Below are 57,054 nucleotides of genomic sequence, written 5' to 3' on the forward strand. Positions count from 1 at the left end.
TGAACACGAAAACAAGAAGATACCTCGCCATTTTCATCACCTGCGCGGTGACGCTGGCGCTATACGGCACCGCAGCGTGGCGCGTTGAGCAATTGCGAAACCTGCCCCGTGAGTACGCGAGCTGCAACTTCGAGCGCTGCATTCCCCACAACGCGACCCTCAACGCCCTCCGGTGATGAAGGGGATCAGGCCTCGTTGTCCTGATCGGCCTTCAAGCGGTCGCGAAACGCCTTGGGTGAGATCCCCACACGACGCCGGAACAGGCGCGTGAAGTTGGTCGGATCGGAAAACCCCAACACATCGGACATTTCATAAATGGTCATGCTGGTGTAGGTCAGCAAACGCTTGGCCTCCAGCAATTGCCGTTCGTGCATGATCTGCAACGCCGGTTGTCCCGCCAATTCACGGCACGTGCCGTTGAGGTGCGACACCGAAATCCCCAGCCGATGCGCCAGGTCTTCGACCTTGACGTGCTGGCGATACGTCTCTTCCACCAGTTGGATAAACCCGTTGAGGTATTCCCGCGCACGTTGCGGACGCTGACTGGCCGAGCGACGCTGCAACGCCTGCCGGCTGACCCACACCATGATCACGCTGACCAGCGAATGCATGAGCATTTCCCGGGCCGGTTGATGACCGGTGTATTCGGTTTGCAGCGCAGAAAACAGACTGTTGAGGTACTCGCTGTCGTTGCCGGCCGGATAACTTTCGGCCTGGGCCAGAGCATTCACCGAGTTGCCCAATTGTGCCTGAAGATGGGCGACCAGCGGCGCGGCGAGGGTCACGACAAAGCCTTCGACATCCTCGGAAAAACGATAACCGTGCACCGATAACGGCGGCAGAACCAGGATCGCCGGTTCGCCCAATTGCGTACGTTTGCCTTCGATTTCAAGCTCTGCCTGACCTTTGAACACGAAGAGCAACTGACATAAATCGGCGTGGCGATGGGGTTTGATTTCCCATTGGTGTTCGCGGCTGCGTTTGGAAATGGTTTCACAGTGCAGCAAGTCCGGGGTCGGCCAGTCCAGGCTTTCACCGTAGAGCTTGAACACCGGTATCGAAGGCAGGGCAGGCTTGTTCATAACTTCAATCCAGGCCTCGGGAAGTGACGGGCGATAATCGCACCGATTGGCAGAAAGTACAGCTATCGGCTCAGTTTTCACCTTCAATTGACAGACCCGCAAGTGAAAAATGCAAGCACTCGATCCATAAAAATAATTCACCGACGCAGGTCGTGTGGAGCTTGCGAGTCATAAAAACAATGAAAACACTGAAAACCCAAGTCGCCATCATTGGCGCCGGCCCCTCCGGTTTGCTGCTCGGCCAATTGCTGCACAACGCCGGTATCGACACCCTCATTCTCGAACGCCAGACCCCGGACTATGTGCTCGGGCGAATCCGTGCCGGAGTCCTCGAACAAGGCATGGTAGAGCTGCTGCGTCAGGCCGGCGTCGGCCAGCGCATGGACGCCGAAGGGCTGGTTCACGGCGGCTTCGAACTGGCCCTCGACGGGCGCCAGGTGCACATCGATCTGCACGCCCTGACCGGGGGCAAAACCGTGATGATCTACGGGCAAACCGAAGTCACTCGCGACCTGATGGCCGCTCGTCGGGAGGCCGGCGCACAGACGATCTATGAAGCCGGCAACGTCGTGCCTCACGGTATGAAAACCGATGAAACGTTCGTGACGTTCGAAAAGGACGGCGAAGCGTATCGGCTCGATTGCGACTACATCGCCGGTTGCGACGGTTTCCATGGTGTAGCGCGGCAATCGATTCCCGCCGAGAACCTGAAGGTGTTCGAACGGGTTTATCCGTTCGGCTGGCTGGGGATTCTTGCCGACACGCCACCGGTTCACGATGAGTTGGTCTACGCCCGTCACGAGCGCGGTTTTGCCCTGTGCAGCATGCGCTCGGCGACTCGCACCCGGTATTACCTTCAGGTGCCTGCCGACGAGGCTGTCGAGAATTGGTCCGATCAACGCTTCTGGGATGAGCTCAAATCCCGGCTGCCTGCTGCGCTGGCCGAGTCTTTGGTGACCGGGCCGTCCATCGAAAAAAGCATCGCGCCGTTGCGCAGTTTCGTGGTCGAACCGATGCAATACGGGCGGATGTTTCTGGTCGGCGACGCCGCGCACATCGTCCCGCCGACCGGCGCCAAAGGCCTGAACCTGGCGGCCAGCGACGTCAGTACGTTGTTCAATATCCTGCTGAAGGTTTACCGCGAAGGCCGTGTCGATTTGCTGGAGAAATACTCCGAGGTCTGCCTGCGCAGGGTCTGGAAAGCCGAACGATTTTCCTGGTGGATGACCTCGATGTTGCACCGCTTTGAAGATCACGATGCGTTCAGCCAGCGCATCAGCGAGTCGGAGCTCGATTACTTCGTGGACTCCGAGGCGGGTCGGAAAACCATTGCAGAAAATTACGTCGGGCTTCCTTATGAGGCTATCGAATAGCTTCCTACCGACTTACACTGGCGAGCATCCCCGCTCGCCCTTGCCTCCTGCGGGACCCTCACTGCCCGCAGGTTCTCCCGTGACCAATCTCAACCAGCCTGAAACGCCCAAACCGGCCATCCGGAGCGTGCTGATCGCCCTGATGCTGGCCATCTTTCTCGGGGCGCTGGATCAGACGATCGTCGCTGTATCGATGCCCGCCATCTCCGCGCAGTTCAAGGACGTCAGCCTGCTGGCCTGGGTGATTTCCGGCTACATGGTGGCGATGACCGTCGCCGTGCCGATCTACGGCAAACTTGGCGACCTGTACGGTCGGCGCAAGTTGATGCTGTTCGGCATGGGGCTGTTCACGATTGCTTCGTTCTTCTGCGGCATGGCTCAGAGCATGGAGCAACTGGTGCTGGCGCGGATTCTTCAGGGCATTGGCGCCGGCGGGATGATTTCGGTCAGCCAGGCGATCATCGGCGACATCGTGCCGCCTCGCGAACGCGGTCGTTATCAAGGCTATTTCAGCAGCATGTACGCGGTGGCCAGCGTCGCCGGCCCGGTACTCGGCGGTTACATGACCGAATACCTGTCCTGGCGCTGGGTGTTCCTGATCAACCTGCCGCTGGGCCTTGGCGCCTGGCTGGTCGCCCGTCACACCCTGGTCGGGCTCCCGGTGCCGCAGCGCAAACCGATCATCGATTACCTCGGCACCGTGTTGATGATCATCGGTTTGACCGCCTTGTTGCTCGGCATTACTCAGGTCGGCCAGGGGCATTCGTGGCGCAGCGCCGAGGTGCTGGGGTTGCTGGGTTGTGCGGTGGTGGTCCTGGCGTTGTTCGTCGGGCATGAGCGCCGTGCACGGGAGCCGTTGCTGCCGATGCACCTGTTCGCCAACCGCAATGCGATCCTGTGCTGGTGCACGATTTTCTTCACCAGTTTCCAGGCGATTTCGTTGATTGTGCTGATGCCGTTGCGCTTCCAGAGCGTGACCGGCGCCGGGGCCGACAGTGCCGCGCTGCACCTGTTGCCACTGGCCATGGGTTTGCCGATCGGCGCGTATTTCGCCGGGCGCCGAACCTCGGTGACCGGGCGCTATAAACCGATGATTCTCGCGGGCGCCCTCCTCATGCCGATCTCGATCCTCGGGATGGCGTTCAGTCCGCCACAGGCGGTGGTGCTCAGCAGTCTGTTCATGGTGCTCAGCGGGATCGCCTCCGGCATGCAGTTCCCGACGTCATTGGTCGGGACGCAGAATTCGGTAGAACAACGGGACATCGGCGTGGCGACCAGCACCACCAACCTGTTCCGCTCCCTCGGCGGCGCGGTGGGCGTGGCGTTGATGTCGGCGTTGTTGCTGGCATTGCTGCAAGACTCGAGTTTCGCCCATCTGACCGGCTCGACGCTGATTGCCGAGGGCAGCTCGGGGAACGTTTTGCTGGATGGCCTGAACGCCGCGCCGGGGGATGCGCAGAACGCTTTGCGCGCCGAGCTGCTGCTGACCTTCCGGCATTTGTTGATGGTCAGTGCGGCGGTGTCGTTGCTTGGGTTGGCGGCGGCGATTGCCATGCCGAACCGGGTGTTGCGTGGGCGGGAAGACAAGGCTCAGTAGTTGAAAGCGAGTCGCGGCCTTCGCTGGCAAGCCTCGCTCCTACAAGAGCCATGCAAACCTGTAGGAGCGAGGCTTGCCCGCGAAGACGTCATCCCATGTGATAGAGATTCAAGGGCTGTAATACCCCACAGCCACCAGAAAATGCCCGACCTTCTTCAGGTACGCATGCTTGTCCTCGACCTTGCCGGTCACCGGATTTTTCCACCGATACGCGTATTCGCCATAATCCTGCCCGGCCATCAACGCCAGGATCGGCTCGCCGACCGGCTTGCCTTCAGGGTCCTTGATCTTGCCGAAATCGGTGTTGATCAAGCGCAGATTGGTGCCATGGGCGACATAACGCTGCGTATTCAAGTCGACGACGAACACATACAAGTCATCCTGCAAATAACCGCCCTTGAGCGAGTTGATCGACGTGAGCGTGCCCTTCTCGTCCTTGGCCAGATCGGTCGCCGCTTTGTTCAGCAACGCCATCGCCTGCTCCGCCGACGCTCGTGGCAAGTAGTAACCCACCGCCAGAATCCGCTGGCCGACCCGTTGGTAGAACACATGCTTGCGTTCGACCTTGCCGTCGGACCAGTTCTGCCAGCGATACTCCGCTTGCTGAATGCCATTGCCCTCCGGCACTTTCAACGCGTCCTTGAAAGCCTTCTGCAAATCCGGCCCGAGCACATCCGATACATCACGCCCGATCAACGCCGAAGAAGGCCCACCGCTGGCGAGCATCACGCCTTTGGTATCGAGCACGAACACGTAGCGGTCCTTGTCGACAAACTCGCCCTGACGACTGAAGGCCGCGAACGCCTTGTCGCCATTGTCGTGGTAATAGGCCAGGGCTTTTTCCAGCAAGGCGATGGCGGCCTGGCTGTCGTCCTTCTCGGTCCCGGCGGCTTGCGCCTGCCCCAGGCACAGCAACAGCATCCCGCCCAGCAGGGCCAACCTGTGTAAAAACCCCATTGCGCATCCCTCGTTCTCTTCGGTGTTTGAAGAGCGTAGACGGCAATGGGGCATGTATGGATATTCAGCGAACCGCAGTCTGCAAAATGGTATTGCAGTGCATTACCGCGCCTTCAGCCTCAAGGCCTGGCCCGTAACTGCTGCTGCAAATTCTGAATCTGCGCCTGAAGGGTGTTGATGTTGCGGGTGACCTGGCTACGGAAGGCGTCGAACTCGGCGGTACTGGATGGGCCTGACGCGACGGCCGGGCGGTTGTCCTGTTCGCTTTTGAGCACGATCAGGTCTTGTTCCAGACGTTCGATGGCGGCGCTCGGGTTGCCTTGTTTTTTCAGCGCAGTGATGTCGGCGCCGAGGCTTTTTAGCTGGGCTTCGAATTTTTCAGTATCCGCCGGGGCGCTTTTCAGGGCGGCCAGTTCGCTGCTCAGGGCTTTGACCTGGGCCTGCAATTGCGTGTTGGCGGTCTGGTGCTCGGTGTTCTGGGCGGTGGCTTGCGCCAGGCGCTTGTCCAGATCGGCGGTTTGCGCAGTCATTTGCGCCAGACGCTTGTCCAGGTCCGACGTCTGGCCGGCAACGCCCTGCTGCTGTTTGCTCTGGTCCTGGAGTTTGCTTTCCAGCTGCCTGATTTGCAGTTTCAGCGCTTCGCTGTCGCTGGTGACGTTGGTCTGACTGGCGACCACCTTGCCGGAAATGTCCTGCAAGCGTCCCGCTGCATCCTCACTGATACGCGCGAAACTTTCCTGGGTCGCCACCAGTTGCTGTTCCATCAGCGAGATCTGCTGAAAGCTCCACCACGCAAGGCCGGCGAACGCAAAGAACAAGGCGCCGACCAGCGCCCACAACGGACCGGTGCTGGCCGCCCTGACCTTGACTACCGGCGGCGTGCGCGAATGCACGGCGGTGCGGGCGGTGGGCACAAAATCATCGTCGTCGAGGCTGTCGGCACGCAGGCTCGGTACATCGTCGAAGTCGTCGTTGGCATCGTTACGCATGGACATTGAGTCAACCTTTGTGGAACGCGGTGATGGCTTGATGGGGCGAAGTATAAACCCGTCAGCCGCATCGATTGACCCTGAACCCCACTCTGCGTTCAGTAACGGGATTTGTCAGTGAATGTCCTGAGCCTTCCACCAGCCGCAGAATTCATCGAGGGCCGTCCAGAGGCTGACCTTCGGGTCGTAGTCCAGATAATGCCGCGCACGGCTGATGTCCAGGGTGAAATTTTTGTTCATCACTTGCATGCCCAGGCGCGACAGGGTCGGCTCGGGACGACCCGGCCACAGCTTGCACGCGCCCTCGTTGAGCGCCGCCACGGCGTAGGCCAAGCCGTAGGAACGGTAGCGGGTCACCTGTGGGACGTCCATTTTGCGCATGACGTAATTGACCACGTCCCACAACGGAATCGGCGTGCCGTTGCTGATGTTGTAGGCCTTGCCCAACGCCGAACCGCTGGCCAGCAAGCTGCTGAGCAACGCTTCGTTGAGGTTTTGCACGCTGGTGAAATCGACCTTGTTCAAACCGTTTCCGATGATTGCCAGGCGACCTTTGCGTTGCATGTTCAGCAGTCGCGGGAAGATGCTCATGTCACCGGCACCGGTCACGAAACGCGGGCGCAGGGCCAGGGTTTCGAGGCCGAACTCCTGGGCGCCGAAGACCTTTTGCTCGGCCAGGAATTTGGTCGCGGCGTAGGGATGCTTGAAGCGCTTGGGCACCTGTTCTTCGGTCAATCCGAGGTGATCGCGGCCGTCGAAGTAGATCGACGGCGAGGACAAATGCACCAGTCGCCGCACACGTTGCTTCAGGCAGGCTTCGACCACGTTTTCGGTGACCTGCACGTTGCCTTGATGAAAGTCCTGATAACGTCCCCACACGCCGACAGCACCGGCGCAATGCACCACGGCTTCGACGTCGGAACACAGGTCGCGCGCCAGTTGCGGGTCGCTCAAGTCGCCCGCAATGAACTCGGCGCCACGGCGCACCAGATGTTCGACGCTTTCGGCCCGGCGACCGTTGACCCGCACGTTCAGGCCCTGCTCCAGGGCGAAACGCGCAAAGCGCCCGCCGATGAAGCCGCTTGCGCCGGTGACCAGAATCTTCATGTAGTGCTCCGAATATTTCGTTTTGCGTAGTGCGTGAGGTCTTGACGCTGCCGGTCAGGTCAACGGCACCAGCCATTGCTTCGACGAGCGCACCAATTGATCGGTCAGCAACCCCAGCAACTGACCGCCATTGCGCCAATGATGCCAGTACAGCGGCACATCGATGGGCTTATCTGGCAAAAGCTCCACCAGAACGCCGCGTTCAAGTTGCTCGCGCACCTGCAATTCCGGCACCAGTCCCCAGCCGAGACCGGCCTCCGTCAGGCGAATGAAGCCTTCGGATGACGGGCATAAATGGTGTTCGAAACCGCCGTCTACGCCGAGGGACGCGAGGTAGCGATGCTGTAGGAAATCGTCCGGGCCAAAGACCAGCGCCGGCGTTTTCGACAACTGATCGGCGCGCACGCCATGCGGAAAATGCCGGGCGATGAACGCCGGGCTGGCCAGCGCGCGATAACGCATGGCACCCAACAGGACGCTGCGCGCACCCGCCACCGGACGTTCGCTGGCACAGACACACGCAGCCACTTCGCCTGCACGCATGCGTTTGAGGCCGACGGTCTGGTCTTCGACCACCAGGTCGAGCAGCAGATGTTGCTCGGCGCAAAAGTCACCGACCGCCTCGGCCCACCAGGTGGCGAGGCTGTCGGCGTTCAGGGCGATGCGCAGACGTTCCGGAAGGCCTTCTTCATCCAGCGCCGGCACCAGCGTTTGCAGGTCGCGTTCGAGCAAGCGCACCTGCTGCACATGGTTGAGCAAACGCCGGCCGATTTCCGTCGGCGCCGGTCGCGCCATCCGCACCAGCACCGGCTGGCCGACCCGCGCTTCCAGCAGTTTGATGCGCTGGGAGATCGCCGATTGCGACAAGCCGAGCACCTTTGCGGCACGTTCAAAACCGGCCTGCTCGATCACGGCGGCCAACGCAGAAAGCAATTTATAGTCGAACATCAGTTTTCCTAATGAGCGATCAGCATGATTGATTTTTCTTATACAGGTTAGCAGCAGAGAATGCGCGGCAAGAACTCTTGAACAAGGATTACCGACATGGCTGGCGAAACTTCACTGGCAACACTGCTACGCAGCATGAGCCCGCAACTCAACGCTGGCGAATACGTGTTCTGCACCCTGCGGGACGGTCAATTGCCATCGAACCTTGAGATTGTCGGCAGCTTTCGCGAGCAGGAAGGTCTGACGGTGATTCTGGAACGTTCCCACGCAGAACGGGCCGGTTTCAGCTTCGACTACGTTGCAGCCTGGATCACCCTCAACGTGCATTCGGCCCTGGAAGCCGTCGGCCTGACCGCCGCGTTCGCCACCGCGCTGGGCCAGGCCGGGATCAGTTGCAACGTGATCGCCGGTTACTACCACGACCATTTATTCGTCGGCCAGGCCGATGCCGAACGCGCCCTGCAAGTGTTGCGGGATCTGGCAGCCAACGCGGAGTAAAACTTATGTGGCAAAGCTATGTGAACGGCCTGTTGGTGGCCGCGGGGCTGATCATGGCGATCGGCACTCAGAATGCGTTTGTGCTGGCCCAGAGCCTGCGACGTGAACATCACCTGCCGGTGGCAGCGCTCTGCGTGACCTGCGACGCGCTGCTGGTGGCGGCCGGTGTATTCGGCCTGGCGACCGTGCTGGCGCAAAACCCGACATTGCTGGCTATCGCTCGCTGGGGCGGCGCGGCGTTTCTGGTGTGGTACGGCAGCCTTGCGCTGCGCCGGGCCTGCTCGAAGCAAAGCCTGCAACAGGGTGAAAACCAGACGGTACGCTCACTGCGCGCGGTGATGCTCAGCGCCCTGGCGGTGACCTTGCTCAACCCGCATGTTTATCTGGATACCGTGTTGCTGATTGGCTCCCTTGGTGCGCAACAAACCGAGCCCGGGGCTTACGTTGTCGGCGCGGCCAGCGCTTCGCTGCTTTGGTTTTTCACGTTGGCGCTGGGCGCCGCCTGGTTGGCGCCATGGCTGGCTCGGCCAAGTACATGGCGGATCCTTGATTTGTTGGTGGCCGTCATGATGTTCGCCGTTGCCGGCCAACTGATCATCGCGTCCTGATATTCCAAATGGCTCTGGAACCTCTATTCCACACAGTTGTTGCGTGGTTATGCCGCACCCCCGGTGCTATGATCCGGTTCGATGCGCCGCAAAGAGTACAAACTCCCCGGCGCTTGTCTGGCCGCCCGTGATCGGCCTTGCGCTCACCGCAACTGACCTGATTAGGAGAATCATCATGGCTTTCGAATTGCCGCCGCTGCCTTACGCACACGATGCCCTGCAGCCGCACATTTCCAAGGAAACCTTGGAGTACCACCACGACAAGCACCACAACACCTACGTCGTGAACCTGAACAACCTGGTGCCAGGCACCGAGTTCGAAGGCAAGACCCTGGAAGAGATCGTCAAGTCTTCCTCGGGCGGTATCTTCAACAACGCCGCTCAAGTCTGGAACCACACTTTCTACTGGAACTGCCTGGCGCCAAACGCCGGCGGTCAACCAACCGGCGCACTGGCTGAAGCCATCAATGCTTCCTTCGGTTCGTTCGACAAGTTCAAGGAAGAATTCAGCAAGACTTCCATCGGCACCTTCGGTTCCGGTTGGGGCTGGCTGGTGAAAAAGGCTGACGGTTCCCTTGCCCTGGCCAGCACCATCGGCGCCGGCAACCCGCTGACCAACGGCGACACCCCGCTGCTGACCTGCGACGTCTGGGAACACGCTTACTACATCGACTACCGCAACGTTCGTCCGAAATACGTCGAAGCGTTCTGGAACCTGGTCAACTGGAAATTCGTGGCTGAGCAGTTCGAAGGCAAAACCTTCACCGCTTAAGCTCGACGCCAGTCAAAAAACCCGGCTTTTGCCGGGTTTTTTTATGGGTCTGGAAACGTACAAACCCAGGTGTTCCCGTAGAACGGGTCGGCTGTCAGGCCGCCATCGTCGGAACGCTGCCCGCAGCAAGCCAGCTCCTACAAGGTTCGGGGACAGCCGTGAAAACAGGTTGGTTGTCAGGCCGTCATCGCCGGCAAGCCGGCTCCTACAGGGGGTGGGTACATCCGTGAAAACAGGTTGGCTGTCACGCCATCGCCGGCAAGCCGGCTCCTACAAGGTTCGGGGACAGTCGTGGAAGCAGGTTGGCTGTCAGGCCGTCATCGCCAGCCAGCCGGCCCCTACAGGGGGTGGGGACAGCCGTGAAAACAGGTTGGTTGTCAGGCCGCCATCGCCGGCAAGCCGGCTCCTACAAGGTCCGGGGACAGTCGTGGAAGCAGGTTGGTTGTCAGGACGCCATCGCCAGTAAGCCGGCTCCTACAGGGGGTGGGTACATCCGTGAAAACAGGTTGGTTGTCAGGCCGTCATCGCCGGCAAGCCGGCTCCTACACAAGCAGACTCGCGCCCACCACCCGCTTCTCACCACTCATCAGGCCGAGCGTTAGCTCGCCTTCAGCTTTTGATCTGAGCGCCCCTTCGGGAGGCCGAGTGGAGGTTCTGCGCAGTGGGCAACCCGGCATGGATGCCGGGTTAGCCGCCCCCGGCCATGGATGGCCGATGGCGGCGGGCCCACGGAGCAGGACCGGAGCGAGGGAACGCCGAGCCTAAGCGAGGGGCCGGACGCCGGGGCAAGACTTTTTGGTTCCTTTTGTGGCGTTTGACAAAAGGGACTCGCCGTAAGGGCGAAACCCTAAGTGGCCGTTACCGCAGCAATGGATATGTACCCCCCAAAAAAATGGTCCGCCATGACGCCGCCATCGCCGGCAAGCCGGCTCCTACAGGGAAACAAGTTGAATCCAGAGAAGGTCGATTTCCGATAATGAAACCAGTCTTCCCCCCCTTGCCCCAACGCCATACCCGTCTACCATCAACCAAATGGAAAATAAGTCCAAATCCCCCTCAAGTTGAAGGACTCGACTACCGACACAGTACTAATAGGGCAAATACTCCAGGCAACAGCATTTCGGCCAACCCACAGGCAAATCCCCCTGTGTTTGATTGTCCCTTTGACTGCCATCACCGGATTGCCAATACTCATGGCAACTTGATGCTACCTGCACGGAACAAGGAATGACTCTTTGAAGCTGGAACTCAAGAACAGCTTGTCGGTGAAGTTGCTCCGGGTCGTGCTCCTGTCGGCATTGATCGTCGGCGTGGTCTTGAGCTGCGCGCAGATCGTTTTCGATGCCTATAAAACACGCCAGGCCGTGGCAGGCGATGCCCAGCGCATCCTCGACATGTTCCGCGACCCCTCGACCCAGGCCGTCTACAGCCTGGACCGGGAGATGGGTATGCAAGTGATTGAAGGCCTGTTTCAGGACGACGCCGTCCGCCAGGCCTCCATCGGCCACCCCAATGAAGCCATGCTGGCGCAAAAATCCCGCGAGTTGCAGCAATCCAACAGCCGCTGGCTGACCGACCTGATCCTCGGCAAGGAACGCACCTTCACCACTCAACTGGTGGGTCGCGGCCCGTACAGCGAGTACTACGGCGACCTGAGCATCACCCTCGACACCGCCACCTACGGACAAGGGTTCATCGTCAGCTCGGTGATCATCTTCATTTCCGGGGTATTGCGTGCCCTCGCCATGGGGCTGGTGCTGTATCTGGTCTACCACTGGCTGCTGACCAAACCGCTGTCGCGGATCATCGAGCACCTGACCGAAATCAACCCGGACCGCCCCAGCGAGCACAAGATTCCACAGCTCAGAGGCCACGAGAAAAACGAACTCGGCATCTGGATCAACACCGCCAACCAGTTGCTCGAGTCCATCGAGCGCAACACCCACCTGCGCCACGAAGCGGAAAACAGCCTGCTGCGCATGGCCCAGTACGACTTCCTCACCGGCCTGCCGAACCGCCAGCAATTGCAACAGCAACTGGACAAGATCCTCGTCGACGCCGGCAAACTGCAACGCCGGGTCGCGGTGTTGTGTGTCGGCCTCGATGACTTCAAGGGCATCAACGAACAATTCAGCTATCAGACCGGTGACCAACTGCTGCTGGCGCTGGCTGATCGCCTGCGGGGCCACAGCGGTCGCCTTGGCGCCCTCGCCCGACTGGGCGGCGATCAGTTCGCCCTGGTTCAGGCCGATATCGAACAACCCTACGAAGCCGCCGAACTGGCGCAAAGCATTCTCGATGACCTGGAAGCGGCATTCGCCCTCGATCATCAAGAGATTCGCCTGCGCGCCACCATCGGCATCACCCTGTTCCCTGAAGATGGCGACAGCACCGAGAAGCTGCTGCAAAAAGCCGAGCAGACCATGACCCTGGCCAAGACTCGCTCGCGCAACCGCTACCAGTTCTATATCGCCAGTGTCGACACCGAGATGCGTCGCCGTCGCGAACTGGAGAAGGACCTGCGCGACGCGTTGATCCGCGACCAGTTCTACCTCGTCTACCAGCCGCAGATCAGCTACCGCGATCATCGGGTGGTGGGCGTCGAAGCATTGATTCGCTGGCAACATCCCGAACACGGACTGGTGCCGCCGGACCTGTTCATCCCGCTGGCCGAGCAGAACGGCACCATCATTGCCATTGGCGAATGGGTGCTGGATCAGGCCTGTAAACAATTGCGCGACTGGCATGACCAGGGCTTCACCGACCTGCGCATGGCGGTGAACCTGTCCACGGTGCAATTGCACCACGCCGAGCTGCCGCGGGTGGTCAATAACCTGCTGCAAATGTACCGCCTGCCACCGCGCAGCCTGGAGCTGGAAGTCACCGAAACCGGCCTGATGGAAGACATCAGCACCGCCGCCCAGCACCTGCTGAGCCTGCGTCGCTCCGGTGCGTTGATCGCCATCGACGACTTCGGCACCGGTTACTCATCGCTGAGTTACCTGAAAAGCCTGCCGCTGGACAAGATCAAGATCGACAAGAGCTTCGTACAAGACCTGCTCGATGACGACGACGATGCAACCATCGTTCGGGCCATTATCCAGTTGGGCAAGAGCCTTGGCATGCAGGTCATTGCAGAGGGGGTGGAAACCGTCGAGCAAGAGGCCTACATCATTTCCGAAGGCTGCCACGAAGGTCAGGGCTACTTTTACAGCAAGCCACTGCCGGCGCGAGAACTGGGCGCCTATCTGAAGCAGGCCCAGCGCAGCAACGCGGCTATTTTGTAGGGTTCCTGTAGGAGCGAGCCTGCTCGCGATGAACTCCAAGGCGACGCATTCTTTCAGTCTGCACGCGTTATCGTTCACGTTCATCGCGAGCAGGCTCGCTCCTACAAAGTGCAACATCCGCTATCTGAATAAGAAATATTTCCAAGAACAACTCTTTACACATAATGCGAAAGATTTGCATTATGTCGCAGTTTTGCGCGCTAGCTGCGCCATTCCACCCCCTCTCGAAGCAGGATGTTCGCCATGATTCGTATGCCTCTGGCTACCGCCAGTCTGTTGGCCATCGCTATTTCCCTCGCCGGTTGTGGCGAAGGCAAAGACAAAGCTGCCGCCCCAGCGCCTACGCCAGCCGCCACTACCACGGCCCCGGCCGCTGCGCCTGCGCCAGCTGCTGCCGGCAAAGTCGACGAAGCCGCTGCCAAAGCCGTTGTCGCGCATTACGCCGACATCGTCTTCGCCGTTTACAGCGATGCCGAATCCACCGCGAAAACCCTGCAAACCGCCGTCGACGCCTTCCTCGCGAAGCCGAACGCCGACACCCTGAAAGCCGCCAAGGCTGCCTGGATCGCTGCTCGCGTTCCTTACCTGCAGAGCGAAGTGTTCCGCTTCGGCAACACCATCATCGACGACTGGGAAGGTCAGGTGAACGCCTGGCCACTGGACGAAGGCCTGATCGACTACGTCGACAAATCCTACGAGCACGCACTGGGTAACCCGGGCGCGACCGCCAACATCATCGCCAACACTCAAGTTCAGGTCGGCGAAGACAAGATCGACGTGAAAGACATCACCCCGGAAAAACTCGCCAGCCTGAACGAGCTGGGTGGTTCCGAGGCCAACGTCGCGACCGGCTACCACGCCATCGAATTCCTGCTCTGGGGCCAGGACCTGAACGGCACCGGCCCTGGCGCCGGCAACCGTCCAGCCTCCGACTACCTGGAAGGCAAAGGCGCCACCGGCGGTCACAACGATCGTCGTCGCGCTTACCTGAAGTCCGTGACCCAACTGCTGGTCAGCGACCTGGAAGAAATGGTCGGTAACTGGAAGCCGAACGTGGCCGACAACTACCGCGCCACCCTGGAAGCGGAACCGGTGGATTCCGGCCTGCGCAAAATGCTGTTCGGCATGGGCAGCCTGTCCCTGGGCGAACTGGCGGGCGAGCGCATGAAGGTTTCCCTGGAAGCCAACTCCCCTGAAGACGAACACGACTGCTTCAGCGACAACACCCACAACTCGCAGTTCTACGATGCCAAAGGCATTCGCAACGTGTACTTGGGCGAATACACCCGTGTCGACGGCACCAAAATGACCGGCGCCAGCCTGTCCTCTCTGGTGGCCAAGGCTGACCCGGCGGCCGACACCGCGCTGAAAGCCGACCTGGCTGCGACCGAAGCCAAGATGCAGGTCATTGTCGATCACGCCAACAAGGGTGAGCACTACGACCAGTTGATCGCTGCCGGCAACACCGCTGGCAACCAGATCGTTCGTGACGCCATCGCTTCGCTGGTCAAGCAGACCGGTTCGATCGAAGCCGCCGCTGGCAAGCTGGGCATCAGCGACCTGAACCCGGACAACGCTGATCACGAATTCTGATCAACGCTGGCTGAATAAAAAAGGCGACCTTCGGGTCGCCTTTTTCATGCCAGCCCAACACAGATCATTGTAGGAGCGAGCGATGCGGCGACCCGACTTGCCCGCGAAGACGGCATCACACACGACATCATCGTTGACTGACAAACCGCTTTCGCGGGCAAGCCTCGCTCCTACAACGATCGCATCCAACCAATGGACGCCCACCAAACCTGCGCCACATCAACCAAACGATAATTCCTCTTATTCAATCTCCCCTGCCCTGTTAGACTTTGCGCCCTTGTTTTGCTCGTCTTGCAGGATGTCTGATGCCCTCGCTGCCTCTTCGCTTGTCCGCACTGTTTCTGGCCCTGGGCCTGAGTGCCTGCGATGACGCCCCGCGTTTTACCCAGGCCGAACCCGGTGAAGCCAGGTCCGGTGGCAGCGCGACCGTGCGCAAGACCGATCAGAACGCCTTTTCCCTGCCCTCCGCCAACCTGCCGCCGTCACGGCGCGTGGACTTCAGCGTCGGCAACAGCTTCTTCCGCAACCCCTGGGTGATCGCCCCGTCGACCACCACGGCCCGCGACGGCCTCGGACCACTGTTCAACACCAACGCTTGCCAGGGCTGCCATATCAAGGACGGTCGCGGTCACCCGCCTGCACCTGATGCATTGAATGCCGTTTCGATGCTGGTGCGCCTGTCGATACCCGATTCACCGACCTACGCCAAAATCATCGAGCAGCAAGGTGTCGTGCCGGAGCCGGTCTACGGCGGCCAGTTCCAGGACATGTCGGTGCCCGGTGTGGCGCCGGAAGGCAAGGTTCGGGTTGATTACACGCCGGTGCCGGTGCGCTTCAAGGACGGCACCGAAGTCGAGTTGCGCAAGCCGACATTGCAGATCACCCAACTCGGCTACGGCCCGATGCACCCGGACACGCGTTTCTCCGCGCGCGTCGCCCCGCCAATGATTGGCCTTGGGCTGCTCGAGGCGATCCCGGAAGAAGCGATCCTCGCCAATGCCGCCGCGCAGGCCAAAGAGAAAAACGGCATCAATGGCCGACCGAACCAGGTCTGGGATGACGCACAACAGAAAACCGTCCTCGGCCGATTTGGATGGAAGGCCGGGCAACCGAACCTCAATCAACAGAACGTTCACGCGTTTTCTGGTGATATGGGCCTCACGACCAGCCTGAGACCCTTTGATGACTGCACCGATGCGCAAACCGCCTGCAAACAGGCGCCGAACGGCAACGGCCCGGACGGCGAACCGGAAGTCAGCGATAACATTCTGCGTCTGGTGCTGTTCTACAGCCGTAACCTTGCCGTACCGGCTCGCCGCGATGTCGGCACACCGCAAGTGCTGGCCGGCAAGACCCTGTTTTTCCAGGCTGGCTGCCAGTCCTGCCACACACCGAAATACACCACCGCCGCCAACGCGGCAGAACCTGAACTGGCCAATCAAGTGATTCGCCCTTACAGCGATCTGCTGCTGCACGACATGGGCGACGGCCTGGCCGACAACCGCAGCGAATTCCAGGCCAGTGGCCGCGACTGGCGCACGCCGCCGTTGTGGGGCATCGGCCTGACGCAGGCAGTCAGTGGCCACACCCAGTTCTTGCATGACGGCCGCGCCCGTAATCTGCTCGAAGCCGTGCTCTGGCATGGCGGCGAAGCAAAAGCGGCCCAGCAACAGGTTTTGTCTTTCAATGCCGAGCAGCGCGCGGCGTTGCTGGCGTTTTTGAATTCCCTTTAAACGTATTCCTTAGCGGGAGCCCTAAATGTTCCGTCCCAAGTTGTTGTTCACCAGCCTTGCCGCACTCGCCCTCGGCGCCTGCTCACCGCAGGATCCGCAGGCTGTCACGTCGGCGGCCATCGCCAAGTCGGTGATCCTGCCGACCTACACGCGCTGGGTTGAAGCCGACCGCCAGTTGGCCGTCAGCGCGCTGGCCTATTGCGAAGGCAAGGAAAACCTCGACACCGCCCGCGCCGATTTCCTGCATGCGCAGAAAGCCTGGGCCGAGCTGCAACCGTTGCTGATCGGGCCGCTGGCCGAAGGCAATCGCGCCTGGCAGGTGCAATTCTGGCCGGACAAGAAAAACCTGGTGGGCCGTCAGGTCGAGCAACTGGTGACCGCGCAACCGCAGATCGATGCCACCGCCCTGGCCAAATCCAGCGTTGTGGTGCAAGGCCTCTCGGCCTACGAATACATCCTGTTCGACAGCAAACCTGACGTGGCCAACGAGGCGCAAAAAGCCAAGTATTGCCCTCTGCTGAAAGCCATCGGCGAGCGTCAGAAACAGCTGGCCGAAGAGATTCTGCAAACCTGGAACAACACCGACGGCATGCTCGCGCAGTTGAGCAAATTCCCGAACCAGCGTTACGCCGACTCCCACGAAGCGATTGCCGATCTGTTGCGTGTACAGGTCACCGCTCTCGACAGCCTGAAGAAAAAACTCGGCACGCCGATGGGCCGCCAGACCAAGGGTGTGCCGCAACCATTCCAGGCTGACCAGTGGCGCAGCCAGTCGTCCCTGACGAGTATGGAAGCGAGCCTCGCCGCCGCCAAAACCGTGTGGGAAGGCGTCGACAACAAAGGCCTGCGCGGCTTGCTGCCAAGCGAGCAGAAACCCTTGGCCGACAAGATCGACGCCGCCTACGCCGCGTCCCTGAAACTGTTCGCCAGCAACCAGCGTTCGCTGACTGAAATGCTCAACGACGACGCCGGTCGCCAGCAGCTCAACGACATCTACGACAGCCTCAACGTCGTCCACCGCCTGCACGAAGGCGAACTGGCCAAGGCGCTGGGCATCCAACTGGGCTTCAACGCCAACGACGGTGACTGATGAGGGCGAGTGCCATGCTGCGACGACAGGCTCTGACGTTAGGTAGTTTGCTGCTGGGAGCAGTGACACTGGGCGGCTGGACGCTGTTCAAGCAAAAGGACAAGAGCCCGCTGCTGCTCTCGGCGCGGGACGATGGCGACGGCAAGCACTACGCCGTCGGTTATCGGCTGGACGGTACGCGGGTGTTCGCCACCCAGGTCGGCCAGCGCTGCCACGACATCATCAACCACCCGACGCTGCCGATCGCGCTGTTCGTCGCCCGGCGTCCAGGCACCGAAAGTTACCTGATCGATCTGCGCGACGGCACGCTGCTGCAAACCGTGGCCTCGCAACCGAACCGGCACTTCTACGGTCACGCGGTGATTCACCAGAGCGGCGACTGGCTGTACGCCACCGAGAACGACACGTCCGATCCCGGTCGCGGCTTGCTCGGTGTGTACAAGTTCGAAGGCGAGCGTCTGGTGCACAGCGGCGAGATTTCGACCCATGGCATCGGCCCGCATCAGGTGTCGTGGATGCCCGATGGCGAAACCCTGGTGGTGGCCAACGGCGGCATTCGCACCGAGGCTGAAAGCCGCGTCGAGATGAACCTCAACGCCATGGAACCAAGCCTGGTGCTGATGCAGCGCGACGGTACATTGCTGAGCAAGGAAACCCTCGCGCAACAGATGAACAGCGTGCGGCACCTGGGGATCGCCAGTGATGGCACCATCGTCGCCGGTCAACAATTCATGGGGCCGTCCCATGAGTCATCGGAGCTGTTGGCGATCAAGCGTCCAGGGCAACCGTTCGTGGCGTTCCCGGTGCCCGAGCATCAGTTGCAGGCCATGGGGCATTACACCGCCAGCGTCGCGGTGCACAGTGATTTGCGCCTGGTCGCGTTGACGGCGCCACGGGGAAATCGCTTTTTCATCTGGGACATGGACAGCGGTGAAGTGCGCCTGGATGCGCCGCTTCCCGATTGCGCCGGGGTGGGTGCGGTGGCCGACGGTTTTGTCGTGACCTCGGGTCAAGGCCGATGCCGGTACTACGATTGCCGCCAGACAAACCTTGTTGCAAAACCTCTCGAACTGCCTGCGGGGCTCTGGGATAACCACCTGCACCTCATCTGACTGCCCCGCTCTTGTAGGAGCTGAGCTTGCTCGCGAAGGCGGTGTGTCAGGCACATCCATTTTGCATGTGCCGCCGCTTTCGCGAGCAAGCTCTGCTCCTACAGGTTTTGCGCCTGCCTGTAAAAAGTGGCAGTTGGAATACCCGGCACACTCGGAGTAATGTGCCCGACTGTCTCACCTGATTTTCTCCAAGGAAGTGGAAATATGCTGCGTCGCCGCATGCTGATCATGTTGGGTGTTGTTCTGCTGATCGTACTGGTTCTGGCCGGTTACAAAGCCTTCTCCATCTACACGATGATTCAAGGCTTCGCTGTGCCGAAACCGCCGATCAGCGTCGCCGTGGCTACTGCTACCGAGCAACCGTGGCAGGAACGCCTGCCTACCGTCGGCACGCTCAAGGCGCTGCAAGGCGTAGACCTGAGCCTTGAAACTGACGGCACCGTCATCGATTTGCAGTTCGAGTCAGGGCAGAAGGTCAAGGTAGGTCAACCACTCCTGCGCCTCGACAGCGCCGTGGAAAGTGCCTTGCTGGAAACCGCCCAGGCCGACCTCGGGCTGGCCCAGCTCGATTACGGTCGCGGTAGCCAACTGGTGGGCAGCCAGGCCATTTCCAAAGGTGAGTTCGACCGACTTTCGGCGGTGATGAAAAAAAGCAAAGCCACGGTCAATCAACTCAAGGCTGCACTCGGCAAAAAAAGCATCGTTGCCCCCTTCAGCGGGACCATCGGCATTCGGCAGGTGGACGTTGGCGACTATCTTGCCAGCGGCACCATGATTGCCACCCTGCAAGACCTCAGCAGTCTCTACGTCGACTTTTTCGTGCCCGAACAGTCGGTGCCGAAGATCGCCATCGGCCAGCCGGTTGAAATCGTCGTCGCGGCCTACCCGGCGCAGACCTTCCCCGGCACCATCAGCGCGATCAACCCGAAAATCGAGAACAGCACGCGCAACATGCAGGTCCGCGCGACCCTGGCCAACCCCGACGGCAAACTGTTACCGGGCATGTTCGCCAGCCTGCAGGTGATGCTGCCCGACCCACAGCCGCGCATCGTCGTGCCGGAAAGCGCGATCACGTACACGCTGTACGGTAATTCGTTGTACGTGGCTGCGCAGAAAAAAACCGAAGACGGCAGCCTCGAAAAAGACGACAAGGGCCAACCGATCCTGATCGCCGAACGCCGTTTCATCGAAACCGGCGAGCGACGCGATGGACAGGTGATGATTACCAAAGGCGTGAAGAACGGCGAAAAAGTGGTCACCGCCGGCCAGATCAAACTGGACAACGGTGCGCACATTGCCATCAGCGACGACAAGACCCTGGCCGAGAAGAACAGTCAGCCACGCGCTGACTGATCAAGGAACCCCCAATGGCTTTTACCGACCCGTTCATCCGCCGCCCGGTGCTCGCCACCGTGGTCAGCCTGTTGATTGTGCTGCTGGGCTTTCAGGCCTGGAGCAAGCTGCCGCTGCGCCAATACCCGCAAATGGAAAACGCCCTGATCACGGTGACCACCGCGTACCCCGGGGCGAACGCCGAAACCATTCAGGGCTACATCACCCAACCGATGCAACAGAGCCTGGCGAGCGCCGAGGGCATCGACTACATGACCTCGGTCAGTCGCCAGAACTTCTCGGTGATCTCGATCTACGCGCGCATCGGTTCCAACAGCGACCGCTTGTTCACCGAGTTGCTGGCCAAGGCCAACGAAGTGAAAAACCAGTTGCCTCAGGACGCCGAAGACCCGGTACTGAGCAAGGAAGCCGCCGATGCGTCGGCGCTGATGTACATCAGCTTCTTCAGCAAGGAAATGAGTAACCCGCAGATTACCGATTACCTGTCACGGGTCATCCAGCCAAAACTGGCGACCCTGCCAGGCATGGCCGAAGCCGAGATTCTCGGCAACCAGGTATTCGCCATGCGCTTGTGGCTGGACCCGGTGAAACTGGCGGGTTTCGGCCTCAGCGCCAGCGATGTGACCGATGCCGTGCGCAAGTACAACTTCCTCTCCGCCGCCGGCGAAGTGAAAGGCGAGTACGTGGTCACCAGCATCAACGCCAACACCGAGCTCAAATCCGCCGAAGCCTTCGCCGCGATTCCGCTCAAGGTCGACGGTGACAGCCGGGTGCTGCTCAGCGATGTCGCGCGGGTCGAGATGGGCGCGGAAAACTACGACACCATCAGCTCCTTCGGTGGCACGCCCTCGGTGTACATCGGCATCAAGGCAACGCCCGGCGCCAACCCGCTGGACGTGATCAAGGAAGTGCGCAAGATCATGCCGGACCTGGAAGCCCAGCTGCCGCCGAACCTCAAGGGTGAAATTGCCTACGACGCCACGCTGTTCATCCAGGCCTCGATCGACGAAGTGGTGAAAACCCTGTTCGAAGCGGTGTTGATCGTGATCGTCGTGGTGTTTCTGTTCCTCGGTGCGCTGCGTTCGGTGGTGATCCCGGTGGTGACCATTCCGTTGTCGATGATCGGCGTGATGTTCTTCATGCAGATGATGGGCTACTCGATCAACCTGCTGACCCTGCTGGCGATGGTATTGGCCATTGGCCTGGTGGTGGACGACGCCATCGTGGTGGTGGAAAACATCCACCGTCACATCGAAGAAGGCAAGACGCCGCTGGATGCCGCCATTGAAGGCGCCCGGGAAATCGCCATGCCGGTGGTCTCGATGACCATCACCCTGGCGGCGGTCTACGCCCCGATCGGCTTCCTGACCGGCCTCACCGGGGCGCTGTTCAAGGAGTTCGCCCTGACACTGGCCGGTGCGGTGGTGATCTCCGGCATCGTCGCCCTGACGTTGTCGCCGATGATGTGCGCCTTTCTGCTGCGCCACGACGAAAACCCCAGCGGCCTCGCTCACCGGCTGGACCTGATTTTCGAAGGCCTCAAGCGCCGCTACCAGCGCATGCTGCACGGCACGCTCAACACGCGGCCGGTGGTGCTGGTGTTCGCGGTGATCGTGCTGTGCCTGATTCCGGTGCTGCTCAACTTCACCAAATCGGAACTGGCACCGGACGAGGACCAGGGCGTCATTTTCATGCTGGCCAGCGCCCCGCAACCGACCAACCTTGATTACCTGAACACCTACACCGACGAGTTCGTCAGCATCTTCAAGGCGTTTCCCGAGTACTACTCCTCGTTCCAGATCAACGGCTTCAACGGCGTGCAATCGGGGATTGGCGGTTTCCTGCTCAAACCGTGGAACGAGCGTGGGCGCACGCAAATGCAGATCCTGCCTGCGGTCCAGAGCAAACTGGAAAGCATTCCAGGGTTGCAGATTTTCGGCTTCAACCTGCCTTCCCTGCCGGGAACCGGCGAAGGGCTGCCGTTTCAATTCGTCGTCAATACCGCCAACAATTACGAGTCGTTGCTGCAAGTGATGGACCGGGTGAAAAAACGCGCGATGGAGTCCGGCAAGTTTGCCTTCGTCGACGTTGACCTGGCCTTTGACAAACCCGAAGTCGTGGTCGATATCGATCGGGCGAAGGCTGCGCAGATGGGCGTGTCCATGCAGGATCTGGGCGGCACGCTGGCGACGTTGCTGGGCGAGGCGGAGATCAACCGGTTCACCATTGAAGGTCGCAGCTACAAAGTCATCGCGCAGGTCGAACGGCCCTTCCGGGACACCCCCGACTGGCTGAACAACTATTACGTGAAGAACACCAAGGGCGAACTGCTGGCCCTGTCGACCCTGATTACCGTGACCGACCGGGCACGCCCACGGCAACTGAATCAGTTCCAGCAGCTCAACTCGGCGATCCTGTCCGGGGTCCCGCTGGTGAGCATGGGTGAAGCCCTCGACGCGGTGCGTCAGATTGCCCGGGAAGAGGCACCCGCAGGTTTTGCCGTCGACTATGCCGGTGCATCGCGGCAGTACGTGCAGGAAGGCAGTGCGCTGTGGGTCACTTTTGCCTTGGCATTGGCGATCATTTTCCTGGTGCTGGCGGCGCAGTTCGAAAGCTTCCGCGACCCACTGGTGATTCTGGTGACCGTGCCGCTGTCGATCTGCGGCGCTCTGATTCCGCTGTTCCTCGGCTGGTCGAGCATGAACATCTACACCCAGGTCGGGCTGGTGACGTTGATCGGATTGATCAGCAAGCACGGGATCCTGATCGTCGAGTTCGCCAACCAGTTGCGCAAGGACAAGGGCCTGACGCCGCGCGAAGCGGTTGAGGAAGCAGCGGCCATTCGTCTGCGTCCGGTGCTGATGACCACCGCGGCGATGGTGTTTGGCATGGTGCCGTTGATCATCGCCACGGGCGCGGGCGCTGTCAGCCGGTTCGACATCGGCACAGTGATCGCCACGGGGATGTCGATCGGGACATTGTTTACGCTGTTTGTGCTGCCGTGCGTGTACACGTTGCTGGCTAAACCCGATAAACCTGCACACGCATAACTTCTGTAGGAGCCGGCTTGCTGGCGATGGTGGGTCAGCCACGGTGATGTCGACTGACACACCATCGCCAGCAAGCCGGCTCCTACAGGGGTTACGTGAATTGACACGGAAATGAAAAAGGCCTCGCATTTGCGAGGCCTTTTATTTGGGCTTCAATCTGGTCAACTCTGCGGCCTCAGTCCTTGAGAAAGTCCGAACATGAACAGCAATAGATCATGATCGGGTTGGGTTGCAACGGTCGCCTTCGCAACCCGTGGCATCGGACAACGCACGTCCCCGCTCACTGAACTGAGGACCTGCGTGCGGGGCTGCTCCCAAGCCGCCACCGCCAGTGAAGCAACTGCCAAGGCTCCTATCAGGAACAAACCTCTAGCAATTTCGAGTTTCATTGCTATAAACCTTTGATAGCGCTGCCAAACGCCATCTCATAAAGGTAGACGAGATTTTTCCAGTCCGTGTCGCTGAACGACGAGTGGCGGCGCAGTTGCCGCATGTCATGGGTAGCGGCGCGACGGGCGGTCAAACGCTTCCGGCTCTTCTCCAGATCGAGCATGGCAATCTCGACGTTGGCGGCCTCGCCCTCACCAGTGACGCGTACGAATACGTGCTTCATATAGAGGCAGCCGTGCTGCCAGCGGCCCTTGTGCATGCGAGCCAGATTCTCGGCCAGATCTTTCAGGACCCGATCATGCACCGCCTCGCCATGACGTTCGCGACCACCACCTGCATACCAGTGTTCGATTTCTTCGAAACCGTCCAGTGCCTTGGTCACCAGCAATGCGCGCCACTTGTGAACCGGGTCATGCTGCGCACCGCAGAAAACGATTTCCGGAACGCGCACGTCGATCAGGCGCATGCCCATGAGCGCATCTCGCTCACGCAACACCGTCGGCCGACCGAAAGGATGCAGCCAACTCCGATAGATATGTCCGGTCTGACGTTTGACGTAAAGCAGTTGTCCCTTGCTGCTCTTGATACGCTGCACGCCACTTTCGCCGCCGCGACGGACGTTGGGTTCTTCAACCCACTCACCGCGCTGATTCCAGAAATAGTCAAAGCGGTCTTGGGAAGCGACGTCCGTTTCTGCTGCACACTGCACTGCCATTGAGTTACCTCTTGCGTAATACATAAACCCGCCACATGGCATAGAGCGGTAAAAAGTCCAGTTGTTCCTGGACTCGAAAACCCGCCTGCTCGAACTCCTTTTCGACCGTAGCCGCCGGTAACACAAATCGGTTTTGGTAACCGAGATGCCCACGTGTTTTTTCAAGCCGCCTGCGTTTCCAGGCTTTGAAATTGCCGTCCACCCACAACGAAATAATCACGCTGTCACGCGTGACGCGTTCGAACTCACGCAAAATGGCCAGTCGATGCTCGGCTTCACCGATGTGGTGCAGCAAACGCATACAAAAAATGCTGTCGACGGCGTTATCAGGCAAGGCAATGTCGAACGCAGATGTGTGCAAGGGTTGTACCCGTTTCACCACATCGGCCGGTTGCGCCTTCAAAGCGATTTTCAGCATGGACTCGGAGTTGTCCGCACCGATAATCACCCGATTGGCTTTTTCCGCCAGTAGTGGCCAGAAGCGCCCGGCACCGCAGGGTAAATCGAGAACCAGTCCAGGTTCACCGGCCAATGTCAAAGCCTTGCGCGCCAGTTGCTCGTCACGCCAATGGGACAGTCGGCGACCGAGTCCGTCCTGATGTTTGCGCAGGTATTTCTGAGCGTGTTGATCGTCGTATTTTTCGGAAAAATCAAGTTTGATCGGGCCAGCCATCACGAAGGGCTCCTGCGTTTCTGATGACCACTACCCTAAGGAATGGTGTGTCAGCGCCAGGTCATGCCTTCGTGAAAAAATCGTGGTGTAAAACCCCGACTTATTTCGAGGTTTTACAGGTTGATGGCAGTGGCCGAGGGCCAGCAACGAAATCAACTATCGCGCTGACTCAACGTCACCTGAAAACGACAGCCATTGGGCTCCATGTTCGTCAGGCTGACATTCCACCCCTGGTTCTCGCAGATCCGCTGCACCAGCGACAGGCCCAGCCCCAGGCCTTCACCGCGCTTCTCGTTGCCACGCACGAACGGCTCGAACATCGCCTCGCGTTTTTCCTCGGGAATGCCCACACCACTGTCCTCGACCGTGAAACCGGCGGTCGTCAGCGTCAAGCGGATGAAGCCCCGTTCGGTGTAATGCAGCGCGTTACGCAGCAGGTTCCCCATGACTGCGTGCAACAGGGTTGCGTTGTAGCAGGTGCTGGCCGGATTGCCCGGTTCAAATATCAGCGACAGCCCTTTTGCCTCGATCGGTTCTCGCCATAAATTGAGCAGCCCGCCGGCGACCTGGCTCAAGGACTGCTGCGGCGCCATGCTGGCGTCTTCATGTTGGGCGCGGGCCAGCATCAGGAAGGTTTGCACCAGCTCACGCATCTCTTCGCAGGCGCGGGCGATTCGTTCAACCTGAGCCCGCCCCCGCTGGTCGATGCCGGGGTTTTCCAGCAACAGCTCACAGGAACTGGCCAGCACCATCAACGGCGTGCGCAATTCGTGGCTGACGTCGCTGGTGAACAATCGCTCCCGGGTCAATGCCTGCCGCAAGCGCCCGAGGGTGGCGTCGAAGGCGACCGCCAGCTCGCCCACTTCATCAGCGGCGTAGTCCGGTGCCAATGGAGGTGCCAGCCCCAGGAGCTGATCGCGGTGACGGACCTGACGGGCGAGGCGCACCACCGGCGCCATCACTTTGCGCGCGAGGACCCAGCCGAGGAACACCGCCAACGCCAGGCTCAGGACGAAGCCCACCAGCACCACCGCGAACAGCACCCGCTCGCGCTCTTCGAAATCACTCTGGTCTTGCAACAGCACATAATGCCGGCCGTCGACGACCTCGACCATCGCGTGATACGACAGCTGCTCCCGGAACACCTCGTGAAAACCCGGCTCCAGATGACGCAAATCCTTGGGCAAGTCGAAATCGCCCGGCCCGCCGCTGAAGTAGAACAGTTGGTCTGGTTCGGGGCGATGGCTCCAGTCAGAGACACTGTCCATCAACAACAGACGTTGCAGATCGCCACCCAGACCTGCCGAAATCAGTTTTTCTTCCACCAGGTGCACGGTTGCCACAATGCCCATGGCGAAGGCGCCTGCCACCAATGCGCTCATCAGCGCAAAGGCGATGATGATCCGTTGAGCAAGGCTCTGTTTAAACTCCATCACGGCCCTCGGCCAAGCGATAACCCACACCGTGTACGGTTTGCAGCAACGGCTTGGCGAACGGCTTGTCGATCACCTGACGCAATTGGTGGACGTGGCTGCGCAGGCTGTCGCTGTCCGGGCAGTCATCGCCCCACAGGGCCTCTTCGAGAATTTCCCGGCGCAAGACGTGCGGGCTTTTCTGCATCAGCACGGCCAACAGTTTCAGGCCGACCGGGTTGAGTTTCAGCAAGCGCCCTTCGCGGGTGACTTCCAGGGTATCGAGGTCGTAGCTCAGATCGCCGACTTGCAGGGTACGACGACCGCCGCCCTGCGCCCGGCGCATCACCGCTTCGATCCGCGCGGCGAGTTCAGACAGGGCGAAAGGTTTGATCAGGTAATCATCTGCCCCGGACTTGAAGCCTTGCAGCCGGTCGTCCAATTGATCGCGAGCGGTCAGCATGATCACCGGGGTGTCACGGCGAGCGTCTTCGCGCAGGCGTTTGCACAACGTATAGCCGTCGATGCCGGGCAACATGATGTCGAGCACGATCAAGTCATAGTGCTCGGTGGCCGCCAGGTGCAGGCCAGACAAACCGTCCTGCGCGCAATCCACGGTGTAGCCTTTGAGCCCCAGGTAATCGGCCAGATTGGCCAGGATATCGCGGTTGTCTTCAACCAATAGAATTCGCATGGGCACCTCCTCCGTACACAGTAACGGCCGTCTTGGCCCGCGCAGCTTAAGGCCTGGCGTGGCGCAGAGCCAGAACTGTGTGCAGTGGCCAAACCCATTGATAAACCCGGTGTGACGTTGACGATTTTTTCACTATCGGTTCACACGGCAGCGACAGAAACAGGCCCAAACTCCGCGCGGCTGCGCTCTCAAGAACATTTAACCGACCAAGGAACTGCCATGGTTTCGACCACTGCCCGCCCCGCCTCTCGCCCTCTGAACTTCTGGGTGTGCCTGGGTGTGCCCGCCGTTGCGGCGATCATTCTGGTGCTGCTCGAACTGACGTCCGTGGACATGGACCTGGCGAGGATGTTCTACGACCCGGCTGCGGGGGATTTCATCGGACGGCACAGTTACTTCCTCGAAAACATCCTGCATGACCGCGCCAAACAGGTGGTCATCGCGTTTTCAGTGTTGGCCATCTTCGGCTTCATCGGCGCCTTTTTCATCGACCGGCTCAAACCGTTCAAACGGGAACTGGGCTGCCTGGTGCTGTCCCTTGGCCTGGCGACCTCTTTTGTCACGCCCGTCAAAGCGGTGACCGCGGTTCAATGCCCATGGAGCCTGGAGCAATTCGGCGGTCATGAAACCTACAGCGAACTGCTCAGCCCGCGCCCACCTACCGAAAAACCCGGCCGTTGCTGGCCAGGTGGCCATGCCGCCACCGGTTTCACGTTGTTTGCGCTGTTTTTCGTGCTGCGCGACCGACGTCCGCGTCTGGCGCGCAAGGCGCTGGTGTTCGCGTTTGCGCTGGGCACGGTGTTTTCCATCGGCCGGATGCTGCAGGGCGCGCATTTTTTCTCGCACAACGTGTGGACAGCGATTTTCTGCTGGCTGATTTGTCTGGGGTCGTATTACTACATCCTTTATCGACCGGCGTTGAAGGCTGATCGAGTAACCAAGGCAGAACCTGTCGGCGCCTGATCTGACGCCTTCGCGGGCAAGCCTCGCTCCTACAAGGATCGCGCAGAACCTGTAGGAGCGAGGCTTGCCCGCGAAGGCCGCGACTCGGTCTTCCGACATACCAAATCGAGGCAATAAAAAACCCCGCCTGCTTTCGCAGGCGGGGTTTTTTCGTACGGGGTAAGGCTGGCTTACATCATGCCGCCCATGCCGCCCATACCGCCCATGTCTGGCATGCCGCCGCCAGCTGGTGCGTCTTCCTTGATCTCGGCGATCATGGCTTCGGTGGTGATCATCAGGCTGGCAATCGACGAAGCCGCTTGCAGAGCCGAACGAGTCACTTTGGCCGGGTCCAGGATACCCATTTCGATCATGTCGCCGTATTCGCCGGTGGCAGCGTTGTAACCGTAGTTACCCGAACCCTGCTTGACCTTGTCCACAACAACGCTTGGCTCGTCGCCGGAGTTGGCAACGATCTGGCGCAGTGGCGCTTCAACAGCGCGACGAAGCAACTGGATGCCAACGTTCTGGTCATCGTTGTCGCCTTTCAGCTCGGAGATAGCCTGCAGAGCGCGAACCAGTGCCACGCCGCCGCCAGGTACCACGCCTTCTTCAACGGCTGCACGGGTAGCGTGCAGGGCGTCTTCAACGCGGGCTTTCTTCTCTTTCATTTCAACTTCGGAACCAGCGCCAACCTTGATCACTGCAACGCCGCCGGACAGCTTGGCCAGACGCTCTTGCAGTTTTTCACGGTCGTAGTCGGACGAAGTGTCGGCCACTTGCTGACGGATCTGCAGAACGCGAGCCTGGATGTCAGCCTCAACGCCGGCACCGTCGATCACGGTGGTGTTTTCTTTCGACAGGATTACGCGCTTGGCATTACCCAGGTGTTCCAGGGTAGTGCTTTCCAGGCTCAGACCGATCTCTTCGGAGATAACGGTACCGCCAGTCAGAACAGCGATGTCCTGCAGCATGGCCTTGCGACGGTCGCCGAAGCCTGGAGCCTTGACGGCTGCGACTTTGACGATGCCACGCATGTTGTTCACAACCAGAGTCGCCAGGGCTTCGCCTTCAACGTCTTCGGCCACGATCAGCAGTGGACGGCCGGCTTTGGCAACGGCTTCCAGTACTGGCAGCATTTCGCGGATGTTCGAGATCTTTTTGTCGACCAGCAGGATCAGCGGACCGTCCAGCTCGGCAGTCATGGTCTCTGGCTTGTTGACGAAGTACGGGGACAGGTAGCCACGGTCGAACTGCATGCCTTCAACAACCGACAGTTCGTTTTCCAGGCCCGAGCCTTCTTCAACGGTGATCACGCCTTCTTTACCGACTTTTTCCATGGCTTCGGCAATGATGTCGCCGATGGAGTTGTCGGAGTTGGCCGAGATGGTGCCGACCTGAGCGATTGCCTTGGTGTCAGCGCATGGCTTGGACAGGGCTTTCAGCTCTTTGACGATAGCGATCGTCGCTTTGTCGATACCGCGCTTGAGGTCCATCGGGTTCATGCCGGCAGCGACGGCTTTCAGGCCTTCGTTGACGATCGATTGAGCCAGAACGGTAGCGGTGGTGGTGCCGTCGCCTGCGTCATCGTTGGCACGGGAGGCAACGTCTTTGACCAGCTGCGCGCCCATGTTTTCGAAGCGATCTTTCAGCTCGATTTCTTTGGCAACGGACACGCCGTCCTTGGTGATGGTCGGAGCGCCGAAGCTCTTCTCGATGATCACGTTACGGCCTTTAGGGCCCAGGGTCGCTTTTACTGCGTCAGCCAGGACGTTTACACCGGCGAGCATTTTCTTGCGGGCGGAGTCGCCGAATTTAACTTCTTTAGCAGCCATGATCGATATTCCTTAAATACTTTGTAGTAGCGGGAAAATGAGCGGGGAATCAGCCTTCGATAACAGCGAGAATCTCGTTCTCAGCCATTACCAACAGGTCTTCGCCGTCGACTTTCACGGTGTTGCTGCCGGAGTACGGGCCGAACACAACCTTGTCACCCACTTTCACGGCCAGCGCACGCACTTCACCGTTGTCCAGCACGCGGCCGGTACCTACAGCGAGCACTTCGCCGCTGTTGGCTTTTTCAGCAGCCGAACCTGGCAGGACGATACCGCCAGCGGTTTTCTTTTCTTCTTCGCTGCGACGGATGACGACGCGGTCATGCAGAGGACGAAGCTTCATTGTCGATCTCTCCTAATTGTGGTTTTCATCGGCCGGTGTAGTCCCGGCGGGTTTAACAAATCCGGCGGTGCCGGGTGCGGTTCGTCAAGCGAACCGCGGAAGTCTGTCTGGCGTGATTGCCAGAAACCTTGCGGTGACCGTTACATAAGGGCGCATAAGCTTATTACAAGGGCGCGGATCGAAATTTTTTGCATCAATGCCCTGAAAACGAACACGGCACCCGAAGGTGCCGTGCAGGTGAAACGATTTACTTGGAATCGCGGTGTTCGAACTCGCCTTCGATCACGTTCGGCTCTCGGCCCAACGGCTCGCGCGGGGCAGGACCGCCACGCGGCTGAAGATCATCGGCGAACGCACGCTGACGGATCGCCGCCTCTTCGGCGCGCTGGCGCATTTTATTGGCCAGCAGTCGACGCGAGATCGGCAGCAGCATGATCAGGCCCAGCACGTCGGTGACGAAGCCCGGCAGAATCAACAGACCACCGGCCAGGGCCAGCATCAGGCCTTCGAGCATGGTCTGGGCTGGCAGTTCGCCGCGGTTCAGACTTTCACGCGCACGCAGCGCAGTTGCCAGGCCGGCGATGCGCAGCACGAACACGCCGAGCATCGAGCCGAGAATGACCAGCAGCAGCGCCGGGAAAAACCCGATGGCTCCGCTGACCTTGACGAATACGAACAGCTCCAACACCGGAAACAGTACAAAGAGCAATAAAAAAGGGCGCATCAAATGGTTCCTCAACGCAAGAATGCCTTGCCAGTCTTCCCTAGATGACGTCGCCCTTTCGTGAATTCAAGCGCCGGCCACTTCATTTTTCGGCCAATGTTCGGCGTGAGCCAGGAAAACCAAGGCTTCCCGAACTTGTGTCGGCGTATTACACGGGGCTTGAAACGGTAGCCAGTACAGCGCCTGGCCAATGCGCAGGTGCATGCCTTCAGTGTCGATCCCGGCCAGTTGCGCCGGCTCGGTTTTCGGCAGCCCCGCCAGTTCGATGTAGTGGGCGATGGCTTTGGCGTGATCGGCGTTCATGTGCTCGACCATGCTCACCTCGGCCTTGCCGGCGAACGGATTGGCCAACGTCAGTTGATCGACCCAATGAATCGCGCCGAAGCCACCGATGTAACGGTGACGCACGGGTTTAAGCACCCAGAAATCGAAATCGTGGGCTTTGTGATAATTCTGCGAATCCGGGAAGTAACGGTAGTAGCGCTCGGCGGCCACTTCAATCGCAGCCGCGTCCTCGAGTTTTTCCGCTTCGGCGAGGTACGTCAGGCGGCCGACCGCTTGCACGTCCTCGGCCCCGCGCTCACCGACGAACAGCGAACACTTCGGGTCTTTCTGCAGGTTGTGGGTGTGCTGGGCGATGCGGCTGATCAGGATCAGCGGCCGGCCCTGCTCGTCCAGACAGTAAGGAACCACGGAGCCAAACGGGAAACCGGGCATCGCCTTGGAGTGCGTCGACAGCACTCCGCGGTATTCCTTGAGAAGCAATTCTCGGGCATTCTTGGCCGCTTCAACGCTCAATTTATGACTCCTTATATAGAATCCGTCGAAAAAACGGACAGGCGACTGCTGAAAGTTCCAGTCCGCCATCGGGGCAGTTCTCATGTGCAACCAGGCCACATCAGGTGCAGATCGAGAGGCTCTCTAGAAGGAAGACCACTCCAACCTGCAACTGGGGCACGCGAATGCAACTCACTGACAAAGTAATCATTATCACTGGCGGTTGCCAGGGTTTAGGCCGTTCGATGGCCGAGTATTTAGCCGGCAAAGGCGCGAAGCTTGCGCTGGTTGACCTGAACCAGGAAAAGCTCGATGACGCCGTTGCCGCGTGCAAGGCCAAGGGCGTCGAGGCCCGCGCCTACCTGTGCAATGTCGCGAATGAAGAGCAAGTGACGCACATGGTCGCCCAGGTGGCCGAAGATTTCGGCGCGATCCATGGGCTGATCAACAACGCAGGGATCCTGCGTGACGGGCTGCTGTTGAAGGTCAAGGACGGCGAGATGACCAAGATGAGCCTGGCCCAATGGCAGGCGGTCATCGACGTTAACCTGACCGGCGTATTCCTGTGCACCCGCGAAGTCGCGGCGAAAATGGTCGAGCTGAAGAATAGCGGCGCGATCATCAACATCTCGTCGATCTCCCGCGCCGGCAACGTCGGCCAGACCAACTACTCGGCGGCCAAGGCCGGGGTTGCTGCGGCGACCGTCACTTGGGCAAAGGAATTGGCACGTTACGGCATCCGCGTTGCGGGCATTGCACCGGGCTTTATCGAGACCGAGATGACGCTGGGCATGAAGCCTGAAGCGCTGGAGAAAATGACGTCCGGGATTCCGCTCAAGCGCATGGGCAAGCCGGAAGAAATCGCCCATTCGGCGGCGTACATTTTCGAGAACGACTACTACACCGGCCGGATCCTGGAAATGGATGGCGGGTTGCGGATCTGACCAACACCGCAAACCAATGTGGGAGCGAGCCTGCTCGCGATAACGGTGTGCCAGTCAACGCATCCGTTGAATGTTAATCCGCCATCGCGAGCAGGCTCGCTCCCACAATTGGATCGCGTTTAATCGTCGCTGATGGTGATGTTCGGCATCGCCGGGGTCGCCGCTTCCTGCAACACGATCCGCGCGCCGACGTGGCGGGCGAGTTCCTGATACACCAGCGCGATCGGGCTGTCCGGCTCGGCAATGACCGTTGGCTTGCCGCCATCGGCCTGTTCACGAATGGCCATCGCCAGCGGCAAAGAGGCCAGCAGCTCGACGCCATACTGGCTGGCCAGCTTCACGCCCCCGCCCTCACCGAACAGATGCTCGGCATGCCCGCAGTTCGAGCAGATGTGCACCGCCATGTTTTCCACCACGCCCAGCACCGGGATGTTGACCTTGCGGAACATCTCCACGCCTTTGCGCGCGTCCAGCAACGCCAGGTCTTGTGGGGTGGTAACGATGACAGCGCCGGCCACCGGGACTTTCTGCGCCAGGGTCAGCTGGATGTCGCCGGTGCCAGGCGGCATGTCGATGACCAGGTAATCCAGATCGCCCCAGGCGGTTTGTGTCACCAGTTGCAACAGTGCGCCAGAGACCATCGGCCCGCGCCAGACCATCGGCGTATTGTCGTCGGTCAAAAACGCCATGGACATCACTTCGACGCCATGGGACTCAATCGGCACGAACCACTTCTGATCCTTGACCTTTGGTCGGGTGCCTTCGGGAATGCCGAACATGATGCCCTGGCTCGGACCGTAAATGTCCGCATCCAGAATCCCCACCTTCGCGCCTTCGCGGGCCAGGGCCAACGCGAGGTTGGCGGCGGTGGTGGACTTGCCCACGCCGCCCTTGCCGGATGCCACGGCCACGACGTTCTTGACGTTGGCCAGGCCCGGGATCTGTGCCTGAGCCTTGTGTGCGGCGATCACACTGGTGATATCAACGCGAGCGCTGGTGACGCCGTCGAGGCCTTCGATGGCCATCTGCAGCATCTGCGCCCAGCCACTTTTGAACAGGCCGGCGGCGTAACCCAACTCCAGCTGGACGCTGACGCGATCACCCTGGATGTCGATGTTGCGCACGCACCCGGCGCTGACCGGGTCCTGGTTCAGGTAAGGGTCGGTGTATTGGCGAAGGACGGCTTCCACCGCTGCGCGATTGACGGCGCTCATGGGCAACTCCGATAGCAAGACTGGAAAATCAGGCGGGTATCGTACCTGTTCTGATCGTTTGGCGGCACGCCGAAAAGATCTGTAGGAGCCCGGTTTGCCAGCGATGGTGTCCTCAGGTCAGTCTTCGCCGGCAAGCCTGGCTCCTACAAGGACGCAATCCGATGCATGAATCCCTGTTACTCATCCAATGAAACAGGCGCACGGGGTGAAAAATATGCGCCGGCGCTTTATAGTGGCCGACCTCCGTTTCATCAAGTAGCCGAGCCCCATGTCCGAGCCACGCAAGATCCTCGTCACCAGCGCCCTGCCCTATGCCAATGGTTCGATCCATCTTGGCCACATGCTGGAATACATCCAGACCGATATGTGGGTGCGCTTCCAGAAGCACCGCGGCAACCAATGCATTTATGTCTGCGCCGACGACGCCCACGGTTCGGCGATCATGCTGCGCGCGGAAAAGGAAGGCATCACCCCGGAACAACTGATCGCCAACGTCCAGGCTGAACATAGCGCCGACTTTGCCGAGTTCCTGGTGGACTTCGACAACTTCCACTCCACTCACGCCGAAGAAAACCGTGAGCTGTCGAGCCAGATCTACCTGAAGCTGCGCGACGCCGGGCACATCGCCACGCGCTCGATCACGCAGTATTTCGACCCGGAAAAGAAAATGTTCCTGGCCGACCGTTTCATCAAGGGCACCTGCCCGAAATGCGGCACCGAAGACCAGTACGGCGACAACTGCGAGAAATGCGGCGCGACCTATGCACCGACTGACTTGAAGGATCCGAAGTCGGCCATCTCTGGCGCCACCCCGGTGCTCAAGGATTCCCAGCACTTCTTCTTCAAACTGCCGGACTTCCAGGAAATGCTGCAAACCTGGACCCGCAGCGGCACGCTGCAAGACGCCGTCGCGAACAAGATCGCCGAATGGCTGGATGCCGGCCTGCAACAGTGGGATATCTCCCGTGATGCGCCGTACTTCGGTTTCGAAATTCCAGGCGAGCCGGGCAAGTACTTCTACGTCTGGCTGGACGCGCCAATCGGTTACATGGCCAGTTTCAAGAACTTGTGCAACCGCACGCCGGAACTGGATTTCGATGCGTTCTGGGGCAAGGATTCCACCGCCGAGCTGTACCACTTCATCGGCAAGGACATCGTCAACTTCCACGCCCTCTTCTGGCCAGCGATGCTCGAAGGCGCCGGTTTCCGTAAACCGACCGGCATCAACGTGCACGGCTACCTGACCGTCAATGGTCAGAAAATGTCCAAGTCCCGCGGCACCTTCATCAAGGCCCGGACCTACCTGGATCACCTGTCGCCGGAATACCTGCGTTATTACTACGCGGCCAAACTGGGACGTGGCGTCGACGACCTCGACCTGAACCTCGAAGACTTCGTGCAGAAGGTCAACTCCGACCTCGTCGGCAAAGTCGTCAACATCGCCAGCCGCTGCGCCGGTTTCATCCACAAAGGCAACGCCGGCGTGCTGGTGGCCGGTAACGCCGCGCCAGAACTGACCGAAGCTTTCCTCGCCGCAGCGCCAAGCATTGCCGAAGCCTACGAGGCTCGCGACTTTGCCCGTGCCATGCGCGAAATCATGGGCCTGGCCGACCGCGCCAACGCCTGGATCGCCGACAAGGCGCCTTGGTCGCTGAACAAACAGGAAGGCAAGCACGACGAAGTCCAGGCGATCTGCGCGCTGGGCATCAACCTGTTCCGCCAACTGGTGATCTTCCTCAAACCGGTGCTGCCACTGCTGGCCGCCGATGCCGAGGCGTTCCTCAACGTCGCGCCGCTGACCTGGAACGATCACGCGACCCTGCTCAGCAACCACCAGTTGAACGAGTTCAAGCCGCTGATGACCCGCATCGACCCGGTGAAAGTGCAAGCCATGACCGACGCTTCGAAAGAAGACCTGACCGCCAGCCAGACCGACACCGGCGAAGCTGCACCTGCCGGCAACGGCGAACTGGCGAAGGATCCGCTGTCGCCAGAGATCGAATTCGATGCGTTTGCCGCCGTCGACCTGCGCGTTGCGCTGATCGTCAAGGCCGAAGCCGTGGAAGGCGCCGACAAGCTGCTGCGCCTGACCCTCGACATCGGTGACGAGCAACGCAACGTGTTCTCCGGGATCAAGAGCGCTTACCCGGACCCGTCCAAGCTCGATGGTCGCCTGACCATGATGATCGCCAACCTCAAGCCACGGAAAATGAAGTTCGGCATCTCCGAAGGTATGGTGATGGCGGCCGGTCCTGGCGGTGAAGAAATCTACCTGCTCAGCCCCGACAGCGGTGCCAAGCCAGGTCAGCGTATCAAGTAAGATCCTGCGGCAAACCGATCCCACAGTCGTGCCCAACGCGACTGTGGGATTTTCATGTCTGGCCCCCCCTCCTTCCTTGCCGGATAATGCCTAACCTTGTTAGCAAGGCTTCTTTCTTCCGGCACGATCATGACCGAGATGCTTCTTACGCTTATCAGCGCTGCCCTGATCAACAACGTCGTGTTGCACTGGCCGCTGGGCGTCGATCCGCTGCTGGGCTCCGAGCGCCGTCAGGTGCATGCGCTGGGCATTGCGACGACGTGCCTGATGCTGATCGTCGGAATGCTCGGCTACGCGCTCTACCACTGGCTACTGGCGCCGCTTGAGCTGACTTCGCTGCGTTTGTTCGCGTTTCTGCCGCTGAGCGTGTTGTTGATCACACCGCTGCTGAAGCTGCTGCCGAAAGTGTTTTCGACGTTTTCGTTCGAAGGGCTCTGGCCGCTGCTGCTCGGCAATGCCGGCGTGCTCGGTCTGGCGCTGATCAACGCCCAGGAAAACCGCGGATTTTTCCACGCCACAGCCCTGAGCCTCGGCGCCGGGCTGGGGTTCTGGCTGGTGCTGAGTCTGTTCAGCGACTTGCGCCAGCGCACCCTCGATAACGATGTTCCCCTGCCCTTTCGCGGCCTGCCGATCGACCTGATCGGCGCCGGACTGATCGCAGTGGCTTTTCTCGGTTTCAGCGGACTGATCAAAACATGAGTCTGATTCAACGCATCGACGCCCTCTTGCCGCAGACCCAGTGCGGCAAATGTGGCCATCCCGGATGCAAGCCGTACGCAGAAGGCATCGCCAGCGGCGAGCCGATCAACAAGTGCCCGCCCGGCGGCAGCGAAACCATCGCAGCCCTGGCTCAATTGCTGAAAGTGCCGGTGCTGGAGCTGGACGTCAGTCGCGGTTCGGCCCCGGCGCAAATCGCCTACATCCGCGAAGCCGAGTGCATCGGTTGCACCAAGTGCATTCAGGCCTGCCCGGTAGACGCCATCGTCGGCGCAGCGAAATTGATGCACACGGTGATCATCGACGAATGCACCGGTTGCGACCTTTGCGTGGCTCCTTGCCCGGTGGACTGCATCGAAATGCGGCCGTTACCGCTGGCCACGGTGTTGCCGATTGTTGGTGGCCTGGCATTCAGCCCTGAAGAACAACAGGCGCGTGCCGTCAAACGCAATCACGCCCGGCGTCGCTTTGAACAGCGCAACGCCCGCTTGCACCGCGAAGAAGAACAGAAACTCGCCGAGCGTCAAGCCCGGGCACATCGCGCCGCGCAACAGCAGCACAGTGAAGTGACAACACTCGACCCGGTTCAAGCCGCGCTGGAAAGAGTTCGTGCGCAGAAAGCGGCCAATGCCGACGCGGCGTTGAAGAAAGCCAAAATCGATCTGGCGATGAGCCGCGCACAACTGAACAAATCGCTCAAGGCGTTCGGCCATCCGCCGACCTTCGAACAGCAGTCGCAACTGATCGTCCTGCAACAGCAATTCGACGCCGCTGAACACGCCTTGGCGCAGTTGGAAAACAGCGCACCACCCGCCGCTGCGCCTGCTGCGCCAGTGAAGGACGCGGAGCTGAAGCGGGCGAAAATACAGTTGGCCATGCGCCGCGCCGAACTCAAGAAAGCGCAAACCAGTGACGCGCCGACCGAGCAAATTGAAGCCCTGGAGCGCGCACTCGGCGACGCTGAAAAAGCCCTGCACGCGGCAGAAACTGCAAGCGAGCAGCCTTTACCTGACTTGGCGCGTATCGAAAAACGCCCCATCGACAGCCAGCTTCGACAGCTGAAAACCGAATTGGCCTACGCTCGCGCGGATGTCAGCAAACTCGAACGTCGCACTGACACTCCCGCCGAGGTAATGGACAAGGCACGCGCCCGCCTGCAAGAAGCCGAGCGTCAGGTGGATGCCTATGTCGCCCCTTGAATCGGTCGACGAGCGCCTTCAGCAGGCCATGAAGCTGGTGTTGCTGGCCACCGTGCCGGGAATGCTGGTGCTGTTCTGGTTGTATGGCTGGGGCGTGTTGATCAATTTGATCCTGGCCGGCGTTACCGCGTTGGCCGTTGAAGCGGCAGTGTTGTGGCTGCGCAAACGCCAGATCAAACCGACCTTGAGCGATGGCAGCGCGCTGGTCAGTGCGACGTTGCTGGCCCTGGCTTTGCCGCCGTATTGCCCATGGTGGCTGACGGTCTGCGCCGCGGCATTCGCACTGCTCGGCAAACAACTGTATGGCGGTGTAGGGAAAAACCCGTTCAACCCGGCGATGCTCGGTTTCGCTTTGGTACTGGTGACCTGTCCCCAACCAATGACTCACTGGCCTTCGTCCCACGGCATGGACCTGCTCGGTGGTCTGCAGCAAGTGTTCGGTTTCAGCCTCAGCCAGACGCCGGATGCGTGGGTCCAGGCCACGGCGCTGGACAGCTTGCGAATCAACAAAAGCCTGACCATGGACGAACTCTTCGCCGGTAATCCGGCGTTCGGTCACTTCGGCGCACGCGGCGTGGAATGGGTCAACCTGGCGTTTCTGGCGGGCGGTTTGTTTCTGCTGCAACGGCGGGTGTTCAGCTGGCATGCGCCGGTGGGCATGCTTGCCAGCCTGTTCGTCATCAGCCTGCTGTGCTGGAACGGCTCGGGCTCCGACTCCCATGGTTCCCCCCTGTTTCATCTGCTCACGGGCGCGAGCATGCTGGGCGCATTCTTTATCGTCACGGAGCCGGTGTCCGGTGCAAAAATCCCTGGCGCCCGACTGCTGTTCGGCGCGGGCGTGGGATTGCTGACTTACCTGATTCGCACTTGGGGCGGCTATCCGGACGGCGTTGCGTTTGCAGTGTTGTTGATGAATCTTTGCGTGCCGGCGCTGGAGCGGTTTGTCGCGTCCAGGCAGGAGCAGCTTTCGCCATGAGCCGAACGTCGAGCGTTGTGATTCTGCTGTTGCTGGCAAGCCTGGGGATTGGCGCAACCTACCTTGTGCAGTACAGCAGCGCGCCACGTATCGCAGCCGAACAGCGACGGATCGACAGCCGCAACCTGCTCGATTTGCTGCCCTCCGACAGTTACGACAATCAACCGCTGGAGCAGCCGCTGCAACTCGATAGCCTGGCGTTGACCAACAGCACCTTGCTGGGCGGCTACCTCGCCACCAAGGCCGGCCAACCCGTTGCGGTCCTGCTGCGCAGCCAGACGATCGGGTATGCGGGCTCCATCGATTTGCTGATTGCCATTGACGCGAACGGCAAGTTGCTGGGGGTCAAGACCCTGAAACAATCGGAAACCCCGGGCCTGGGTGCGCGTATCGCCGACTGGCCCAATACCTGGCTTCAGGCGTTCACTGGCAAATCCTTGAATGAACCCGCCGACAGCGGTTGGGCGTTGAAAAAGGATCAGGGGCAATTTGATCAAATCGCTGGCGCGACCATTACCTCCAGAGCCGTGATCAATGCGATCCACGAGGCTCTGCGCTACTTCGATGAACACTCGCGTCAGCTGATCGGGAGCGGCCTCCATGAATAATTCCGCGAATTTACAGAACTCGCTGATGCTCGCGCCGCTGATCGGCGCCACTGACTCGTTAGTGACCGCACTGGGTGTGTGGTTGATGTTCATCGTGGTGATCAGTGCGTTTGGTCCGAGCATGGCTGCCTTGCGATCCCGACTGATCCCGGCGGCTCGCTTGTTCGCAGGCGTCCTGCTGGCGGCCACGCTGACCGGTTGTGCAGAGCTCGCCGCGCAGGTCTGGTCACTTCAATGGCACCAGCATTCGGGGTTTTATGCAGCACTGATCGCTTTGCAGTGCGTCGTGTTGGAACACACCGGTTTTTTCCAGAGTGCATGGCGTGAACGCCTGCGCCTGTGTGTCCTGTTCGGCGCGCTGATGGTCGGCCTGGGCCTGCTGCGCGAAATCCTCGGCGACGCAGGCTTGCGCCTGGCCACGTCGGCACCTGGCGGATTCATTCTGCTGGGCCTGCTGATCGCCGCCTGGCAAGCCTGGCCCCGCCCGACTCCCTCACATTGATCGCTTTCGAGGAAACGCACTGCCCATGAATGCCGCAAAACGTCTGGAAATTTTCCGCAGGCTGCATGAAGACAACCCGGAGCCGAAGACCGAACTGGCCTACTCCTCGCCATTCGAATTGCTGATCTCGGTGATTCTCTCGGCACAATCGACCGATGTCGGCGTCAATAAAGCCACCGCCAAGCTCTACCCGGTGGCCAATACGCCGCAGGCGATTTACGCGCTGGGCGTGGAAGGTCTGTCCGAGTACATCAAGACCATCGGCCTGTTCAACAGCAAGGCAAAAAATGTAATCGAAACCTGCCGCTTGCTGGTGGAACGCCATGGCGGGGAAGTGCCGCAGACCCGTGAAGAGCTCGAAGCGTTGCCCGGTGTCGGCCGCAAGACTGCCAACGTGGTGCTCAATACTGCGTTCCGCCAACTGACCATGGCCGTGGACACGCATATTTTCCGGGTCAGCAATCGTACTGGCATCGCTCCCGGCAAGAATGTGGTCGAGGTCGAGAAAAAACTGATGAAGTTCGTGCCGAAGGAATATCTGCTCGATTCCCATCACTGGCTGATTCTTCATGGGCGTTACGTTTGCCTGGCTCGCAAGCCTCGCTGCGGCAGTTGCCGGATAGAAGACCTGTGCGAATACAAGCACAAGACTTCGGACGATTGAGGCGCTATTAGGTTTTTTGATTTATCGATTGAAAAAATCTTTTTTACCCGCGAGGCGATTATCGATATAAGGAGCGCCAAAGGCAGTCTTAGCCTGGAGTTAACCTTATGAGCACTGGCAAAGAGCAATTGGACGTAGAAGACGACTTCACACCCGTTGAGGCCGATGACGCGGAACCGGTGGTTGAAGTGGCAAAGACCAACCTGAGCAAACGCCGCACCATCGACAATCTGCTGGAGGAGCGCCGACTGCAAAAGCAATTGGCCGATTACGATTTTGACCTATGACACCTGAAAGCCTCCCGAAACGGAGGCTTTTTACTAGGTGCGAAACCTTGAAAACGCCCACTCTTTACGCCCCGTCAAGCACTGGCCCAGTCATACCAACCCATTGCGTTGAGCCAGTTCGATCAGGTCAACCAGGGACCGCGCATTGAGTTTCAACAACAGCCGCGTCTTGTAAGTACTGACGGTTTTATTGCTGAGGAACATTCCATCGGCAATTTCCTTGTTGGTCTTGCCGCGAGCCAACTGTTGCAAGACCATCATCTCCCGCCCCGAAAGACGATCCACCATATCGGCTTCACTGGCATTCCCCAGACTGGAGCGCACGGTATGCAAGGCTTGATTGGGAAAGTAACTGTAGCCCGACAATACCGCCTTTATTGCACTGAGCAACTCAGTGAGGTCCTGTTGTTTGCAAACATATCCTGCAGCACCGGATTGCATGCAACGCATCGAAAAATGCCCGGGAGCCTGTGAAGTCAATATCAGTACTTTCATTGGCATCGCTGCCGATGCCAGACGTGCAATGACTTCCAGCCCATCCAGTTTGGGTATTCCAATATCCAGGATGACAATATCCGGCATATGTTCACGAGCTAGTTGCAATGCATCCACGCCATTATCTGTTTCTGCAATGACTTCGTAGCCATGACGCTCCATCAGCATACGTACCGCAAGACGAATGACGGGGTGATCATCCACGATCAGCACTTTATTCATGGGCAAGTCCAATTTTCGCTGTTCGAATTTTTAGAGCCCGCACAATAGCCTAGTCGTTTCACCCATGGCATGCCGCTCCCCCCGGCCACCCACACCGAGAGACATTCCCTACAAACATCGCGGAATAATCTTACAAAAAATCTTGAAACACAGCGCGCCAGAAACTTTATCTGTCTCATGATATTTCAGTATTCAACAGTTTTTTGTTTCGACTTACAACCAGCGCGCCACACAACAACAGTTGACCAAGATGATCCGACACACGCCGACGATTAGTCTACCCTTGTAGGGTAATTGATATTTCCCGGCCTGCCCACCACACCAGAAACATCAAACACAAAACCTTACATCAAAAGTCAATTAACAATAAATGAATAGCAAAACTGATATATCAGAACTATAAATCCATCGCTACCATATAAACTCTACCCCCTAACAACCACCAACTAACACAATGAGAAAAGACGAACTAATATGAGTAAAAAATATGATAAAACTCAAACAACGAATCACCAACCCCATGACAGTCATCGCGATATTCGCAACACTGTCTGAAACATCGGCCGCCATCTCTCTACCCTTCCTCGATGACGAAGATAAAGAGATCTACATCTGGTTTTTGATCAGTTTTCCCTTTTATTTGCTTTTTCTTTTCTTCGCCACCCTTAACTTCAATTATCGATCGCTTTACGCGCCTTCCGACTTTGAAAAGGGAAAGCATTTCATAAAGGTGATGGACAACGCAGAGCGTTCAGGTAACGCGCAAGATCCGCCCGACGAGATCGGCTTACAGCCAAGTCTCTCGGCTCAGTACCCTATTCGGTTGCCCGAGTCACTCAAGGATCTGCACATCATTGATGCACGAAGGATGAACAAAAAAAATGAGTTCCGCGCCCTTCTGGAGAAGCTTCGCCAGCCCAAGGGGAATCCGGCACACGTTGTCGTGTTTCTCGTTGTTGGCGAGTCGGAGACGTTACTGAAAGAAAGCGCACTCAAGTTTTGCCGAAACGCAAAAAAACGCAGCAGCGCAACGTTCTGTATTGCTTACAATTTGAGTTCACGTGACGTGACGGTCATTGATCAATATTGCCGGACTGACACACAGCAGGCAGTTGCTCTTTAGGATCAATGGGGGGCGGGCAGGAAGGAATTTAAAACAACAAGAATGTTGAATCGCAATGTCAGACAGAAAATCCCTGTTTTCAAATGTGTGGCCTTGTCCTGGACAAGGCCACACATTCCATCAGCGTGTCAAAGATCTCAGAACAGCTTGCGACCTTTGTTTGCCGCGATACGCATGCGCAGCGCGTTGAGCTTGATGAAGCCCGCCGCGTCGGCCTGGTTGTAGGCGCCGCCATCTTCCTCGAAGGTCGCGATGTTGGCATCGAACAACGATTCGTCGGACTTGCGGCCAGTGACGATCACGTTGCCCTTGTACAGCTTCAGGCGCACGACGCCGTTCACGTGAGCCTGGGACGCATCGATCATCTGTTGCAGCATCAGACGCTCAGGGCTCCACCAGTAACCGGTGTAGATCAGGCTGGCGTATTTAGGCATCAGCTCGTCTTTGAGGTGAGCCACTTCGCGGTCCAGCGTGATCGATTCGATCGCACGGTGGGCGCGCAGCATGATGGTGCCGCCAGGGGTTTCGTAGCAGCCACGGGACTTCATGCCCACGTAACGGTTCTCGACGATGTCGAGACGGCCGATACCGTGTTCGCCACCGATACGGTTCAGGGTCGCCAGCACGGTGGCCGGAGTCATTTCGACGCCGTCCAGTGCAACGATGTCGCCGTTACGGTAAGTCAGTTCGAGGTACTGCGCCTTGTCAGGAGCCTTCTCCGGGGAGACGGTCCATTTCCACATGTCTTCTTCGTGCTCGGTCCAGGTGTCTTCCAGCACGCCGCCTTCATAGGAGATGTGCAGCAGGTTGGCATCCATCGAGTACGGGGATTTCTTCTTGCCATGACGCTCGATCGGGATCGCGTGCTTTTCAGCGTAATCCATCAGCTTTTCACGGGAGAGCAGGTCCCATTCGCGCCACGGAGCGATCACTTTCACACCTGGCTTCAAGGCATAAGCGCCCAGTTCGAAACGAACCTGGTCGTTACCCTTGCCGGTGGCACCGTGGGAAATGGCGTCAGCGCCGGTTTCGTTGGCGATTTCGATCAGGCGTTTGGCGATCAACGGACGAGCGATGGAAGTACCCAGCAGGTACTCGCCTTCGTAAACGGTGTTGGCGCGGAACATCGGGAATACGAAGTCACGCACGAATTCTTCGCGCAGATCGTCGATGTAGATTTCTTTTACGCCCATGGCCTGAGCCTTGGCGCGAGCCGGCTCGACCTCTTCGCCCTGACCCAGGTCAGCGGTAAAGGTCACCACTTCACAGTTATAAGTATCCTGCAGCCACTTGAGGATCACCGAAGTGTCCAGGCCGCCGGAATACGCCAGAACGACCTTGTTTACGTCCGCCATGCCATCACTCCACGGGGTTCTACGGAAAGCCGTCAAGTCTACCGGTCATGCAGGATAATTTACAGAGGCGCGACAGCTTATGACGACGAAGCGACAGATTATGTCGAGCGGGCGACGATGACAGCCGGTTCAGTATGTCTTCGCGGGGTTCGCCGATGCGGTTGTCTGAGGCGCCGGCTGCTCGGTGGGTGCGACCCGCGCCAGGTGCACATTGACCCGACGGTTCTTCGCCCGATTGGCGGCATTGGTGTTGGGTGCCAACGGATAACGCTCGCCGTGGAAGCGCACGGTGATCTGCGATTCCTGAAAACCGTTGGCCTTGAAGAACTCCATGACCGCCAGGGCCCGACGCCGCGACAGGTCACGATTGGCCAGGCGATTGCCGCTGTTGTCGGAGTGGCCGTCGAGTTCGATGTGATTGACCGTCGGATCGGCCTTCATGAATTCCAGCATGACCTGCAACTGGGCCTTGGCCTGTGCGTCGAGATCCAGGCCGTCGCCGGGAAAGCCGATCTGCGTTTGTTTGACTTGCTCGAAATTCTTCGGCAGCAGCTTCGCCACACAGCTTTGATAATCGTTGAACGCCTTGCTGAACTTGACCGGCAACAACCGCACTTCCGACACCCGGCCATCGCCCGAAGAATGTCGAATGACCGGGCTGCGCCCATCCATCAGGCCACTGATCAGGCGTCCGGCCTGAACTTGCGAACTGTTGAACAGCACATTGCCGCTACCAATCCGCACGGAGCCCAGATTGATGTCGCCCCGCCCCGGCTGCCAGGGCGCTGCGGCTGCCAGCAGGGTCGCCGAGCCGCCGCCGACCATCGAGTTATAGGCTTTCAGACGAAACGTCGCCTGCTCGCCGGCGCGGCGCACGAACTCACCCGAACCGAAATCGGTGATCGGTTGAGTCAGGCGGCACTCGAACTTGTCCCCTTCGACCGTCCACTCGATGCTCTCCAGACGGGTCTGGAAAGTGAGCGCCATCGCGGGAAGGCTGGCAAACACGCTGAGCAAGGCTAAATAACGCTGGCGCACGGGAGGCTCCACTGGCTTCTACAACAAAAAGACCGACACACACATGTTTACGGCATACCTGTTGGATATCGGAAGCTTCCCGCAAAACTTGATAGCGAGTGCCTGAGAGAGTCTTTTCCGGTAGCATTCCCTTCAGTTTGACCCGCCTGGAATCCCCTCATGTCCGACCGCCTGACCCTGCTGCGTCCCGACGACTGGCATATTCATCTTCGCGATGGTGCCGTGTTGACCAATACCGTTGCGGATGTCGCGCGCACCTTTGGTCGCGCCATCATCATGCCCAACCTGGTACCTCCGGTGCGCAACGCCGCTGAAGCCGACGGCTATCGCCAGCGGATTCTCGCTGCACGTCCGGCTGGCAGCCGTTTCGAACCGTTGATGGTCCTTTACCTGACCGACCGCACCCAGCCCGAAGAAATTCGTGAGGCCAAGGCCAGCGGTTTCATTCATGCCGCCAAGTTGTATCCGGCCGGCGCGACCACCAACTCGGACTCTGGCGTCACCAGCATCGACAAGATCTTCCCTGCGCTTGAGGCCATGGCCGAAGTCGGGATGCCTTTGTTGGTTCACGGTGAAGTCACCCGTGGCGATGTCGACGTGTTCGACCGCGAAAAAATCTTCATCGATGAGCACATGCGTCGTGTGGTCGAGCGTTTCCCGACGCTCAAAGTGGTGTTCGAACACATCACCACCGCGGACGCCGTGCAGTTCGTCAACGAGGCTTCGGCCAACGTTGGCGCGACCATCACCGCGCATCACCTCTTGTACAACCGCAACCACATGCTGGTGGGCGGGATTCGGCCGCACTTCTATTGCCTGCCGATCCTCAAGCGCAATACGCATCAGGAAGCCCTGCTCGACGCCGCCACCAGCGGCAGCGAAAAGTTCTTCCTCGGCACCGACTCGGCGCCTCACGCCCAGCATGCCAAAGAAGCCGCGTGCGGCTGTGCCGGTTGCTACACCGCTTATGCGGCGATCGAGATGTACGCCGAAGCGTTCGAACAACGTAACGCACTGGACAAGCTCGAAGCCTTCGCCAGCCTCAACGGCCCGCGCTTCTATGGCCTGCCGGTGAACACCGATCGCATTACTCTGGTCCGCGACGAGTGGACCGCCCCAACCAGCCTGCCATTTGGCGAGCTGACCGTTATCCCGCTGCGCGCCGGTGAAAAACTGCGCTGGCGCCTGCTGGAGGAACACGCGTGAGTGAAGACCATTACGACGACGAACAGGACGGTCAAGGCGGCGGAGGTGGTCCACGCCACCCGATGGCAGCTCGATTCCGTGGATACCTGCCAGTCGTTGTCGACGTTGAAACCGGTGGTTTCAACTCTGCCACTGACGCTTTGCTGGAAATAGCCGCTACCACGATCGCCATGGACGAGAAGGGTTTTGTATACCCTGACCACACCTACTTCTTCCGTGTCGAGCCTTTTGAAGGCGCCAACATCGAAGCGGCCGCGCTGGAGTTCACCGGGATCAAACTCGATCACCCGCTGCGCATGGCGGTGAGTGAAGAAGCGGCGCTGACCGATATTTTCCGCGGCATCCGCAAGGCGTTGAAAGCCAACGGCTGCAAGCGGGCGATTCTGGTCGGGCACAACAGCAGCTTCGATCTGGGCTTCCTGAACGCGGCGGTTGCGCGCCTGGACATGAAGCGCAACCCGTTTCATCCGTTCTCCAGCTTCGACACGGCCACCCTGGCCGGTCTGGCGTACGGTCAGACGGTGCTGGCGAAAGCCTGTCAGGCCGCCGATATCGACTTCGACGGTCGCGAGGCTCACTCGGCTCGCTACGACACAGAGAAGACGGCCGAGCTGTTCTGCGGCATCGTCAATCGCTGGAAACAGATGGGCGGCTGGGAAGACTACAACGACTGATCGGCTTTTCGTAGGAGCCGGCTTGCTGGCGATTCAGCCACCGCGGTTTGTCTGATTACCGAGGCGCCTGGATCGCCAGCAAGCCGGCTCCTACAGGAATCACCGCTTCTCCGCCCATAAAAAAACCGGCCTCAACGGCCGGTTTTTTTGTGCCTCGAATGCGCCTTACAGGGCAGCAGCATTCTCGGTCAGGTAAGCCGCGACGCCTTCGGTCGAAGCGGTCATGCCTTTGTCGCCTTTTTTCCAGTTGGCAGGGCAAACTTCGCCGTGCTCTTCGTGGAATTGCAGAGCGTCGACCAGACGGACCAGCTCTTCGATGTTACGGCCCAGTGGCAGGTCGTTGATGATCTGCGAGCGGACAACGCCTTTGTCGTCGATCAGGAACGCGCCACGGAAAGCCACGCCGCCTTCGGATTCAACATCGTAGGCCTTGGCGATTTCGTGTTTCAGGTCAGCTGCCATGGTGTAGCGAACTTCGCCGATGCCACCATTGTTGACCGGGGTGTTGCGCCACGCGTTGTGGGTGAAGTGCGAGTCGATCGAAACAGCGATCACTTCAACGTTGCGGGCCTTGAAGTCGGACATGCGGTTGTCCAGAGCGATCAGCTCGGATGGGCAAACGAAGGTGAAGTCCAACGGGTAGAAGAACACCAGGCCGTATTTGCCTTTGATGGCCGACGACAGGGTGAAGCTGTCGACGATTTCGCCATTGCCGAGTACGGCTGGTACGGTGAAGTCAGGGGCTTGCTTGCCTACGAGTACGCTCATTGAATATCTCCTGGTGTAAAAACGTGAAGTTCCGGGTTTGCGCCAGCCTGCCACCCTCAGGCGACAGCCCTGTGACACCCACCCGCTTCATAAGGACCGGCCATCATACACTGCGTTTTTGAGCTGTCCTCAACGGATTTTCACCGACAGGCCAAATTCCCGGCGACACGCTTACTGGCAGATTGCCCTAGGAAAACCGTTCGTCAGTCACCCTCGCTTATAACGCAAAGCTTTCAGAAACCACTTTGACAATCATTCTCGTTAACATTAAGATCCATCGCAATTGAGTCATAACCAGCGACGGTTTCAGTTATGTATGTCTGCCTCTGCACTGGCGTCACCGACGGACAAATCCGCGAAGCAATCTATGAAGGTTGCTGCAGCTACAAGGAAGTCCGCCAAGCTACCGGCGTAGCCAGCCAATGTGGCAAATGCGCCTGCCTTGCCAAGGAAGTGGTGCGTGAAACCCTGACCAAATTACAAACAGCCCAGGCTGCGATTCCTTTCCCGGTAGAATTTACTGCCGCGTAAATACCCCATTCCAAAGAACCGGACTTCATGTCCGCCTATATTTAGCTTTATATTTTAAAGAATTCTATACAAAACAAGGGCTTGCAGCGATGCAGGCCCTTGTCGTTTCTGGTCGTGGTTACTCATGGCTTACGCTGGCACTTCATGCAAACGTACGATATTCGGTTGCCCTCGGTGTTCGGCCTGCCACAAGTCATAGGCTGCCTTCATGGCCAGCCACTGGCGGCCGGTGCTTATACCGGCGAGTTCCAAGCGCAGCGCTAGGTCAGCAGAAATCGCTGCATGACCGTTGAGCACGGTCGATAGGTGGCCACGCGAATAGCGTCCCCGCTTTCGACTTTGCTGACATTTCTCGTTCTCCTTCTCCTTGCTCAAGGGCCGACCAAAGTTGTTTGGCTACTGGGAGCTAAAATTTCCTGTTCCCTCCTGCTTTGATTTTCCGGCCGAGAGCGTTTCCTGCCGAATTGACGCAATCCAATGTCACTGCTACACAAATAGAATGCGACACAAACTCGGGGGAGGGCGCTTTGTTAAATCTCAGCCTAGTAAAAAACGTTTATGCGCTCATCCTGATTAGCGTCACGATATCCGCCTTTGCGCAGATCGCCCTCAAGGCCGGCATGGACTCCCCTTCCGCCCAGAGGGTGATCGCAGAAGGAGGGGCACGAGCATCAGCATTGCTCGATATTGCCCTCAACCCCCTAATATTGCTCGGCCTTTTCCTGTATTTCAGCAGTGCGGCGGTCTGGCTGATGGTGCTATCCAAGGTGCAGGTCAGTTTCGCCTATCCGTTCGTGGCACTGGGCTTTGTGCTAACGGCCGTGCTCGGCCGCCTCGTCTTCAATGACACCTTCTCCGCGGCCAAGGTCATCGGCACATTGCTGATCATGAGCGGGGTTGTCGTGATGGCGAGGGGGGCGTGACGTCATGACGAACATGAACGAAATCGATGACGCGCCGATTCCGCTTTGCGTGGATCTGGATGGCACACTGGTGCGCACCGACATGCTGCTCGAAACATTTCTGTTGCTTGCAAAGACCTCGCCTCTCTCGCTCGCCTCCCTGCCGGGCTGGCTCATGAAGGGCAAGGCGAGCCTCAAGCACCGCATCGCCGAGCGAGTAACGATCGATGCAGCTAGCCTCCCCTATCGCACCGATGTGCTAGTCCTGATCGAAACCGCCCGCGCAGCGCAGCGCCCTATCATTCTTGCCACGGCATCTTGCGCCGGCGTCGCCAATGGTATTACGGACCATCTGGGCCTCTTCGACGAGGTACTGTGCAGCGACGAAGGCACCAATCTTTCCTCCCACGCCAAGGCTAGTATGCTCGTCGAACGCTTTGGCGAACGAGGCTTCGACTATATCGGCAACGACAAAGCGGACTTGCCCGTATTCGCACGGGCGCGCCGGGCGTTTCTGGTTTCCTCACAGGACGGTCTGAGGCAAGCGGCGCGGGATCGCAATCACGACATTGATTTTATAGAGGATCCAAGCGGTGGTTTTCGTGTCTGGTGGAGAGCCCTGCGCATTCAGCAGTGGCTGAAGAATCTCCTTGTCTTCGTCCCCCTGCTAGCGGCGCATCAGGTGACGAATCCGCAACTATTGTTCTGGGCGATCCTTGCCTTCATCTCGTTCAGCCTGTGCGCCTCGTCCGTCTATCTGCTGAATGATCTGCTCGACCTGCCCGCAGATCGCAAGCATCACCGCAAGAAGAACCGGCCTTTTGCCGCTGGGACCTTGTCCGTGAAATCGGGCATCGCCGCCATCCCCTTGCTGCTTGGTTCATCCCTGATACTTGCGCTGCAATTGCCGCCACGCTTTCTCGTTGTGCTCGGTGTCTACTATTTTCTGACCGCTGCCTATTCCTTCCTGTTGAAGAAGCAGGTGATCGTCGATGTGATGATACTGGCCAGCCTTTATTCGATTCGTGTCATAGCGGGCGCCGCCGCGACGGATATCAAACCGTCCTTTTGGTTACTCGCTTTTTCCATGTTCATCTTCCTCAGTCTTGCCCTGGTGAAGCGTTACTCGGAGCTGCGGGATACTGCCTTTTCGGTCAAGTTGTTGCCTGGTCGCGGTTATCGTCCTGAAGATCTGCCGGTGGTGCTGGCGCTTGGCTCATCCAGCGGCATGATCAGCGTTCTGATCCTCGCCATGTACACGCAGGCCGAGATTGTGCCCGTCATGTATCCTTCGCACGAATGGTTGTGGTTTGCGCCTTCGCTCATGCTCTATTGGACTGCACGCCTGTGGATGAAGACTGTGCGAGGTGAGGTGGATGAAGACCCCGTGCTCTTCGCGGCGCGGGACTGGCAGAGCATCGTCGTGGTAGCACTGATGGGCTGCACCTTCTTCATGGCAATAAGTGGTCCTTCCTTATGGTGAACACAACATGGCTACTCGCACAGGCCAGCTTCAAGTCAGGTGTCTTGCCCATTCTGATGCTGACTTTTGCGATCCGGTTGATATGGGGACTATTGGTTCCAGTAAGCCCTGTATCGGACGCGAACATGTATCACAGCTTCGCGCAGGAAATCGCCGCAGGCCGAGGCTATGTCTATCCTGGTGGTGAAGCCACGGCTTACTGGCCTGTTGGCCCGTCCGCCCTTTACGGCGCCTTTTATGCGTTGTTGGGCGTGCATGGCTGGGTAGTCATTCTTGTCAACCTGATTCTCAGCTCTATATCGGTAGCTGGAATCTATCAACTCGGCCTTTTGTATTTTGACAGGACGATCGCACGCATCGCGGCGCTGCTATTCGCCTTCTGGCCCGCATGGATCGCCTTCACCACCGTTCCAAACAGCGAATTGCCTCTCATGACGCTGGTGATCTGGGCTTTTGTGGCTCGTGGTACGGGGAAGTTGCCGCACTGGGCTCGCACCGTTCTGTCGACTGCTCTTCTGGTCGCCGCCGCATTCATGCGGCCGACGGTTCTACCGCTTATTGTTTTGCTACCGCTTCTGGATCAGCCCTTCCGTAAACCCGCGCAAACTGTTCTGCACGTCATTCTGGCGCTGGTCGTCGCAGCAATATTGCTGACTCCTTGGGCAGAGCGTAATCGCGCTTTATTTGGCGAGCCGGTACTTATTTCTACGAATTTCGGTATCAATCTGTGGATGGGCAATAACCCCCAGGCAAATGGGGCCTATATGTCGGTGCCCGAGATAAATCTCAATACAAAAAACGAAGTAGTCCGCGATAACCATTACAAAGGTCTCGCGCTCGACTTCATTCGCGAAAATCCAGGTCTCTATCTTCGGTTATGCCTGAACCGGGTCGCCCACAGCTTTGATCGCGAAAGCATCGGCATAGCATGGAACCAGAACTCGCTAGCTCCTGCATTGCAACCGATACTCAAGGCTGGCTCTGCCGCCTATTGGTTAGCAATTTTCTCCCTCTCTCTCATTGGCGTCGGAATATTTCTCCGGGAAAATCCTTTGCGTTTTTTCGATCCGCTGGTGGTAACGCCCGCCTTGTTTGCAACCGTGGCTCTGCTGATCGTCGGCCAGGATCGCTATCATATGCCGATGACGCCGTTCATCGCCTTGTTTGCTGCCTTTTTCATCAATCACATCCTGCACCGTCGATCATCTCGATCAGTGCCGGATACTGCTGCTTAGTTATGATTCGTATGTTCATTTAAGTTTCAATAAGTTAGGTTTGACACTCTTAGTTGTGCGGCTCAAACTCTGGTTTATAGACAGCTATTACAGGGCAGGACCCCATCATGAAAGGCGACATTACAGTCATCCAGCATCTCAACAAGATCCTTGCCAATGAGCTGGTCGCGATCAATCAGTATTTTCTGCATGCGCGCATGTATGAAGATTGGGGTCTGAACAAGCTCGGAAAGCACGAATACCACGAGTCCATCGACGAGATGAAACACGCGGACAAGCTGATCAAGCGCATCCTGTTCCTGGAAGGCCTGCCTAACGTGCAGGACCTGGGCAAGCTGCAGATCGGCGAACACACCCAGGAAATGCTTGAGTGCGACCTGCGCATCGAACGCACTGGCCATGCCGACCTGAAAGTCGCGATCGCTCATTGCGAAACCGTTGGCGACTACGGTAGCCGTGAACTGCTCGAAGATATTCTTGAATCCGAAGAAGAACATATCGACTGGCTGGAAACCCAACTGGGCCTGATCGATAAAATCGGTCTTGAGAACTATCTGCAATCGCAGATGGGCGACGACGAGTAAGTTAGCGTCCGTTAGATTCAAGACAATAAAAAGCCCCGCTCTCTTTTAAGAGGCGGGGCTTTTTTGTGCCTGTGCTGTTGTAGGAGCGAAGCTTGCTCGCGAAAGCGGTGTGTCAGGTACAACGCCTTCGCGGGCAAGTCGGAACGCCGAACCGCTCGCTCCTACAGAAAGCAGGTCAAGCTTCGGTCTTGGCAGCAGCGGCGGCTTCAACAGCCGCTTTGATGGTGCTTTGCAGCGAACCGTCTGCAGCCATCTCGGTCATGATGTCGCTACCGCCGACCAGCTCACCACCGACCCACAGTTGCGGGAAAGTTGGCCAGTTGGCGTATTTTGGCAGGTTGGCGCGGATTTCCGGGTTCTGCAGGATGTCCACGTACGCAAACTTTTCACCACATGCCATCACGGCCTGTGCGGCTTTCGCGGAGAAGCCACACTGCGGGGCATTCGGCGAACCTTTCATGTAAAGCAGAATGGTGTTGTTGGCAATCTGCTCTTTAATCGTTTCGATGATATCCATGAAGCACCTCGGCTGAACTTTCCGACTCGGGGGTCGGCACGGTGGCGCATTGTAACGGAAAGCCGAGCGCCATGCTCGGTCTCCCCGACAGACTCAATCAAGCCGCCGCTACGGTCACCGGCACACCGTTCAATGCCGCATTCCCCGACAACTCATCGAGCTGACACTCGTCGGTCAGGTCATTGGCACTGGAACCTGGCTGGCCGCTGGCAATCGTCATCTGCACGCCAGGCCGCGCATGGCCCCAACCGTGCGGCAGGCTGACCACTCCTTTCATCATATCCTGACTGCCCAGCACTTCCACTTCGATCATGCCGACCCGGGAACTGACCCGCACCCGCTGCCCATCGCTGAGCCCGCGACTGGCAAGGTCGTCCGGATGCATCAGCAACTGATGACGCGGCTTACCCTTCACCAGTCGGTGATAGTTGTGCATCCACGAGTTATTGCTGCGCACGTGACGACGGCCAATCATCAGCAGTTCATCAGCCGCCGGTGCTTGCAGCGCCGCAAATCGCGAGAGGTCGGCAAGGATCGCCGCCGGTGCTGCCTGAACGCGCTGGTTGGCGGTTTTCAGGCGTGGCGCCAGATTGGATTTCAGTGCGCCAAGGTCGACGCCATGCGGTTGATCAAACAGCGTCGCCAAAGACAGCTTGTGCGGCGAGGCGTCGCCATACAGCCCCATTCGCAAGCCACGATCGATCATCTGCGCAGGGGGAATCGTCGGTTTCAGTTCCTTGCCGGTCTTCGCGGCAAAGGCCTTGGCCAGCCCGACGAAAATCTCCCAGTCGTGCAACGCGCCTTCCGGCTTGGCCAGGATCGCGCGATTGAACCGGCTGACGTTACGCACCGCAAACATGTTGAACGTGGTGTCGTAGTGATCGTTTTCCAGGGCTGAAGTGGACGGCAAGATCAGGTCGGCATAGCGCGTGGTTTCGTTGATGTACAAGTCAACACTGACCATGAACTCCAACCCGTCAAGCGCCTGCTCCAGTTGCCGGCCATTGGGCGTCGACAACACCGGATTGCCAGCCACGGTAATCAACGCGCGAACCTGCCCTTCCCCTTCGGTCAGCATCTCTTCGGCCAGCGCCGACACTGGCAGCTCGCCGCTGTATTCCGGACGCCCGGACACGCGGCTCTGCCACAGATTGAAATGCCCGCCCGAGGTAGACGCCACCAGGTCCACCGCCGGTTCGGTGCACACCGCGCCACCGACGCGATCAAGGTTGCCGGTGACCAGGTTGATCAACTGCACCAGCCAATGGCACAACGTACCGAACGCTTGGGTTGAAACGCCCATGCGCCCGTAACAGACCGCGCTCGGCGCCGCCGCGAAGTCCCGCGCCAATTGGCGGATCTGCTCGGCCGGCACGGCACACAACGGGCTCATGGCTTCGGCGGTGAAAGCCGCGACGGCCTTGCGCACGTCATCCAGGCCGTCGACCGGTAAATGGCTGTCGCGGGTCAGGCCTTCAGCAAACAACGTGTTGAGCAGCCCGAACAGCAATGCCGCGTCGCCACCCGGACGGACGAACAGATGCTGATCGGCAATCGCAGCCGTTTCGCTGCGACGCGGATCGACCACCACCACTTTACCGCCCCGGCCCTGTATCGCTTTCAGGCGCTTTTCGACATCCGGTACGGTCATGATGCTGCCGTTGGAGGCCAGCGGATTACCACCAAGAATCAGCATGAAATCGGTGTGATCGATATCCGGGATCGGCAACAGCAAGCCGTGGCCGTACATCAAATGGCTGGTCAGGTGATGAGGCAACTGATCGACCGAGGTCGCGGAAAACCGGTTGCGGGTTTTCAGCAGGCCAAGAAAGTAATTGCTGTGGGTCATCAGCCCGTAGTTGTGCACGCTGGGGTTGCCTTGATAAACCGCCACCGAGTTCTGCCCGTGGCGCTCCTGTATCCCTGCCAGGCGTTCAGCGACCAGGTTGAAGGCATCTTCCCACTCGATGGGTTGCCATTCGCTGCCAACGCGCAGCATCGGCTGACGCAGGCGGTCTGGATCGTTCTGGATGTCTTGCAGGGCAACGGCCTTGGGGCAGATGTGCCCGCGGCTGAACGTATCGAGGGCATCGCCCTTGATCGAGGTGATCTGCACATCACCATCGAGCTCGGTGGTCTCGATGGTCAGGCCGCAGATGGCTTCACACAGGTGGCAGGCACGGTGATGGAGAGTCTTGGTCATGGCCAGTCTCTGTCTTGTTCTGGGCGGGCAATAACGGCCGCGGGAACAAAACTATGGCGCGTGCCCCGCCACTGCGCCAGCGACGTTCGTCTTGTGAATCGGCGGCCATCAGGCCAGCCGATGACCGCTCGGGATCAGTTCGACGGCAGCCTCGGTGGCGCCTGCAACTGAATCTCCTGGATGGTTTCAATCTGTTCGTGGGCGACATGCACGCCGGTGAGTTCGCCGATCAGCCGCCAGTGCTCGTCGAGCCCTGTGCTGATGGTGGCCATGCGGTCGATCATCCGCCGGCCAGCCGCCTTGGTCACCTCGTCATTACTTCGCAAAAGCTCAAAGGACATTGAGGTCATGGAAGCGGTGAGATGCGTCAGTGAGCGGGCCGTGAGACCTAGTAATTCCATCAATTGCTGTTCTTTCGATTCCATTCCGAAGGCTTCCTGCATCGCTCGTGACTTAGTTATAACCCAGCACATTGCATTAGCAAGTGTTACAAACGAGGCACATTGCCATCAGCGGGCTGGAATGCCGGGTCAGAAACCGACCATCAGCACACCATGCCCGCCCTGTTTGATTGCAAAGCCCCGCAGCCGCAGTGTACAAATGAGCAGCTGCTGTCAGGAAACAGGCTTCAAAAGCGCTACTGCGGTCACCCCATAGCCCCTCTGAAATCCCCTAAAAACCGTAGCCCTATTGGTAAGACGCGACATTTAATTATAAGATCGCGCCTTCCCCTATTTCGTCGCCCTGTGCGGCTTACGCCGCAGGTCTCGCCCGTTTTCCAGTTAAACAAGGCTTTGAGCATCTGCGGTTTGTAGCAAAAAGGTAGTCAATGATGAGCGCAAGGCACTTTCTCTCCCTGATGGATTGCACGCCCGAAGAGCTGGTCAGCGTGATCCGTCGAGGCGTTGAGCTCAAAGACCTGCGTAACCGCGGCGTACTGTTCGAGCCCCTGAAAAACCGCGTGCTCGGGATGATTTTCGAGAAGTCCTCGACCCGTACCCGGATCTCGTTCGAGGCCGGCATGATCCAGCTCGGTGGCCAGGCAATCTTCCTGTCGCCGCGCGACACGCAACTGGGCCGTGGCGAACCGATCGGCGACGCCGCCATTGTCATGTCGAGCATGCTCGATGCGGTGATGATCCGTACGTTTTCCCACAGCACCCTGACCGAATTCGCCGCCAATTCGCGCGTCCCGCTGATCAACGGCCTGTCCGATGACCTGCACCCGTGCCAGTTGCTGGCCGACATGCAAACCTTCCTCGAACATCGCGGCTCGATCCAGGGCAAGACCGTTGCCTGGATCGGCGACGGCAACAACATGTGCAACAGCTATATAGAAGCGGCGATCCAGTTCGACTTCCAGTTGCGCATTGCGTGCCCTGAAGGCTATGAACCCAATCCTGAGTTCGTGGCCAGCGCCGGTGACCGGGTGACCATAGTCCGGGATCCGAAGGACGCCGTGCGCGGCGCGCATCTGGTGAGCACCGACGTCTGGACCTCCATGGGCCAGGAAGAGGAAACCGCCAAGCGCCTGAAGCTGTTCGCACCGTTCCAGGTCACCCGTGCCCTGCTGGACCTGGCCGCCGATGACGTGCTGTTCATGCATTGCCTGCCCGCCCACCGTGGCGAGGAA

The 57,054-nt window shown here is 59.1% G+C and carries 54 protein-coding genes (2 of these 54 running past the window's edge); 32 read left to right on the forward strand and 22 right to left on the reverse strand.

Going from position 1 to position 57,054, the window contains the following annotated elements:
• Positions 1–176 carry the 3' portion of a hypothetical protein gene (locus J4E42_RS18685; protein WP_008034333.1) on the forward strand. It extends 1 nt beyond the left edge of the window, so only the last 176 of its 177 coding nucleotides appear in the window; only part of the start codon is in view: it crosses the left edge, with 2 bases visible at positions 1–2; it ends in the stop codon at positions 174–176.
• Positions 177–185: 9 nt separating this feature from the next.
• Here J4E42_RS18685 and J4E42_RS18690 read toward each other — a convergent pair whose 3' ends face one another.
• Complete coding sequence (locus J4E42_RS18690) at positions 186–1,082, reverse strand: helix-turn-helix domain-containing protein (protein WP_008042009.1); 897 nt, start codon at positions 1,080–1,082, stop codon at positions 186–188.
• Between the two features lie 188 nt (positions 1,083–1,270).
• On the opposite strand from J4E42_RS18690, the gene pobA reads away from it, so the two are divergent.
• Entirely contained in the window at positions 1,271–2,455 is a 1,185-nt protein-coding gene (pobA, locus tag J4E42_RS18695; protein WP_207285869.1) for a 4-hydroxybenzoate 3-monooxygenase, read from the forward strand.
• 79 nt (positions 2,456–2,534) lie between these two features.
• Entirely contained in the window at positions 2,535–4,052 is a 1,518-nt protein-coding gene (locus J4E42_RS18700; protein WP_207285844.1) for an MDR family MFS transporter, read from the forward strand.
• 108 nt (positions 4,053–4,160) lie between these two features.
• On the opposite strand, the gene J4E42_RS18705 is transcribed toward J4E42_RS18700, so the two are convergent.
• The 4 genes from J4E42_RS18705 to J4E42_RS18720 form a co-directional block, all read right to left on the reverse strand.
• A complete protein-coding gene (locus J4E42_RS18705) occupies positions 4,161–5,009 on the reverse strand; it encodes a cache domain-containing protein (protein ID WP_008042015.1) in 849 nt (282 codons plus the stop codon).
• 119 nt (positions 5,010–5,128) lie between these two features.
• Entirely contained in the window at positions 5,129–6,004 is an 876-nt protein-coding gene (locus tag J4E42_RS18710) for an ATPase (protein WP_207285845.1), read from the reverse strand.
• A gap of 108 nt (positions 6,005–6,112) precedes the next feature.
• A complete protein-coding gene (locus tag J4E42_RS18715) occupies positions 6,113–7,105 on the reverse strand; it encodes an NAD(P)-dependent oxidoreductase (RefSeq protein ID WP_207285846.1) in 993 nt (330 codons plus the stop codon).
• A gap of 54 nt (positions 7,106–7,159) precedes the next feature.
• Positions 7,160–8,053 (reverse strand): LysR family transcriptional regulator ArgP, encoded by an 894-nt coding sequence (locus J4E42_RS18720; protein ID WP_008034351.1) that lies wholly within the window; start codon positions 8,051–8,053, stop codon positions 7,160–7,162.
• A gap of 96 nt (positions 8,054–8,149) precedes the next feature.
• On the opposite strand from J4E42_RS18720, the gene J4E42_RS18725 reads away from it, so the two are divergent.
• From J4E42_RS18725 to J4E42_RS18770, 10 genes are all read left to right on the forward strand, one after another.
• Positions 8,150–8,551 (forward strand): ACT domain-containing protein, encoded by a 402-nt coding sequence (locus J4E42_RS18725; RefSeq protein ID WP_192228598.1) that lies wholly within the window; start codon positions 8,150–8,152, stop codon positions 8,549–8,551.
• A 5-nt stretch (positions 8,552–8,556) separates the two neighbouring features.
• Positions 8,557–9,159, forward strand: coding sequence for a LysE/ArgO family amino acid transporter (locus J4E42_RS18730; RefSeq protein WP_207285847.1), 603 nt, complete (start codon positions 8,557–8,559; stop codon positions 9,157–9,159).
• A gap of 175 nt (positions 9,160–9,334) precedes the next feature.
• Complete coding sequence (locus J4E42_RS18735; RefSeq protein ID WP_008034365.1) at positions 9,335–9,931, forward strand: superoxide dismutase; 597 nt, start codon at positions 9,335–9,337, stop codon at positions 9,929–9,931.
• Positions 9,932–11,166: 1,235 nt separating this feature from the next.
• On the forward strand, positions 11,167–13,218 hold the full coding sequence (locus J4E42_RS18740; protein ID WP_207285848.1) for a bifunctional diguanylate cyclase/phosphodiesterase: 2,052 nt from the start codon (positions 11,167–11,169) through the stop codon (positions 13,216–13,218).
• A 243-nt stretch (positions 13,219–13,461) separates the two neighbouring features.
• Positions 13,462–14,811, forward strand: coding sequence for an imelysin family protein (locus J4E42_RS18745; RefSeq protein ID WP_008032101.1), 1,350 nt, complete (start codon positions 13,462–13,464; stop codon positions 14,809–14,811).
• Positions 14,812–15,116: 305 nt separating this feature from the next.
• Positions 15,117–16,544, forward strand: coding sequence for a di-heme oxidoredictase family protein (locus J4E42_RS18750; RefSeq protein WP_207285849.1), 1,428 nt, complete (start codon positions 15,117–15,119; stop codon positions 16,542–16,544).
• Positions 16,545–16,569: 25 nt separating this feature from the next.
• Positions 16,570–17,634: an imelysin family protein gene (locus J4E42_RS18755; RefSeq protein ID WP_008036511.1), complete on the forward strand. Its 1,065-nt coding sequence runs from the start codon at positions 16,570–16,572 to the stop codon at positions 17,632–17,634.
• 14 nt (positions 17,635–17,648) lie between these two features.
• On the forward strand, positions 17,649–18,746 hold the full coding sequence (locus J4E42_RS18760) for a DUF1513 domain-containing protein (protein ID WP_192228595.1): 1,098 nt from the start codon (positions 17,649–17,651) through the stop codon (positions 18,744–18,746).
• A 204-nt stretch (positions 18,747–18,950) separates the two neighbouring features.
• On the forward strand, positions 18,951–20,099 hold the full coding sequence (locus tag J4E42_RS18765) for an efflux RND transporter periplasmic adaptor subunit (protein WP_207285850.1): 1,149 nt from the start codon (positions 18,951–18,953) through the stop codon (positions 20,097–20,099).
• Between the two features lie 14 nt (positions 20,100–20,113).
• Positions 20,114–23,149: a multidrug efflux RND transporter permease subunit gene (locus tag J4E42_RS18770; RefSeq protein ID WP_207285851.1), complete on the forward strand. Its 3,036-nt coding sequence runs from the start codon at positions 20,114–20,116 to the stop codon at positions 23,147–23,149.
• A 161-nt stretch (positions 23,150–23,310) separates the two neighbouring features.
• Here the strand turns inward: J4E42_RS18770 and J4E42_RS18775 are convergent, their stop codons facing one another.
• The 5 genes from J4E42_RS18775 to colR form a co-directional block, all read right to left on the reverse strand.
• The gene (locus J4E42_RS18775) at positions 23,311–23,538 is read right to left on the reverse strand and encodes a hypothetical protein (RefSeq protein WP_032832295.1); all 228 of its coding nucleotides are present in this window, start codon (positions 23,536–23,538) and stop codon (positions 23,311–23,313) included.
• 2 nt (positions 23,539–23,540) lie between these two features.
• Positions 23,541–24,254 (reverse strand): lipopolysaccharide kinase InaA family protein, encoded by a 714-nt coding sequence (locus tag J4E42_RS18780; RefSeq protein WP_008036472.1) that lies wholly within the window; start codon positions 24,252–24,254, stop codon positions 23,541–23,543.
• Between the two features lie 4 nt (positions 24,255–24,258).
• Positions 24,259–24,927: a class I SAM-dependent methyltransferase gene (locus J4E42_RS18785; protein WP_192228591.1), complete on the reverse strand. Its 669-nt coding sequence runs from the start codon at positions 24,925–24,927 to the stop codon at positions 24,259–24,261.
• Between the two features lie 152 nt (positions 24,928–25,079).
• Entirely contained in the window at positions 25,080–26,360 is a 1,281-nt protein-coding gene (locus J4E42_RS18790) for a HAMP domain-containing sensor histidine kinase (protein ID WP_008036469.1), read from the reverse strand.
• Positions 26,350–27,033, reverse strand: a complete 684-nt coding sequence (colR, locus tag J4E42_RS18795) for a two-component system response regulator ColR (RefSeq protein WP_008032118.1) — start codon at positions 27,031–27,033, stop codon at positions 26,350–26,352. Before colR ends, J4E42_RS18790 begins: the two co-directional genes overlap by 11 nt.
• A 219-nt stretch (positions 27,034–27,252) precedes the next feature.
• On the opposite strand from colR, the gene J4E42_RS18800 reads away from it, so the two are divergent.
• Entirely contained in the window at positions 27,253–27,996 is a 744-nt protein-coding gene (locus J4E42_RS18800) for a phosphatase PAP2 family protein (protein WP_192417143.1), read from the forward strand.
• A gap of 170 nt (positions 27,997–28,166) precedes the next feature.
• Here J4E42_RS18800 and groL read toward each other — a convergent pair whose 3' ends face one another.
• The 4 genes from groL to J4E42_RS18820 all read right to left on the reverse strand — a co-directional run bounded on the left by groL (position 28,167) and on the right by J4E42_RS18820 (position 31,675).
• On the reverse strand, positions 28,167–29,810 hold the full coding sequence (gene groL / locus J4E42_RS18805) for a chaperonin GroEL (RefSeq protein WP_008032122.1): 1,644 nt from the start codon (positions 29,808–29,810) through the stop codon (positions 28,167–28,169).
• A 49-nt stretch (positions 29,811–29,859) separates the two neighbouring features.
• The gene (locus J4E42_RS18810; RefSeq protein WP_008032125.1) at positions 29,860–30,153 is read right to left on the reverse strand and encodes a co-chaperone GroES; all 294 of its coding nucleotides are present in this window, start codon (positions 30,151–30,153) and stop codon (positions 29,860–29,862) included.
• A 247-nt stretch (positions 30,154–30,400) separates the two neighbouring features.
• A complete protein-coding gene (locus tag J4E42_RS18815; RefSeq protein WP_008032127.1) occupies positions 30,401–30,877 on the reverse strand; it encodes an FxsA family protein in 477 nt (158 codons plus the stop codon).
• Between the two features lie 66 nt (positions 30,878–30,943).
• Positions 30,944–31,675, reverse strand: a complete 732-nt coding sequence (locus J4E42_RS18820; protein WP_207285852.1) for a HugZ family protein — start codon at positions 31,673–31,675, stop codon at positions 30,944–30,946.
• A 164-nt stretch (positions 31,676–31,839) separates the two neighbouring features.
• On the opposite strand from J4E42_RS18820, the gene J4E42_RS18825 reads away from it, so the two are divergent.
• Positions 31,840–32,598, forward strand: a complete 759-nt coding sequence (locus J4E42_RS18825; protein WP_032832292.1) for an SDR family oxidoreductase — start codon at positions 31,840–31,842, stop codon at positions 32,596–32,598.
• A gap of 119 nt (positions 32,599–32,717) precedes the next feature.
• On the opposite strand, the gene apbC is transcribed toward J4E42_RS18825, so the two are convergent.
• Positions 32,718–33,812, reverse strand: coding sequence for an iron-sulfur cluster carrier protein ApbC (gene apbC, locus J4E42_RS18830; protein WP_192417145.1), 1,095 nt, complete (start codon positions 33,810–33,812; stop codon positions 32,718–32,720).
• Between the two features lie 268 nt (positions 33,813–34,080).
• On the opposite strand from apbC, the gene metG reads away from it, so the two are divergent.
• From metG to J4E42_RS18870, 8 genes are all read left to right on the forward strand, one after another.
• On the forward strand, positions 34,081–36,132 hold the full coding sequence (metG, locus tag J4E42_RS18835) for a methionine--tRNA ligase (RefSeq protein WP_207285853.1): 2,052 nt from the start codon (positions 34,081–34,083) through the stop codon (positions 36,130–36,132).
• A 129-nt stretch (positions 36,133–36,261) separates the two neighbouring features.
• The gene (locus J4E42_RS18840; RefSeq protein WP_207285854.1) at positions 36,262–36,831 is read left to right on the forward strand and encodes an electron transport complex protein RnfA; all 570 of its coding nucleotides are present in this window, start codon (positions 36,262–36,264) and stop codon (positions 36,829–36,831) included.
• The gene (rsxB, locus tag J4E42_RS18845; protein WP_207285855.1) at positions 36,828–38,048 is read left to right on the forward strand and encodes an electron transport complex subunit RsxB; all 1,221 of its coding nucleotides are present in this window, start codon (positions 36,828–36,830) and stop codon (positions 38,046–38,048) included. Before J4E42_RS18840 ends, rsxB begins: the two co-directional genes overlap by 4 nt.
• A complete protein-coding gene (locus tag J4E42_RS18850; RefSeq protein ID WP_207285856.1) occupies positions 38,035–39,024 on the forward strand; it encodes an RnfABCDGE type electron transport complex subunit D in 990 nt (329 codons plus the stop codon). The genes rsxB and J4E42_RS18850 overlap by 14 nt, the downstream gene beginning before the upstream one ends.
• On the forward strand, positions 39,021–39,632 hold the full coding sequence (locus tag J4E42_RS18855) for an RnfABCDGE type electron transport complex subunit G (RefSeq protein ID WP_207285857.1): 612 nt from the start codon (positions 39,021–39,023) through the stop codon (positions 39,630–39,632). The genes J4E42_RS18850 and J4E42_RS18855 overlap by 4 nt, the downstream gene beginning before the upstream one ends.
• Positions 39,625–40,134 carry an Rnf-Nqr domain containing protein gene (locus J4E42_RS18860; RefSeq protein WP_207285858.1) on the forward strand — a complete coding sequence of 170 codons (510 nt, stop codon included), beginning with the start codon at positions 39,625–39,627 and terminating at the stop codon, positions 40,132–40,134. Before J4E42_RS18855 ends, J4E42_RS18860 begins: the two co-directional genes overlap by 8 nt.
• A gap of 25 nt (positions 40,135–40,159) precedes the next feature.
• Positions 40,160–40,798, forward strand: a complete 639-nt coding sequence (gene nth, locus J4E42_RS18865) for an endonuclease III (protein WP_008032146.1) — start codon at positions 40,160–40,162, stop codon at positions 40,796–40,798.
• A 107-nt stretch (positions 40,799–40,905) separates the two neighbouring features.
• A complete protein-coding gene (locus tag J4E42_RS18870) occupies positions 40,906–41,085 on the forward strand; it encodes a PA3496 family putative envelope integrity protein (RefSeq protein ID WP_007898493.1) in 180 nt (59 codons plus the stop codon).
• Positions 41,086–41,175: 90 nt separating this feature from the next.
• On the opposite strand, the gene J4E42_RS18875 is transcribed toward J4E42_RS18870, so the two are convergent.
• Positions 41,176–41,802, reverse strand: coding sequence for a response regulator transcription factor (locus tag J4E42_RS18875; RefSeq protein WP_008032148.1), 627 nt, complete (start codon positions 41,800–41,802; stop codon positions 41,176–41,178).
• 487 nt (positions 41,803–42,289) lie between these two features.
• Between J4E42_RS18875 and J4E42_RS18880 the strand changes: the two genes are divergently transcribed.
• Positions 42,290–42,925, forward strand: coding sequence for a hypothetical protein (locus J4E42_RS18880; protein WP_207285859.1), 636 nt, complete (start codon positions 42,290–42,292; stop codon positions 42,923–42,925).
• A 137-nt stretch (positions 42,926–43,062) separates the two neighbouring features.
• On the opposite strand, the gene J4E42_RS18885 is transcribed toward J4E42_RS18880, so the two are convergent.
• Both J4E42_RS18885 and J4E42_RS18890 read right to left on the reverse strand, forming a co-directional pair.
• Positions 43,063–44,280 carry an argininosuccinate synthase gene (locus J4E42_RS18885; RefSeq protein WP_008032151.1) on the reverse strand — a complete coding sequence of 406 codons (1,218 nt, stop codon included), beginning with the start codon at positions 44,278–44,280 and terminating at the stop codon, positions 43,063–43,065.
• A gap of 129 nt (positions 44,281–44,409) precedes the next feature.
• Positions 44,410–45,318, reverse strand: coding sequence for an OmpA family protein (locus J4E42_RS18890; protein WP_207285860.1), 909 nt, complete (start codon positions 45,316–45,318; stop codon positions 44,410–44,412).
• A gap of 159 nt (positions 45,319–45,477) precedes the next feature.
• On the opposite strand from J4E42_RS18890, the gene pyrC reads away from it, so the two are divergent.
• Together pyrC and rnt are read left to right on the forward strand one after the other, a co-directional pair.
• Complete coding sequence (gene pyrC, locus J4E42_RS18895; protein WP_008036439.1) at positions 45,478–46,524, forward strand: dihydroorotase; 1,047 nt, start codon at positions 45,478–45,480, stop codon at positions 46,522–46,524.
• The gene (gene rnt, locus J4E42_RS18900; protein WP_008036438.1) at positions 46,521–47,198 is read left to right on the forward strand and encodes a ribonuclease T; all 678 of its coding nucleotides are present in this window, start codon (positions 46,521–46,523) and stop codon (positions 47,196–47,198) included. Before pyrC ends, rnt begins: the two co-directional genes overlap by 4 nt.
• Positions 47,199–47,363: 165 nt before the next feature.
• On the opposite strand, the gene J4E42_RS18905 is transcribed toward rnt, so the two are convergent.
• A complete protein-coding gene (locus J4E42_RS18905; RefSeq protein ID WP_008032158.1) occupies positions 47,364–47,966 on the reverse strand; it encodes a peroxiredoxin in 603 nt (200 codons plus the stop codon).
• Between the two features lie 312 nt (positions 47,967–48,278).
• Between J4E42_RS18905 and J4E42_RS18910 the strand changes: the two genes are divergently transcribed.
• The 5 genes from J4E42_RS18910 (at position 48,279) to bfr (ending at position 52,701) form a co-directional block, all read left to right on the forward strand.
• Positions 48,279–48,497: a bacterioferritin-associated ferredoxin gene (locus J4E42_RS18910; RefSeq protein WP_008032160.1), complete on the forward strand. Its 219-nt coding sequence runs from the start codon at positions 48,279–48,281 to the stop codon at positions 48,495–48,497.
• Between the two features lie 527 nt (positions 48,498–49,024).
• Positions 49,025–49,420, forward strand: a complete 396-nt coding sequence (locus J4E42_RS18915) for an EamA family transporter (protein ID WP_008036437.1) — start codon at positions 49,025–49,027, stop codon at positions 49,418–49,420.
• Positions 49,421–49,424: 4 nt separating this feature from the next.
• A complete protein-coding gene (locus J4E42_RS18920) occupies positions 49,425–50,882 on the forward strand; it encodes a UbiA family prenyltransferase (RefSeq protein ID WP_008036436.1) in 1,458 nt (485 codons plus the stop codon).
• Entirely contained in the window at positions 50,876–52,117 is a 1,242-nt protein-coding gene (locus J4E42_RS18925) for a glycosyltransferase family 39 protein (protein WP_207285861.1), read from the forward strand. Before J4E42_RS18920 ends, J4E42_RS18925 begins: the two co-directional genes overlap by 7 nt.
• A gap of 107 nt (positions 52,118–52,224) precedes the next feature.
• Positions 52,225–52,701 (forward strand): bacterioferritin, encoded by a 477-nt coding sequence (gene bfr / locus J4E42_RS18930; protein WP_008032161.1) that lies wholly within the window; start codon positions 52,225–52,227, stop codon positions 52,699–52,701.
• Positions 52,702–52,876: 175 nt separating this feature from the next.
• Here the strand turns inward: bfr and grxD are convergent, their stop codons facing one another.
• The 3 genes from grxD to J4E42_RS18945 form a co-directional block, all read right to left on the reverse strand.
• On the reverse strand, positions 52,877–53,218 hold the full coding sequence (grxD, locus tag J4E42_RS18935; RefSeq protein WP_008032163.1) for a Grx4 family monothiol glutaredoxin: 342 nt from the start codon (positions 53,216–53,218) through the stop codon (positions 52,877–52,879).
• Between the two features lie 97 nt (positions 53,219–53,315).
• The gene (locus J4E42_RS18940; protein WP_207285862.1) at positions 53,316–55,421 is read right to left on the reverse strand and encodes a molybdopterin oxidoreductase family protein; all 2,106 of its coding nucleotides are present in this window, start codon (positions 55,419–55,421) and stop codon (positions 53,316–53,318) included.
• A gap of 134 nt (positions 55,422–55,555) precedes the next feature.
• Positions 55,556–55,846, reverse strand: coding sequence for a hypothetical protein (locus tag J4E42_RS18945; protein WP_207285863.1), 291 nt, complete (start codon positions 55,844–55,846; stop codon positions 55,556–55,558).
• 407 nt (positions 55,847–56,253) lie between these two features.
• Here J4E42_RS18945 and argF point away from each other — a divergent pair, with 407 nt between their 5' ends.
• Positions 56,254–57,054, forward strand: partial view of an ornithine carbamoyltransferase gene (gene argF / locus J4E42_RS18950; protein ID WP_032832563.1) — the 5' portion only. The gene runs 120 nt beyond the window's last position; the window shows 801 of its 921 coding nt (coding positions 1–801); the start codon lies at positions 56,254–56,256; its stop codon lies off the right edge, out of view.

The sequence above is a fragment of the Pseudomonas sp. FW300-N2A2 genome (assembly GCF_017351735.1).
In the GTDB taxonomy this organism is placed as follows: Bacteria; Pseudomonadota; Gammaproteobacteria; order Pseudomonadales; family Pseudomonadaceae; genus Aquipseudomonas; species Aquipseudomonas migulae.

What these genes read in the sequence shown, in the direction of transcription:
- colR (WP_008032118.1), bottom strand. Translation starts at nt 27,033, where the DNA reads ATGCGAATTCTATTGGTTGAAGACAACCGCGATATCCTGGCCAATCTG.
- apbC (WP_192417145.1), bottom strand. Translation starts at nt 33,812, where the DNA reads ATGAGCGCCGTCAATCGCGCAGCGGTGGAAGCCGTCCTTCGCCAATAC.
- J4E42_RS18690 (WP_008042009.1), bottom strand. Translation starts at nt 1,082, where the DNA reads ATGAACAAGCCTGCCCTGCCTTCGATACCGGTGTTCAAGCTCTACGGT.
- J4E42_RS18770 (WP_207285851.1), top strand. Translation starts at nt 20,114, where the DNA reads ATGGCTTTTACCGACCCGTTCATCCGCCGCCCGGTGCTCGCCACCGTG.
- J4E42_RS18760 (WP_192228595.1), top strand. Translation starts at nt 17,649, where the DNA reads ATGCTGCGACGACAGGCTCTGACGTTAGGTAGTTTGCTGCTGGGAGCA.
- J4E42_RS18855 (WP_207285857.1), top strand. Translation starts at nt 39,021, where the DNA reads ATGAGCCGAACGTCGAGCGTTGTGATTCTGCTGTTGCTGGCAAGCCTG.
- J4E42_RS18775 (WP_032832295.1), bottom strand. Translation starts at nt 23,538, where the DNA reads ATGAAACTCGAAATTGCTAGAGGTTTGTTCCTGATAGGAGCCTTGGCA.
- J4E42_RS18750 (WP_207285849.1), top strand. Translation starts at nt 15,117, where the DNA reads ATGCCCTCGCTGCCTCTTCGCTTGTCCGCACTGTTTCTGGCCCTGGGC.
- J4E42_RS18940 (WP_207285862.1), bottom strand. Translation starts at nt 55,421, where the DNA reads ATGACCAAGACTCTCCATCACCGTGCCTGCCACCTGTGTGAAGCCATC.
- J4E42_RS18765 (WP_207285850.1), top strand. Translation starts at nt 18,951, where the DNA reads ATGCTGCGTCGCCGCATGCTGATCATGTTGGGTGTTGTTCTGCTGATC.
- J4E42_RS18780 (WP_008036472.1), bottom strand. Translation starts at nt 24,254, where the DNA reads ATGGCAGTGCAGTGTGCAGCAGAAACGGACGTCGCTTCCCAAGACCGC.
- nth (WP_008032146.1), top strand. Translation starts at nt 40,160, where the DNA reads ATGAATGCCGCAAAACGTCTGGAAATTTTCCGCAGGCTGCATGAAGAC.
- J4E42_RS18810 (WP_008032125.1), bottom strand. Translation starts at nt 30,153, where the DNA reads ATGAAGCTTCGTCCTCTGCATGACCGCGTCGTCATCCGTCGCAGCGAA.
- J4E42_RS18850 (WP_207285856.1), top strand. Translation starts at nt 38,035, where the DNA reads ATGTCGCCCCTTGAATCGGTCGACGAGCGCCTTCAGCAGGCCATGAAG.
- J4E42_RS18910 (WP_008032160.1), top strand. Translation starts at nt 48,279, where the DNA reads ATGTATGTCTGCCTCTGCACTGGCGTCACCGACGGACAAATCCGCGAA.
- J4E42_RS18925 (WP_207285861.1), top strand. Translation starts at nt 50,876, where the DNA reads ATGGTGAACACAACATGGCTACTCGCACAGGCCAGCTTCAAGTCAGGT.
- J4E42_RS18800 (WP_192417143.1), top strand. Translation starts at nt 27,253, where the DNA reads ATGGTTTCGACCACTGCCCGCCCCGCCTCTCGCCCTCTGAACTTCTGG.
- metG (WP_207285853.1), top strand. Translation starts at nt 34,081, where the DNA reads ATGTCCGAGCCACGCAAGATCCTCGTCACCAGCGCCCTGCCCTATGCC.
- grxD (WP_008032163.1), bottom strand. Translation starts at nt 53,218, where the DNA reads ATGGATATCATCGAAACGATTAAAGAGCAGATTGCCAACAACACCATT.
- J4E42_RS18825 (WP_032832292.1), top strand. Translation starts at nt 31,840, where the DNA reads ATGCAACTCACTGACAAAGTAATCATTATCACTGGCGGTTGCCAGGGT.
- pyrC (WP_008036439.1), top strand. Translation starts at nt 45,478, where the DNA reads ATGTCCGACCGCCTGACCCTGCTGCGTCCCGACGACTGGCATATTCAT.
- J4E42_RS18905 (WP_008032158.1), bottom strand. Translation starts at nt 47,966, where the DNA reads ATGAGCGTACTCGTAGGCAAGCAAGCCCCTGACTTCACCGTACCAGCC.
- J4E42_RS18705 (WP_008042015.1), bottom strand. Translation starts at nt 5,009, where the DNA reads ATGGGGTTTTTACACAGGTTGGCCCTGCTGGGCGGGATGCTGTTGCTG.
- J4E42_RS18720 (WP_008034351.1), bottom strand. Translation starts at nt 8,053, where the DNA reads ATGTTCGACTATAAATTGCTTTCTGCGTTGGCCGCCGTGATCGAGCAG.
- J4E42_RS18755 (WP_008036511.1), top strand. Translation starts at nt 16,570, where the DNA reads ATGTTCCGTCCCAAGTTGTTGTTCACCAGCCTTGCCGCACTCGCCCTC.
- J4E42_RS18885 (WP_008032151.1), bottom strand. Translation starts at nt 44,280, where the DNA reads ATGGCGGACGTAAACAAGGTCGTTCTGGCGTATTCCGGCGGCCTGGAC.
- J4E42_RS18735 (WP_008034365.1), top strand. Translation starts at nt 9,335, where the DNA reads ATGGCTTTCGAATTGCCGCCGCTGCCTTACGCACACGATGCCCTGCAG.
- J4E42_RS18860 (WP_207285858.1), top strand. Translation starts at nt 39,625, where the DNA reads ATGAATAATTCCGCGAATTTACAGAACTCGCTGATGCTCGCGCCGCTG.
- J4E42_RS18870 (WP_007898493.1), top strand. Translation starts at nt 40,906, where the DNA reads ATGAGCACTGGCAAAGAGCAATTGGACGTAGAAGACGACTTCACACCC.
- J4E42_RS18790 (WP_008036469.1), bottom strand. Translation starts at nt 26,360, where the DNA reads ATGGAGTTTAAACAGAGCCTTGCTCAACGGATCATCATCGCCTTTGCG.
- bfr (WP_008032161.1), top strand. Translation starts at nt 52,225, where the DNA reads ATGAAAGGCGACATTACAGTCATCCAGCATCTCAACAAGATCCTTGCC.
- J4E42_RS18815 (WP_008032127.1), bottom strand. Translation starts at nt 30,877, where the DNA reads ATGCGCCCTTTTTTATTGCTCTTTGTACTGTTTCCGGTGTTGGAGCTG.
- J4E42_RS18945 (WP_207285863.1), bottom strand. Translation starts at nt 55,846, where the DNA reads ATGGAATCGAAAGAACAGCAATTGATGGAATTACTAGGTCTCACGGCC.
- J4E42_RS18725 (WP_192228598.1), top strand. Translation starts at nt 8,150, where the DNA reads ATGGCTGGCGAAACTTCACTGGCAACACTGCTACGCAGCATGAGCCCG.
- J4E42_RS18730 (WP_207285847.1), top strand. Translation starts at nt 8,557, where the DNA reads ATGTGGCAAAGCTATGTGAACGGCCTGTTGGTGGCCGCGGGGCTGATC.
- J4E42_RS18745 (WP_008032101.1), top strand. Translation starts at nt 13,462, where the DNA reads ATGATTCGTATGCCTCTGGCTACCGCCAGTCTGTTGGCCATCGCTATT.
- rsxB (WP_207285855.1), top strand. Translation starts at nt 36,828, where the DNA reads ATGAGTCTGATTCAACGCATCGACGCCCTCTTGCCGCAGACCCAGTGC.
- J4E42_RS18880 (WP_207285859.1), top strand. Translation starts at nt 42,290, where the DNA reads ATGATAAAACTCAAACAACGAATCACCAACCCCATGACAGTCATCGCG.
- groL (WP_008032122.1), bottom strand. Translation starts at nt 29,810, where the DNA reads ATGGCTGCTAAAGAAGTTAAATTCGGCGACTCCGCCCGCAAGAAAATG.
- J4E42_RS18715 (WP_207285846.1), bottom strand. Translation starts at nt 7,105, where the DNA reads ATGAAGATTCTGGTCACCGGCGCAAGCGGCTTCATCGGCGGGCGCTTT.
- J4E42_RS18785 (WP_192228591.1), bottom strand. Translation starts at nt 24,927, where the DNA reads ATGGCTGGCCCGATCAAACTTGATTTTTCCGAAAAATACGACGATCAA.
- J4E42_RS18710 (WP_207285845.1), bottom strand. Translation starts at nt 6,004, where the DNA reads ATGTCCATGCGTAACGATGCCAACGACGACTTCGACGATGTACCGAGC.
- J4E42_RS18840 (WP_207285854.1), top strand. Translation starts at nt 36,262, where the DNA reads ATGACCGAGATGCTTCTTACGCTTATCAGCGCTGCCCTGATCAACAAC.
- J4E42_RS18875 (WP_008032148.1), bottom strand. Translation starts at nt 41,802, where the DNA reads ATGAATAAAGTGCTGATCGTGGATGATCACCCCGTCATTCGTCTTGCG.
- J4E42_RS18920 (WP_008036436.1), top strand. Translation starts at nt 49,425, where the DNA reads ATGACGAACATGAACGAAATCGATGACGCGCCGATTCCGCTTTGCGTG.